This is a genomic window from Shewanella sp. LC6 (assembly GCF_006385735.2).
In the GTDB taxonomy this organism is placed as follows: Bacteria; Pseudomonadota; Gammaproteobacteria; order Enterobacterales; family Shewanellaceae; genus Shewanella; species Shewanella xiamenensis.
This window is the reverse complement of record NZ_CP043902.1, coordinates 3,126,864-3,184,534: the sequence shown is the minus strand read 5'-3', so window position 1 is coordinate 3,184,534 and position 57,671 is coordinate 3,126,864. Positions and strand designations below refer to the sequence as shown.

General features: G+C 45.7%; 47 protein-coding genes, 3 tRNA genes and 1 other RNA gene (2 of these 51 cut by a window edge). 29 read left to right on the top strand and 22 right to left on the bottom strand.

What is annotated here, in order from left to right:
* The 4 genes from FJD32_RS14375 to FJD32_RS14360 form a co-directional block, all read right to left on the bottom strand.
* Positions 1-81, bottom strand: partial view of an OmcA/MtrC family decaheme c-type cytochrome gene (locus FJD32_RS14375; protein ID WP_037427914.1) — the start only. 2,106 nt of this gene lie to the left of the window's left edge; only the first 81 of its 2,187 coding nucleotides appear in the window; its start codon is at positions 79-81; the stop codon falls past the left edge of the window.
* A gap of 245 nt (positions 82-326) precedes the next feature.
* Complete coding sequence (locus FJD32_RS14370) at positions 327-2,246, bottom strand: OmcA/MtrC family decaheme c-type cytochrome (protein ID WP_088585767.1); 1,920 nt, start codon at positions 2,244-2,246, stop codon at positions 327-329.
* Positions 2,247-2,281: 35 nt separating this feature from the next.
* Positions 2,282-4,420 carry an MtrB/PioB family decaheme-associated outer membrane protein gene (locus FJD32_RS14365; protein WP_088585766.1) on the bottom strand — a complete coding sequence of 713 codons (2,139 nt, stop codon included), beginning with the start codon at positions 4,418-4,420 and terminating at the stop codon, positions 2,282-2,284.
* 13 nt (positions 4,421-4,433) lie between these two features.
* Complete coding sequence (locus tag FJD32_RS14360) at positions 4,434-5,399, bottom strand: DmsE family decaheme c-type cytochrome (RefSeq protein WP_088585765.1); 966 nt, start codon at positions 5,397-5,399, stop codon at positions 4,434-4,436.
* A 425-nt stretch (positions 5,400-5,824) separates the two neighbouring features.
* Here FJD32_RS14360 and FJD32_RS14355 point away from each other — a divergent pair, with 425 nt between their 5' ends.
* From FJD32_RS14355 to glnS, 3 genes are all read left to right on the top strand, one after another.
* The gene (locus FJD32_RS14355; RefSeq protein WP_011623257.1) at positions 5,825-6,064 is read left to right on the top strand and encodes a FeoA family protein; all 240 of its coding nucleotides are present in this window, start codon (positions 5,825-5,827) and stop codon (positions 6,062-6,064) included.
* A complete protein-coding gene (feoB, locus tag FJD32_RS14350; protein WP_088585764.1) occupies positions 6,057-8,351 on the top strand; it encodes a Fe(2+) transporter permease subunit FeoB in 2,295 nt (764 codons plus the stop codon). Before FJD32_RS14355 ends, feoB begins: the two co-directional genes overlap by 8 nt.
* 184 nt (positions 8,352-8,535) lie before the next feature.
* Positions 8,536-10,206: a glutamine--tRNA ligase gene (gene glnS / locus FJD32_RS14345; protein ID WP_037417167.1), complete on the top strand. Its 1,671-nt coding sequence runs from the start codon at positions 8,536-8,538 to the stop codon at positions 10,204-10,206.
* Between the two features lie 193 nt (positions 10,207-10,399).
* Here glnS and FJD32_RS14340 read toward each other — a convergent pair whose 3' ends face one another.
* The gene (locus tag FJD32_RS14340) at positions 10,400-10,996 is read right to left on the bottom strand and encodes a Yip1 family protein (protein WP_037427921.1); all 597 of its coding nucleotides are present in this window, start codon (positions 10,994-10,996) and stop codon (positions 10,400-10,402) included.
* A 280-nt stretch (positions 10,997-11,276) separates the two neighbouring features.
* Here FJD32_RS14340 and FJD32_RS14335 point away from each other — a divergent pair, with 280 nt between their 5' ends.
* Entirely contained in the window at positions 11,277-12,059 is a 783-nt protein-coding gene (locus tag FJD32_RS14335; protein ID WP_037427922.1) for a tRNA isopentenyl-2-thiomethyl-A-37 hydroxylase MiaE, read from the top strand.
* A 73-nt stretch (positions 12,060-12,132) separates the two neighbouring features.
* On the opposite strand, the gene FJD32_RS14330 is transcribed toward FJD32_RS14335, so the two are convergent.
* Together FJD32_RS14330 and FJD32_RS14325 are read right to left on the bottom strand one after the other, a co-directional pair.
* Entirely contained in the window at positions 12,133-12,852 is a 720-nt protein-coding gene (locus FJD32_RS14330) for a UDP-2,3-diacylglucosamine diphosphatase (RefSeq protein WP_037427923.1), read from the bottom strand.
* 9 nt (positions 12,853-12,861) lie between these two features.
* Complete coding sequence (locus FJD32_RS14325; protein WP_011623251.1) at positions 12,862-13,353, bottom strand: peptidylprolyl isomerase; 492 nt, start codon at positions 13,351-13,353, stop codon at positions 12,862-12,864.
* Positions 13,354-13,493: 140 nt separating this feature from the next.
* Here FJD32_RS14325 and cysS point away from each other — a divergent pair, with 140 nt between their 5' ends.
* Both cysS and FJD32_RS14315 read left to right on the top strand, forming a co-directional pair.
* Positions 13,494-14,873 (top strand): cysteine--tRNA ligase, encoded by a 1,380-nt coding sequence (cysS, locus tag FJD32_RS14320; protein ID WP_037427925.1) that lies wholly within the window; start codon positions 13,494-13,496, stop codon positions 14,871-14,873.
* A gap of 145 nt (positions 14,874-15,018) precedes the next feature.
* On the top strand, positions 15,019-16,341 hold the full coding sequence (locus FJD32_RS14315) for an IS4-like element ISSba6 family transposase (protein WP_088585763.1): 1,323 nt from the start codon (positions 15,019-15,021) through the stop codon (positions 16,339-16,341).
* Positions 16,342-16,394: 53 nt separating this feature from the next.
* Here FJD32_RS14315 and folD read toward each other — a convergent pair whose 3' ends face one another.
* The gene (folD, locus tag FJD32_RS14310; protein ID WP_037428154.1) at positions 16,395-17,249 is read right to left on the bottom strand and encodes a bifunctional methylenetetrahydrofolate dehydrogenase/methenyltetrahydrofolate cyclohydrolase FolD; all 855 of its coding nucleotides are present in this window, start codon (positions 17,247-17,249) and stop codon (positions 16,395-16,397) included.
* A 351-nt stretch (positions 17,250-17,600) separates the two neighbouring features.
* Here folD and FJD32_RS14305 point away from each other — a divergent pair.
* From FJD32_RS14305 to ppiD, 9 genes are all read left to right on the top strand, one after another.
* Positions 17,601-17,677 (top strand) — tRNA-Pro (locus FJD32_RS14305).
* Between the two features lie 99 nt (positions 17,678-17,776).
* Positions 17,777-17,853: transfer RNA gene (locus FJD32_RS14300), tRNA-Arg, on the top strand.
* A 9-nt stretch (positions 17,854-17,862) separates the two neighbouring features.
* A tRNA-His gene (locus FJD32_RS14295) sits at positions 17,863-17,938 on the top strand.
* A gap of 261 nt (positions 17,939-18,199) precedes the next feature.
* Entirely contained in the window at positions 18,200-19,504 is a 1,305-nt protein-coding gene (gene tig, locus FJD32_RS14290; protein WP_047538512.1) for a trigger factor, read from the top strand.
* 89 nt (positions 19,505-19,593) lie between these two features.
* A complete protein-coding gene (gene clpP / locus FJD32_RS14285) occupies positions 19,594-20,202 on the top strand; it encodes an ATP-dependent Clp endopeptidase proteolytic subunit ClpP (protein WP_037417193.1) in 609 nt (202 codons plus the stop codon).
* A gap of 99 nt (positions 20,203-20,301) precedes the next feature.
* Positions 20,302-21,582, top strand: coding sequence for an ATP-dependent protease ATP-binding subunit ClpX (clpX, locus tag FJD32_RS14280; protein ID WP_037417195.1), 1,281 nt, complete (start codon positions 20,302-20,304; stop codon positions 21,580-21,582).
* A gap of 132 nt (positions 21,583-21,714) precedes the next feature.
* Positions 21,715-24,072, top strand: coding sequence for an endopeptidase La (lon, locus tag FJD32_RS14275; protein ID WP_037428151.1), 2,358 nt, complete (start codon positions 21,715-21,717; stop codon positions 24,070-24,072).
* 259 nt (positions 24,073-24,331) lie between these two features.
* Positions 24,332-24,604 carry a nucleoid-associated protein HU-beta gene (gene hupB, locus FJD32_RS14270; RefSeq protein ID WP_006081127.1) on the top strand — a complete coding sequence of 91 codons (273 nt, stop codon included), beginning with the start codon at positions 24,332-24,334 and terminating at the stop codon, positions 24,602-24,604.
* A gap of 226 nt (positions 24,605-24,830) precedes the next feature.
* Positions 24,831-26,696: a peptidylprolyl isomerase gene (gene ppiD / locus FJD32_RS14265; RefSeq protein WP_037428149.1), complete on the top strand. Its 1,866-nt coding sequence runs from the start codon at positions 24,831-24,833 to the stop codon at positions 26,694-26,696.
* Positions 26,697-26,839: 143 nt separating this feature from the next.
* Here ppiD and FJD32_RS14260 read toward each other — a convergent pair whose 3' ends face one another.
* The 8 genes from FJD32_RS14260 to pspF all read right to left on the bottom strand — a co-directional run bounded on the left by FJD32_RS14260 (position 26,840) and on the right by pspF (position 34,949).
* Positions 26,840-27,052, bottom strand: a complete 213-nt coding sequence (locus FJD32_RS14260) for a molybdopterin-binding protein (protein WP_037417205.1) — start codon at positions 27,050-27,052, stop codon at positions 26,840-26,842.
* A gap of 117 nt (positions 27,053-27,169) precedes the next feature.
* Positions 27,170-28,372: an enoyl-ACP reductase FabV gene (gene fabV, locus FJD32_RS14255; RefSeq protein WP_088586959.1), complete on the bottom strand. Its 1,203-nt coding sequence runs from the start codon at positions 28,370-28,372 to the stop codon at positions 27,170-27,172.
* 105 nt (positions 28,373-28,477) lie between these two features.
* Positions 28,478-29,263 carry an ATP-binding cassette domain-containing protein gene (locus FJD32_RS14250; protein ID WP_037417209.1) on the bottom strand — a complete coding sequence of 262 codons (786 nt, stop codon included), beginning with the start codon at positions 29,261-29,263 and terminating at the stop codon, positions 28,478-28,480.
* Positions 29,244-30,251 (bottom strand): oligopeptide/dipeptide ABC transporter ATP-binding protein, encoded by a 1,008-nt coding sequence (locus FJD32_RS14245; RefSeq protein WP_037417214.1) that lies wholly within the window; start codon positions 30,249-30,251, stop codon positions 29,244-29,246. Before FJD32_RS14245 ends, FJD32_RS14250 begins: the two co-directional genes overlap by 20 nt.
* Positions 30,252-30,254: 3 nt before the next feature.
* A complete protein-coding gene (locus FJD32_RS14240) occupies positions 30,255-31,145 on the bottom strand; it encodes an ABC transporter permease subunit (protein WP_037417217.1) in 891 nt (296 codons plus the stop codon).
* Positions 31,132-32,163 (bottom strand): ABC transporter permease subunit, encoded by a 1,032-nt coding sequence (locus tag FJD32_RS14235; protein ID WP_037417220.1) that lies wholly within the window; start codon positions 32,161-32,163, stop codon positions 31,132-31,134. The genes FJD32_RS14240 and FJD32_RS14235 overlap by 14 nt, the downstream gene beginning before the upstream one ends.
* Positions 32,163-33,788, bottom strand: coding sequence for an ABC transporter substrate-binding protein (locus tag FJD32_RS14230; protein WP_037417223.1), 1,626 nt, complete (start codon positions 33,786-33,788; stop codon positions 32,163-32,165). Before FJD32_RS14230 ends, FJD32_RS14235 begins: the two co-directional genes overlap by 1 nt.
* A gap of 69 nt (positions 33,789-33,857) precedes the next feature.
* Positions 33,858-34,949 (bottom strand): phage shock protein operon transcriptional activator, encoded by a 1,092-nt coding sequence (gene pspF / locus FJD32_RS14225; RefSeq protein ID WP_037428146.1) that lies wholly within the window; start codon positions 34,947-34,949, stop codon positions 33,858-33,860.
* Between the two features lie 177 nt (positions 34,950-35,126).
* Between pspF and pspA the strand changes: the two genes are divergently transcribed.
* The 8 genes from pspA (at position 35,127) to ffs (ending at position 41,626) form a co-directional block, all read left to right on the top strand.
* Positions 35,127-35,810, top strand: a complete 684-nt coding sequence (gene pspA / locus FJD32_RS14220) for a phage shock protein PspA (RefSeq protein ID WP_011071928.1) — start codon at positions 35,127-35,129, stop codon at positions 35,808-35,810.
* A gap of 17 nt (positions 35,811-35,827) precedes the next feature.
* Positions 35,828-36,067, top strand: coding sequence for an envelope stress response membrane protein PspB (gene pspB, locus FJD32_RS14215; protein ID WP_086024023.1), 240 nt, complete (start codon positions 35,828-35,830; stop codon positions 36,065-36,067).
* Positions 36,054-36,440, top strand: coding sequence for an envelope stress response membrane protein PspC (gene pspC / locus FJD32_RS14210; protein ID WP_037428145.1), 387 nt, complete (start codon positions 36,054-36,056; stop codon positions 36,438-36,440). The genes pspB and pspC overlap by 14 nt, the downstream gene beginning before the upstream one ends.
* A 115-nt stretch (positions 36,441-36,555) precedes the next feature.
* Positions 36,556-38,013 (top strand): YcjX family protein, encoded by a 1,458-nt coding sequence (locus tag FJD32_RS14205; RefSeq protein WP_088585762.1) that lies wholly within the window; start codon positions 36,556-36,558, stop codon positions 38,011-38,013.
* Positions 38,010-39,206 (top strand): TIGR01620 family protein, encoded by a 1,197-nt coding sequence (locus tag FJD32_RS14200; RefSeq protein ID WP_088585761.1) that lies wholly within the window; start codon positions 38,010-38,012, stop codon positions 39,204-39,206. Before FJD32_RS14205 ends, FJD32_RS14200 begins: the two co-directional genes overlap by 4 nt.
* Before the next feature lie 314 nt (positions 39,207-39,520).
* The gene (megL, locus tag FJD32_RS14195) at positions 39,521-40,714 is read left to right on the top strand and encodes a methionine gamma-lyase (RefSeq protein ID WP_037417238.1); all 1,194 of its coding nucleotides are present in this window, start codon (positions 39,521-39,523) and stop codon (positions 40,712-40,714) included.
* A gap of 214 nt (positions 40,715-40,928) precedes the next feature.
* Complete coding sequence (locus FJD32_RS14190; RefSeq protein ID WP_037428141.1) at positions 40,929-41,294, top strand: helix-hairpin-helix domain-containing protein; 366 nt, start codon at positions 40,929-40,931, stop codon at positions 41,292-41,294.
* A 234-nt stretch (positions 41,295-41,528) separates the two neighbouring features.
* An RNA gene (ffs, locus tag FJD32_RS14185) (signal recognition particle sRNA small type) lies at positions 41,529-41,626 on the top strand.
* A 157-nt stretch (positions 41,627-41,783) separates the two neighbouring features.
* Here the strand turns inward: ffs and FJD32_RS14180 are convergent.
* The 6 genes from FJD32_RS14180 to dinG are packed head-to-tail and all read right to left on the bottom strand — an operon-like array spanning position 41,784 to position 47,229.
* Positions 41,784-42,071, bottom strand: a complete 288-nt coding sequence (locus FJD32_RS14180; protein ID WP_037417243.1) for a late competence development ComFB family protein — start codon at positions 42,069-42,071, stop codon at positions 41,784-41,786.
* A gap of 33 nt (positions 42,072-42,104) precedes the next feature.
* On the bottom strand, positions 42,105-43,007 hold the full coding sequence (locus FJD32_RS14175) for a histone deacetylase (protein ID WP_140906462.1): 903 nt from the start codon (positions 43,005-43,007) through the stop codon (positions 42,105-42,107).
* Positions 43,008-43,012: 5 nt separating this feature from the next.
* Positions 43,013-43,705: a DUF2057 domain-containing protein gene (locus FJD32_RS14170; RefSeq protein WP_140906461.1), complete on the bottom strand. Its 693-nt coding sequence runs from the start codon at positions 43,703-43,705 to the stop codon at positions 43,013-43,015.
* Between the two features lie 9 nt (positions 43,706-43,714).
* Positions 43,715-44,383 carry a primosomal replication protein gene (locus tag FJD32_RS14165; protein ID WP_170919380.1) on the bottom strand — a complete coding sequence of 223 codons (669 nt, stop codon included), beginning with the start codon at positions 44,381-44,383 and terminating at the stop codon, positions 43,715-43,717.
* Positions 44,374-45,147, bottom strand: coding sequence for a TSUP family transporter (locus FJD32_RS14160; RefSeq protein WP_055646756.1), 774 nt, complete (start codon positions 45,145-45,147; stop codon positions 44,374-44,376). The genes FJD32_RS14165 and FJD32_RS14160 overlap by 10 nt, the downstream gene beginning before the upstream one ends.
* 9 nt (positions 45,148-45,156) lie before the next feature.
* The gene (gene dinG, locus FJD32_RS14155) at positions 45,157-47,229 is read right to left on the bottom strand and encodes an ATP-dependent DNA helicase DinG (RefSeq protein ID WP_140906460.1); all 2,073 of its coding nucleotides are present in this window, start codon (positions 47,227-47,229) and stop codon (positions 45,157-45,159) included.
* A gap of 140 nt (positions 47,230-47,369) precedes the next feature.
* Between dinG and FJD32_RS14150 the strand changes: the two genes are divergently transcribed.
* From FJD32_RS14150 to FJD32_RS14125, 6 genes are all read left to right on the top strand, one after another.
* Entirely contained in the window at positions 47,370-49,802 is a 2,433-nt protein-coding gene (locus FJD32_RS14150; protein WP_140906463.1) for a DNA polymerase II, read from the top strand.
* Between the two features lie 220 nt (positions 49,803-50,022).
* Complete coding sequence (locus FJD32_RS14145) at positions 50,023-51,231, top strand: porin (protein ID WP_140906459.1); 1,209 nt, start codon at positions 50,023-50,025, stop codon at positions 51,229-51,231.
* Between the two features lie 277 nt (positions 51,232-51,508).
* Positions 51,509-54,181, top strand: coding sequence for a TonB-dependent receptor (locus FJD32_RS14140; RefSeq protein WP_140906458.1), 2,673 nt, complete (start codon positions 51,509-51,511; stop codon positions 54,179-54,181).
* Positions 54,182-54,254: 73 nt separating this feature from the next.
* Positions 54,255-55,211 (top strand): class I SAM-dependent methyltransferase, encoded by a 957-nt coding sequence (locus FJD32_RS14135; protein WP_086902579.1) that lies wholly within the window; start codon positions 54,255-54,257, stop codon positions 55,209-55,211.
* Between the two features lie 389 nt (positions 55,212-55,600).
* Positions 55,601-56,383: a DUF3450 domain-containing protein gene (locus FJD32_RS14130; protein WP_037417266.1), complete on the top strand. Its 783-nt coding sequence runs from the start codon at positions 55,601-55,603 to the stop codon at positions 56,381-56,383.
* A protein-coding gene (locus FJD32_RS14125) for a MotA/TolQ/ExbB proton channel family protein (RefSeq protein ID WP_011717518.1) crosses the window boundary here: on the top strand, positions 56,383-57,671 show its 5' portion. 67 nt of this gene lie beyond the right edge of the window; the window shows 1,289 of its 1,356 coding nt (coding positions 1-1,289); it begins with the start codon at positions 56,383-56,385; its stop codon lies beyond the right edge, outside the window. Before FJD32_RS14130 ends, FJD32_RS14125 begins: the two co-directional genes overlap by 1 nt.

Sequence of the window (57,671 nt, the reverse complement as noted above, 5' to 3'; positions counted from 1 at the left end):
GCAGCCAGTGAGAAGAAGTGAAAGTAAACCGGCACCCAACATCGCTTTTGTTGCGGTATTGAAATTGAACCGTTTCATCATGATATTTCCCTGCAATAGTTTTAATCATCATTAAACACTTATCAAATAAGAATAAATCTCATTATTGGCATTTAATGTGTGGGATTAGATCCCACCTGTAAGGCTAACTAAGTCATTGGTATTTATCAGTCACTTTAAGCGGGTTATGTGATTGAGATCTGACTATTTCTTTAGAGGTAGAAGACTGCATAGTATGAGTTCCTTTTATATCTGCAGTTGCAGGCCTTTTGGCCTGCATCATAGGGTTAATTAATTGGGTGGACTTTGAGTACATCGGCGGCGGCCCCTTGTCCATGGCAGAATGCACAGGTTTCAGTGCCTGCGGTTGCATCAGCTTTGGAGCCTGCAAACACGGCCCCTTGTTGCTTCATATGATTGTGGGTCGCATCACTTGAGTGACAGTTAGTGCATACGGCGGCAATTGGGCTGGTAAAGGTGCCATTGTTAAGCGCAAGCGGTTGAACCGCTGTATTTAAGGGCAGGGCAACCGTTGAAACGCCTGCTGCATCTTTGATATGGCATTGAGCACAATTACCGATTTTTCCTGGGTAGTTGAGATCTGCAAAACCAGTAAATTGGCTGGTATGGATCCCATGAATTAACTGTTTAAAGTCAAAGGAGGTAATGGAGGGATTTGCCGCTGTAGCATCGGCCTGCATATTCGGGTTGTGGCAAAGTTGGCATTGGCCTGCTAAATCGTTGCGCGCACCATGAATATTCAGTTGTTGATCGCCGTGGCAGCTAGCACAGTTGGCATTGCTAATGATTTCGCGGCGGCCAGTGCTGGTTAATGCAGACATATTGAAGTAACTATGACTTGATTTGATCACCAGCACTTCTGCCTGTTCGGTGCTGCAATCCACTAAGACTTTGTCTTTGGCGCATACCCGGCCCTGAATCGCTAAGCCTCCATGGTCGGCCTCAGTACCAGCGGGAACGGTGAGACCTGAAATAGTGTAAACGTAGGTGCCATTGCTGCCAGAAACTGGCGTGGAGTCAGGGAGACGAATTGAGCGCGCAGAGCGGGTACTGTAATCGAAACTGGTTCCCCAGTTAGCATAAACCCTTAGGTCGCTGATAAATTTGAGTTTATCTGCGCTATCTAGGTAAACAGTGCCTGTGCTGGGGTTGATCAGGGTCACCGCAACAGTCACTGTGCCATTGGCATCCATGCTTGCACTACTGATGCTTGGACTAAATTGAGCTAACGCGGCTATTTGATCTTCATTGCCGTGTACGCTTGCGGTCCAATCGGCATTATGGCAAGCAACGCAATTGCTATTATCCGCTTGTGCTGGATGGCCTTGGCCCGCAGGGAAATTAATTTGGGTATGGCAGGCACCACAGGCTTCCATGGTGGGTACCCTATGCCAATTTTGACGCTCGGCTAAATCTGGATTATCAACGTGGCAAGTCTGGCAATTACTGATGGATTGAGGGAATCCCGTTAAATGTTTGCTGTGTATCATTTGCGGGAAAATATCCGCGGGATTGCTGACCTTCTTACTGTTATGGCAGGTTACGCAGGTTTCAACTTGGTTATAACGTCCACCATGGAACGCTAAATTGTTGTGGCAGCTATTACAGGTTTCAATGGTAATTAAGTTACGGGTATAAGCTAAGGTATTCCCCGAGGTTTGCCAATCATAGTGCTGATTAGTTATAGGGAGCGCTGTGCCATCGGCTAATGCATCACCGCCCAGTTTGATGACTACTCGTTGGGTGGCGTCGTTAACGAATGTCACCCCATTCATGCCGTTAAATGTGGCGCTAAAACGATAGCTGTAATGGCCGTTTTTATGGTCAACAATCGTGCCTGGGCAAGAAGCGGCGCACGTTTCAGAGGTGAAATGTTGCCACTCACTGCTATTACCAGCACCTGTGGCGCCCTGAGGTAGTAATTGCGCCGCAATAAAGGTGGCTGAAGGAATACCAACCACGGCTTCATCGTCTTGATTGCTCACCTGATAATCGACTTGGGCAATGCCGTCGGTCACGGTAACTTTATCGACCATGATGTTTAGGCTAGTGATCGTTATTGCGGGTGGTTTCCCCGGCTCACCGGGTGAGCCATCATTACCATCATTGCCCCCACAAGCGGAGACAAGTGTGGCGAGGAGCAGCATCAAACTATATTGTGTGGTTAATTTGGCAAACTTGTTCATATTTCTATCCTTGGAATACGCTGTCAGTGCCTAAGTTACATTTGGTAGCTTAAGGTCAAACCTAAGTAATGAGCATTGTAATCGTGGCTGATGTCGCCAAAACTGAGCACATTGGGGACCGTGTCCCAAGTGATGTTTTGGTTTTGCCAGTTTGCATCTTGATATTTCTCGAACAACCAATCGAAGCGTAATGACATACTGTCGGCCAGCTTATATTTGGCGTAGGCGTTAATATTGTGCTTGCGACTGTAGTAGTCACCGTAGGGGCTAGTGATGCCATAGGTGATTTCAGTATCGCTTTGACCATCGGAGTAGCTGTAGTCCAATCCCAGATCTAAACGATTATCCAGCAGGTTTTGATAGGCGATACCCGCGCCAATCAGGGTCGATTTCTCTTCAGCGGTGCTGTACCAATCAGGTGTTGAGAAACGATTGCTTCCGGCCTGATCTGAATCGCGCCAGTCTTGGTTGAGATAGGCGTTAAGACTTAGATTGTCGCTAATTAGATACTGCGCAGTTACATCGTAGCCAAGGTAAGACACTTGGGTGAGCCCGACTGATGTATGGTTATAGTCATCATCAATACTGTGTAAACTCGCACCCACAGAGAACCCTATATCGGTTTGGTAATCTGTGTGCAAGGTGACTTTTTGACGTTTGCGATCAGCAAGATAAGACTTACGTAGCCAAGGATTACTCGGACTTTGTGTGCTTGTTACAGCATCGTATTCACTGCCATTACGATCTAATACTTCGCCCTTTAACCAAGCTGACCAAGCTGGCGAATAGCGGTAGCTGAGTTTGGCAAAGAGACCCGATTCATCGATGGACTGCCTATCAAGCTCCGAATAAATGATTTCATCTCGGCTATATCCCGCTTCAGCATAGGCCGACGGCGATAGGCGGTATTTGCCTTTGAGATCAAATTGTTTACTGCGTTTATCGTAGAGACGATTTGTAGCTGTGCCTTGATAAAAGCTGTCGGTCACGACCTGTGGGAAATCTAACTGAGCCGTCTTGTTTTCCCTGTCTTGATAGTTATAACTGGCTTGAACACTCAAATCCTGTGTGATGCGGCCTGAATACTTAAGCACCATATCTAGGATGTCCACTTGGGCATCCAGATTATCGGTTGGCAGTACAGGGGAGGGGCCATTAATGGTTGCTGGTAGAAAAGCCTCATCCTGTGACATGTTACTGATGCCCACGTGCATAAGGATGTTATGACCATTTTGACCACCACTGGCCTCGGCGGCGATCCGATAGGCCTTGTTATCTGGGTCGACGGCATTTTGGCCAAAGTAGGCCGCACCAAATGTGGGCGTATAGGCCGATTGCCATAGCAGTGCCTGATGGTCATTCTTATATTGGCTTATCTGGCTGTTTATGCCCGCTTGCCAGCCTGTGCCGCCAAAATAAACTCTGGCATCGACTTCATCAGTGCTGTCATCAATTGGCTGCGCCAACATCACACTGTTAGTGAGAATATTTGCGCTGGTCTTTTTCGTGCCGCTGCGGTTTTCATGCTGGTAGTTCACCGAGGCTTTGTAGCGGCTGCTCGATGAGATATGGCCTGCGTAGTAACCGCCGAGGTTAAATCTATCCCGCGTAATGCTTAAGTCCTGCTCGATTAAACTCGATTGCAGTAACGGCATGGAGTGGGTCGTTGCTCCCGCTACCCAATTATCAGGCAAGAGCATCTTATCGTTATCGGTAAGATAAGGGCTCTTTAGCTGATTGTATTGATAGTTGGCGAGACCTTTATAACCCAATTGGATTTGATAGTGTCCGGGTTGGCCTGTGGTGAGCTTGGCAGAACCCGTATCAAATCCCAATTTATCGGCCTCTAGCCGGGTTTGGTAACCACTCTCAGCTTGGTATTGCATATCGGCGCCCACGGCACCGACCAAGCCATCTTTATCCGTGCCAGTGCGATTACCAAAACGGCTATCTTCGCCGTCATTGTAGGCGAGCGTGGCGCTGACGTTGACTTGGCGCCCTGTTTTGGGCTGGCATTGCTTGCAGCTCCATGCCTCACTTTTTACGCCACTGCGATTCGCTTTTTGGATTTCATATCCTTCAGCATGGGCTGTGTTGAGTACACCACTAATCGCCCAAGCCAGTAATGTGAGTGAGAAACAAGCTTTAGGAGTCGATATGTTCATTATTTGCATGATCATTCCCTTGTTATCTCTGGAGCAACTTGCCGGATGGATGGTTTGAACCATGCACTTGTCCATGGCAATTCATACAGGAATTACCCGAGGTGAAGGCATTGGTTTGATTACCAAAGTAAGCATTACTGCTGTGGCCATCGGAGGCGTGGCATTGTTGGCATAATTGTGGCGGTTTACTGATGAGCATTGACTCATTCACGCTGCCGTGGGGGTTATGGCAGTTCGCACAATTGTCGGTGACTGGCGCATGTTCCCACAATTTAGGACCGCGTTTTTCGGCGTGGCAGCTGTAACAGTTTTCGTTGACGCTCATTTGTTTCAGACTGGCATCATTTAAACTGCCATGGGGATTGTGGCAATCGCTACAGACCATTTGTTGCCACTGTAGTGGATGGGATGAGCGTTTGTGCATATCCGCTTTTTGTTGAGTATGGCATTGGGTACAAATCGCTACTTCGTTCGCTTTGTCGCTAATAGGATCTTTTGCCACGTGTACTTGGTGGCAGCTACTGCAAGGGATGTCGGCATTGTCATGGTGGTTACCTTTCCACGCGATGCGTTGATCGTCGTTATGGCAACTCATACAAACACTGTTTTGTTTTTGCGCGGGAACGGGGGAGTTTTGGCCAAAGGTGATCATCGGTTCTTTGCCACCTTTATTGTGATTACCAAGAGGGCCGTGGCAAGCCTCACACTGTAAGTCGGCCATGGGGGATTCTTTAATATTAGGATTACCGTGCACACCATCGAAAATGGCCATTACAACCGCACTTTTTTTATGGCACATCAGGCAAGTGTCAGCCCCTTTAGCCGAGTACTTACCTTCGGCAAACTTTTTGTCCAAAGTCGCGACGACCTGCTCGGGTGGCTTGTCATCCCAAGGTGTCGCTACCGTTGAAAGGCTGAGTATCGATAACATCAGAGCAAGCATAACCTGAGTTATGCTTTTGAACTTTAAACCAATATCCATGTTCATCTATTCCCGAGTGCGTTTTATTTGTTATTTTTCAAGCTTTCGACATCGCTAATTTAGCTGATTAATATTAGAACAAGCATGTGACAAGTGCTTAACATTTTTTAGCGGGTTGACTGTAAAGAGGAATGATTTTGTAGGGATAAACAATAAGTGTGACCAATGTCTCATTTTATAACGGGGATGACTTTTTTTAACGCTTATTGAACATGTTTTTCCATTGCAATAAATGGTGGCAGCTAGCTGGCATTTTTATTTTCGGTCAGGCGTTTATTCATTGAGATTTTTGTCACATAATACTCAACACAATTGAAAACTATTATCGTTACCAGTCAAAAAGCTTGATCTAGGTAAAGTTATTAGCTCCATAGCTCAGATACAATGAACACAGTTTTTCAAGCTGAAGCTGTTACAAGGTGAAATAGGTAATGAAGTTAAGCGAACTCAGTCCCGGTGACCGTGGCATTATTTCTGAAATCGGGCGATTAGATTTGCCGCAAACAGTGAAGCGTAAATTATTGTCCATGGGCATTACCCCAAATACACGATTTTCTTTGATTCGCCGAGCGCCAATGGGCTCTGGTTTAGAGCTGGATATTCGTGGTAGTAAGCTTTGTATGCGCAGAGACTTGGCAGACATTATTGAGGTGGAAAAGGCGAATGACTAAGCAGTTTCATTGCGTCACCGTTGGTAACCCAAACGCTGGGAAATCAACACTCTTTAACGCGCTTACAGGCGCGAATCAGCAAGTTGGCAACTGGTCCGGTGTGACGGTTGAGAAAAAAACCGGCCATTTCACTCTCAATGGTGCTGACGTTTACTTAACCGACTTACCCGGTATCTATGATTTACTCCCTGCGGGTAATAGCTGTGATTGTTCTCTCGATGAGCAGATTGCTCAACAGTATCTCGCCGAACAACGTGTCGATGGCATCATTAACTTAGTTGATGCGACCAATATCGAGCGCCACCTCTATTTGACGGCACAACTCCGTGAATTGTCGATCCCTATGGTGGTGGTGTTGAACAAAATCGATGCTGCTATCAAGCGTGGCATTCGTGTCGATTTAAAGAAAATGAGTCAAGAATTGGGCTGCCCAGTGATTGGGGTTTGTTCTCGCGATCCTGCTGATGTTGCTAAAGTACAAGCGCAAGTGCTTGACTTACTTCAAGGTCGTGTATCTGAAGCGCCTTTGTTACTTGATTACGACGAGCAAATTGAAGCAGGCGTGCAACTACTTTGTAGTAAAGATCCCAACTTAAGCCGTGGCCGCGCCTTAGCTATGTTGGGTAACGGTTCTGGTTGTGGTAGCTGTAAAAATGCTGAGCTTCAGGATGAGGTGAATACTTGTACTCAGCAAATTTCGCAGCAAGGACACGACATTGAAGTGATGGTCGCAACCACTCGCTTTAATTTTGTTGAGCGAGTATTCCAAGGTTCCGTTAAAGCCGATGGCTTCTTAACCTTGAGCGATAAACTCGATAAATTAGTCTTACATCCTGTACTTGGGATTCCGGTGTTCTTATTTGTCATGTATTTGATGTTTATGTTCAGCATCAACATCGGCAGTGCGTTTATCGATTTCTTCGATGTGTTTGCAGGGGCATTACTGGTCGATCATTTTGGTGCATTGCTCAATAACATAGGCGCGCCAGCTTGGTTGGTGACTATCCTTGCGGGTGGTGTGGGCCAAGGTATTCAAACGGTTTCTACGTTTATTCCTGTGATTGCGGCATTATTCCTTGGTTTATCTGTTCTTGAAAGTTCGGGCTATATGGCTCGTGCCGCGTTTGTGGTTGACGGATTAATGCGTCGCATAGGCTTACCGGGCAAAGCTTTCGTACCAATGATCGTGGGCTTTGGTTGCTCTGTGCCAGCCATTATGGCAACGCGTACCTTAGGCAGTGAGCGTGAGCGTATTGTCACGGGAATGATGGCTCCCTTTATGTCTTGTGGTGCCCGGTTGCCTGTGTATGCACTATTTGCGGCGGCATTTTTTCCAGACTCTGGCCAAAACCTGGTATTTTTACTGTATATCATCGGGATTTTTGCGGCCATCGGTACCGGATTGTTGCTGCGAAGCACTTTATTACCAGGCACTAGTAGTGCGGTAGTGATGGAGTTACCAAGCTATGAGTTGCCTAAATTTAAAGCTGTGATGGTGCGTACTGGTAAGCGGACTAAGAGTTTTATCCTTGGTGCGGGTAAAACCATTGTGCTGGTGGTGACACTGCTCAACTTTATCAATGCGATTGGTATTGATGGCACTTTTGGCCACGAGGATAGCCAAGCGTCACTCTTAAGTGTAGCGAGCCAGAAAGTGACTCCAATCTTTGCGCCGATGGGGATTGAACAAGATAACTGGCCTGCAACCGTAGGTATTATCACCGGGATTTTTGCTAAAGAAGCGGTGGTGGGAACACTCAATAGCTTATATACCAATGCGGCGCCTGAGGACGGTGAATTAACACCACTAGCAGACAGCTTTAACGAGGCACTTGCGACCATTCCTGCAAACTTGTTCGGTTTGGATTTGGAAGACCCGCTTAAGTTATCTGTGGGTGATGTATCCAGTACCGATGTTGCGGCAGAGGCGCAAGGTGTTGCAACGTCAACCTTTAGTGCCTTGCAATCTGGGTTTACTACCAAGGTAGCGGCGTTCTCTTACCTGTTGTTTATTTTACTCTATACTCCCTGTGTTGCGGCGATGGGCGCTTTAGTGAACGAGTTTGGTACTCGTTGGGCAACGTTTGCAGCGACATGGACATTCTCTCTGGCCTATGGCAGTGCAACTATCGCTTACCAAGTAGCAACCTTTGCCGAGCACCCATTGCAATCGGGTTTATGGATTGGTTTCTTCCTCAGTGCGTTAGTCATATTCTATCTATGGCTAAAACGTAAAGGGCGCAGAACTCAGCAAATTATCCCCGGCGTGCGGATTATTAGTGAGTAAATCCCTGAGTAATAAATGTCAGCTTAGTGGTTACAAAGATAAAAGCAGCTTTCACGGCTGCTTTTATTGTTTTACTATCCACGGCATAACCCTTAGTTTTTAATACTGGGCATTGTAACTGGCCGAGATCTGTAGGATCATGCTGGTTTTGTTAAAATTGCCATTGTTCGCAAAGAGGAATTCCATGAGTCATGTGGACACTGAAGTACGTCCGAGTAACTTTATTCGTAATATCATTGATGAGGATCTGAAAAGCGGTAAGCACACGAGTGTGCAGACGCGTTTTCCACCCGAGCCAAATGGTTATTTACATATAGGTCATGCTAAGTCCATCTGTTTGAACTTTGGCATCGCCCGCGATTACCAAGGTCTCTGTAACTTACGATTTGATGATACCAACCCTGAAAAAGAAGACATCGATTATGTCAATTCTATTCAGGCGGATGTGCGTTGGTTGGGATTCCAGTGGGATGGTGAGGTGCGTTATTCCTCTAACTATTTCGACCAATTACATCAATATGCCGTTGAGTTAATCAATAAAGGCTTAGCCTATGTGTGTTTTCTCAATGCTGATGAAACCCGTGAATACCGTGGCACGTTAAAAGAGCCTGGTAAAAATAGCCCTTATCGCGATACTCCTGTGGAAGAAAACCTGCGCTTATTTGAAAAAATGCGTCTAGGTGAATTCAAAGAGGGCGAATGTGCGCTGCGCGCTAAGATTGATATGGCATCGCCTTTCATGTGTATGCGCGATCCGGTGATTTACCGTATTCGTTTTGCTCACCATCACCAAACGGGTGATAAGTGGTGCATTTATCCAATGTACGATTTTACTCACTGTATTTCCGATGCGCTCGAGCACATTACTCACTCATTATGTACACTTGAGTTCCAAGACAACCGTCGTCTGTATGACTGGGTTCTCGATAATTTAGATGATTTCCAAGCGCCAAATCGTACTCGTCAATATGAGTTTTCACGCTTAAATCTTGAATATACGCTGATGTCTAAGCGTAAATTAAATGACTTAGTGACACGCAAGTTAGTAACTGGCTGGGATGATCCCCGTATGCCAACAATTGCAGGTCTACGCCGTCGTGGTTATACCCCAGCGTCTATCCGCGAGTTTTGCCAACGTATTGGTATCACTAAGCAAGAAAACATGATTGAAGCGGCGATGCTCGATGCCTGCATCCGTGAAGAGCTAAACGAACATGCCCCACGTGCGATGGCCGTACTGCGCCCATTAAAAGTGGTGATTGAGAACTACCCAGAAGGTCAAATCGAGACGATTCAAGCGGCTTCTCACCCAAGCGATGAAAGCATGGGGACGCGCGAACTCGCCTTTGGCCGCGAACTGTATATCGATGTGGCTGACTTCAGAGAAGAAGCCAATAAGCAGTACAAACGTCTAGTCATGGGCAAAGAAGTGCGCCTGCGTAACGCCTATGTGATTAAAGCCGAACGTTGTGACAAAGACAGTGAAGGTAATATCACTACCGTCTACTGTAGCTACGATGCCGATACTTTAGGTAAAAACCCTGCCGATGGTCGCAAGGTGAAAGGCGTAATCCATTGGGTTGAAGCGACTACGGCTAAACCTGCTGAGTTCCGTTTATACCAACGCTTGTTCACTGATCCAAATCCTGCTGCTGCCGAGACAGTGGATGAAGTGCTTAACCCTAACTCACTTGAAGTGGTTAATGGTTTAGTTGAAGCAAGCCTTGCGAATGCGCCAGCGGAAAAAGCTTATCAGTTTGAGCGTGAAGGTTATTTCTGTGCTGACAATAAAGACTCTTCAGCCGAGCATTTAGTGTTTAACCTAACAGTTGCACTGCGGGACTCGTTTGAATAGCAAGTTGTTGGCCGCGATAATCTCTGTCGCGACTAACTGTCAACAGCAGTAAAGAATAAAAAGGCCCTTAGTGTTTTCAAGCTAAGGGCCTTTTCTGTTTTACAACTTTTCGTTTTCAACACGTCTATTTGCCACTATCAATTTGTCACTATCAGTATTTCAAGTCGTTTGCACCTGAGTGCGGATTAATCCCTTATTGGTACATAGGACCAAAGCCAATGCTCCAGAGGATAACACTGGTGGCCATTAATCCAACCAAGAGCACTAAACCTGCTGTGACCATAGAACTGGCGTAAATAAAGCCTTTCTCTTCAGGGATATTCATAATAATGGGCACACCTGCATATAGCAGATAAACCGAGTAGGCTAAGCCAATCAGCCCAACAATCATAATAAACCAGAGTACTGGGTAGAGTGCCGCCAAACCAACCATAAACAGCGGTGTTGCGGTGTAGGACGCGAGTTCTAATGCTTGGGTGAAAGTTGGCTGAGCATCGAAGGTTTTTGCCATCCAAAAGGCTAAATAGGCGAGGGCAAAGACGCCTGCAATTAGGCCAAAATACATACCTACGGACATAAACATCGCACTTTGCGGCGTGAGATAAATAGGATCACCAGCTCCTGGATTCCAGCCAATGTAAGCTGTTGCAATAAAGCTACAGACAGCGGGAATGAGTGCGATGAGAAGAACGTGACTTAAGCTGCTTTTGAGTGCTTCATGGTTTTGTTCAATCGCATGCCACTCTTGCTTTGGATGAGTGTATAACCCCATTAAGTGATTCAGTATCATTATAATTATCCTTGTTCAGCATTGATGTTGGCTCGCCAAACGTCAGACGAGCTGATAACAGCTCTGCAATCAGGGTTAATGCTCCACAATCCCTTTAACTCCCGATTGCCTACTCTTTGAATTGAGATGTGCCGTGATCAGGATCTCAGTTCTTAAAGTGTAGATTATTTATTGAACAAAAAGTTCAGCTAGTCAAGTTTACTGGTGTCTAAAGCTATAGCTTGTTGATAATTACGCGTAAAATATGGCGATATTTTCTTTAAGATTTTTGAGTGATCCCATGCAGCAATTACTGGCACCTGTTCATGCGTTTCTTCGTTGTGAGACGCCGCAAACTTGGATTGATGTAGCAAGAGCCTCTGCCTCGTTAGATGAACTCTTAATTGACCATTGTAATTGTGAGCTAAAAGCGGCGCAGACTGCGATGTTCTTATTGAGGCGATATGCCTTGGATAAAGACAGCGGACAATCGCTATTGGCATGGGCGAAACCCTATGAGGAATTTGTTTATCATAAGGATCGCAATATCGAGCAGTTTTTGGCTCGTGATGTCAAAAAGAATGAGTTGGTAGCCAATCTACAGCCGAATCAACATTTTGCTTTTGCACAGGATCTGATCCCACCACTGATCCGTTTGATAAAAGAAGAATTCCATCATTTTGAGCAAGTGCTGGAGCTGATGCACGCACGGCAAATCCCATATCGTAATATTCGTGCTGGGCGTTACGCAAAAGGGATGATGAGCCACGTGACCACCCATGAGAAGGATATTCTGCGGGATAAGTTGATTGTGGGTGCATACATTGAGGCGCGCTCCTGTGAGCGCTTTGCCAAATTAGCGCCTTACTTGGATGCAGAGTTAAGTAAGTTTTATGTGTCACTGCTGCGCTCAGAGGCGCGTCATTTTGAGGATTATCTTAAGCTGGCACAGTTAGTATCGACTGAGGATATCAGCGAGCGAGTTGCTTATTTTGGCGAGAGAGAAGCCGAATTGATTATGGCGCCCGATGAGGAGTTTCATTTCCACAGTGGTCAACCCTTAGTTGCCCAGTGGGAAAGATAAATAGCGGCCTCAACCATATTCAGGTATGAGGCCTTAGCGGTAGATGTGTTAATGGTGAAGACGCTATAGGTGCTTAGCTGGCGTCGAAGGGCAGGCTTTTTAGCTCCACACCGTCGGCGCTGACCACTAACACGCTGCCTTGCTCGTACCAATCACCGACTACAATGCGTTTGCAGCCATTGTTTAATTCATGGATAGCAGGCCTATGGGTATGACCGTGGATCATCTGTTTGCTGTGGGTTTGAGCAAATAACGCATTCACCGCACTGGGTTCTACGTCCATAATCACATAGCTTTTTTGCTGATTACTGCTTTGGCTGTTACTGCGGATTTTATTGGCAATGGCTTGACGTTTTTTCTTCGGCAAACAGCTATAAAGCCAACGGGCAAAGGCAAAACTGCGTAATTTGCGAAAGCGTTGGTAGGCTTTATCTAAGGTACACAAGCTGTCGCCATGCAAAATAACCGTGTTAACACCATAGAGATCTAAGCATTTGACTTCGGGCAACATTTGCATACCCGCAGCATCGGCAAATTGTTTGCCTAACATAAAGTCACGATTACCGTGAATAAAGTAGATGGGCAAGGTTTGGGAGACTTGCTTGAGCTTGCGCGCTAATTCGATGGCAAAGGGCAAGGCTAAATCGTCGCCGACCCATACCTCAAAGAGATCCCCCAGAATATAGAGAGCATCTACATCATCAAGTTCGGTATCGAGAAAACGATTAAAGGCTTGGGTGATATCGAGGCGATCGGCACTTAAGTGCAGATCGCCAATAAATAAGGTTCGCATCCTAGGGAATTAGGCCGCACTTACTTTTTCAATCACAACCGCTTCTAATGGCACATCTTGGTGCATGCCACGGTTACCAGTGCTGACAGCTTTGATTTTTTCAACGATGTCCATGCCTTCAACCACTTCACCAAACACGCAGTAACCCCAACCTTGCATGCTTTCAGATTTGAAATCGAGAAAGGTGTTATCGTTGACGTTGATGAAAAACTGAGCCGTCGCTGAGTGTGGGTCCGAAGTACGCGCCATCGCGATAGTACCAGTACGGTTTGATAAACCGTTGTTGGCTTCGTTTTTCACTGGCTCATGGCAACGTTTTTGGCTCATTTCAGCGGTAAAACCACCGCCTTGGATCATAAAGCCGTCAATTACACGGTGGAAAATGGTGCCGTCGAAGAAACCTTCGTCAACATATTTCATAAAGTTTGCCACGGTCAGCGGGGCTTTTTCGGCGTTCAGTTGCAGTTTAATGTCGCCAAAATTAGTGTGTAATGTGATCATGTTTTCATACTCTCAGTAAATAGTGGCGCGATTCTAACTTATCTCGGATTGCGCGCAAAGTGCAGTATTCAAAACCCTCGTCAGCGTGGTAGACTGACCCCTTGATTTTACACTTGAATCTATCTTTGAAGAGAATACCGATGTTGAAGATTTACAACAGTATTACCCGCCAAAAACAGGAATTTAAGCCTATTAATCCCGGAAAAGTTGGGATGTATGTATGTGGCGTGACCGTTTACGATCTCTGTCATATTGGCCATGGGCGTACTTTTGTTTCCTTCGATATGATTGTTCGCTACCTGCGTTACGCGGGTTATGAAGTGAATTTCCAGCGCAACATCACCGATATTGATGACAAAATCATCAAGCGTGCTAACGAAAACCAAGAAGACTGCAATACATTAACCGATCGCTTGATTGGTGAAATGCACAAGGATTTCGATGCGCTGAATATGATCCGTCCCGATTTCGAACCACGTGCCACTCTGCACATTGCCGAAATCATCGATATGGTTGAGCGTTTACTCGCTCGCGGGCATGCCTATGTGGCAGCTGATGGCGATGTGCTGTTCAGTGTGGCTTCTTTCCCTGAGTATGGTCGCCTATCAGGTCAGAATCTGGAGCAATTACAGGCGGGCGCACGGGTTGAGGTTGACGATAACAAGCAAAATCCAATGGATTTCGTGCTATGGAAAATGTCCAAACCGGGCGAACCAACATGGGAATCACCATGGGGGCCGGGTCGTCCAGGCTGGCATATCGAATGTTCGGCAATGAACAGCAAGCACTTAGGTCTGCATTTTGATATTCACGGTGGCGGTTCAGATTTACAATTCCCACACCATGAGAACGAAATTGCTCAGTCTTGCTGCGCCCATGATACGCCATACGTGAATTACTGGATGCACACCGGCATGGTGATGGTTGACCGCGAAAAGATGTCCAAGTCCTTGGGTAACTTCTTCACCATTCGTGATGTATTAGGCCATTACGACGCTGAAACCGTGCGTTACTTCCTGCTATCGGGTCATTATCGTAGCCAAATCAACTACTCTGAAGAAAACCTCAAGCAGGCGCGTGCGGCGTTAGAGCGTTTATACACTGCGATTAAAGATGTTGACCTGACTGTAGCGCCGGCACCTGCCGAAGAGTTTGTGGCTAAGTTTAAAGCGGCAATGGACGATGACTTTAACACCCCAGAAGCCTATTCAGTGCTGTTTGATATGGTGCGTGAGATCAACCGTCTGAAACTCACTGATATGGCCGAGGCTTCTGCATTAGCCGTGTCAATGAAACAACTTGCTGATGTGCTGGGCTTATTGCATCAATCTCCCGAGGCCTTCTTTAAAGGTGAGGGCAGTGACGATGAGGTTGCAGAGATTGAAGCATTGATCGTTGAACGTAACCGCGCTCGCAGTGAAAAAGATTGGCCAGCGGCTGACGTGGCGCGTAATCGTTTAAATGAGCTTGGTGTGGTCTTAGAGGATGGCCCAAGTGGCACCACTTGGCGTAAGAAATAGGCTTAATTAGCTATTGTCTTTAATCAAAAAATCTTCAGCCAATAAAAAACCTGCATTATGCATAATGCCGATCAGTTAAGACAGATCGCTTGACGATCTCGCTGAAAAGATCAAAATCCGATGACCTCATGTCATCGGATTTTTTATGCAACTCTCAGAAGCACTCGCCCGTACCCATATTACCCGCCTAACCGAATTCACCTGCTTAGCTGATGTGTTAGAACCTGAGTTAATTCAATCTTGCCTAGACTCCCAGGGCGTTGCGACGTTAAGACGGCGTAAATTGCCGATGGACGCGATGATTTGGGCCGTTATCGGAATGGCTTTGTTCCGAGGGGAGTCTGTTCGGTCACTCATCAACAAACTCGACATTGTTTTGCCGCAAGAGATTGATTATGTTGCACGCAGCGCCGTGACTCAGGCGCGTAAACGATTGGGCAGTGAGGTTATTAGAGAAGTATTTAGCCGCAGCGCCAATACCTGGCACGCGAGAGCTGAACATCCTCATTGGTGCGGTCTTAACTTGTATGGTGTTGACGGTGTCGTGTGGCGGACACCCGATAGTGTTCAAAATCAAGCCGCCTTTGGACGAACCGCCAACGCTTTAGGCGAAGCGGCTTATCCGCAAATTCGCATGGTTTGCTTGATGGAGTTAAGCAGCCATTTATTGGTCAACAGCGCCTTTGATTCGGTTGCCGAAAATGAAATGAACTTAGCGTCCCAGCTCATTCCTAGCATTCCCAATCACAGCCTAACCCTATTTGACCGAGGATTTTACTCGCTCGGCCTGCTGCACGCTTGGCAGCAAGCGCAACCTGATAGCCACTGGTTGTTGCCACTGAAGAAAGGCACTCAATATGAAGTAGTGCGAACGCTGGGGAAACATGACCAGTGGGTGAAACTCACCACGACACCTCAAGCCAGAAAGAAATGGCCGCAGCTCCCAGATACCCTTGAAGCGCGTTTACTCACTAAGACAGTGAAAGGTAAGTCAGTCGCCATTTTGACCTCGTTGACAGACCCGATGCGTTACCCCAGCGAAGACATCGTCGACTTATATGCCCATCGATGGGAAATCGAACTGGGCTATAGAGAGATGAAACAACATCTACTGGAGAGCCGTTTTACGCTCCGCAGTCAACTACCGGAGCTGGTGACTCAAGAGTTATGGGGCGTGCTACTGGCCTACAATCTCATTAGATATAAGATGTTGCTGATGGCTAAAAGCTTGCCATCGGTCCATCCCAATCAACTGAGTTTTCGGGATGCGGCGAGTTATATCATCTTCAAGTTGACACAACTGTCATCACAAACACCGGGGAATGTCCCGAGAGACGTATTGGATATAGAACGAAATGCACGGCAATTTAAGCTGGATGGTAAACGGGAAAGGGCATATCCACGAGTCCTTAAAATGAGCAAAAACAAGTTTCCGGTTAGACCAAAGAAAAATGCCGTTCACTCTTAAGTGAACGGCATTATGCATTATGCAGGTTTTTTTATGCTTGCCGAACCTAGAACCTAGTCGTGATATTGCTCGGCGGCATACAAGGTGTTTTCTAAAAGACTGGCTATGGTCATTGGTCCCACACCGCCTGGTACAGGTGTGATAAAGCTAGCATTTTGCGCAGCAACATCATATTGTACGTCGCCCACTAAGGTGCCGTTTTCTAAGCGGTTAATACCCACATCGATAACGATAGCGCCGGGTTTGATCCATTCACCGGGGATAAAGCCAGGTTTACCCACGGCAACCACCACTAAATCGGCTTGGCGAATTTTTTGTTCGAGGTTTTTAGTAAAACGATGGCAAGTTGTGGTGGTGCAGCCTGCAAGCAGTAGCTCGAGTGTCATTGGTCGGCCGACAATGTTCGAGGCACCAACGACAACCGCATCTAAGCCATAGGTATCGACGCCAGTGGATTTAATGAGTGTCATAATGCCCATCGGCGTGCAAGAGCGTAATACGGGAATACGCTGTGCTAAACGGCCAACGTTATAGGGGTGGAAACCATCGACATCTTTATCGGGGCGAATGCGCTCGATCACTTTAGAGTCTTCGATATGGGCCGGTAATGGTAACTGCACTAATATCCCATCAATGTTAGGGTCATCGTTGAGTTGATCAATCAAGGCTAAGAGTTCAGCTTCGCTGCAGCTGGTATCGAGATCGTAGGAGCGAGAAATAAATCCCACTTCTTCACAGGCTTTACGTTTACTACCAACATAAACCTGAGAGGCGGGGTCTGCTCCCACGAGAATCACGGCTAAACCTGGTACGCGTTGTCCAGCCTCTTTACGGGCGGTAACTTTTTCGCGCAGTTGAGTGCGGATGGATTGAGCAATCGCCTTGCCGTCGATTATTTGGGCTGTCATGGGTGTAGGATATCCTTTATATTGGCGATGGTTAAAACGGTAGTTAACACAGAGATTGGCAATCGCGGCTATTTTAACAGGGCGTAGCGGGTGTGTCATGGCAAATGCCGTCGTGAAATGGATAAAAAAAAGCGTATTCGACTGATAATTCAGCATCTAGCATGAACGGTTAAAAAAATCGTTGACGGGTGCAAAGTGAGGGGCTAAGATGCGCTCCGTTCTCGAGCAGATGTGTTGATTTGCTTTGAAGACTTTTTTGGTGATTAGCACAGTACTGTAATAAATCCAGATTTTGGATGAGAGCAGAACAGAGGAAACCCTCTGAGTTAATGCCAAATATAGTAAGACCTTCGGTGATTAGCGCAGTCCGGTAGCGCATCTGGTTTGGGACCAGAGGGTCAGAGGTTCGAATCCTCTATCACCGACCACTTTAATTGTTATTTGCTCGCGTGTTTACATGAGCGAGTAGCATGGATAGCCAAATGCTATCCAACGCCGGTTAGGATGCAGAGTAATCTGTAGACCATGCGCCCGTAGCTCAGTTGGATAGAGCACCCGCCTTCTAAGCGGGTGGTCGCAGGTTCGAATCCTGCCGGGCGTACCAGTTTCAGTGGTGATTGTAGCTCAGTTGGTAGAGTCCCGGATTGTGATTCCGGTTGTCGTGGGTTCGAGCCCCATCAGTCACCCCATTTTTAGTACTTTGAGTACAAAATAAAAAAAGCGACCTCTGGTCGCTTTTTTTATACCCTAGATTCGGCCGTTGAGGCTCGACTCTGCACAAAACGGTGGCTATAATGTCGCGTCTTGATAGATATCAACTAACAGCGACCTGTGCCAAAAGCCAGTAGTGGTGGGCATTGTAGTCAAATTTAATGATCAAGAAACGAATACCTGAATAGTTGAAGATTCGACTATTACAAAGGACGTTAGACAAATTTCGAGGTAAAACAATGCAAGTTTCTGTTGAAGCAACCCAAGGCCTAGAGCGTCGCCTGACCATTTCTGTTCCTGCTGAACAAATTGAAAAACTGGTTAAAGACAGTTTACAACGTGAAGCTAAGCGTGCTCGTATCCCAGGTTTCCGTCCTGGCAAAGTGCCTGTTACTGTAATCAACAAACGTTATGGCGCAGCTATTCGTCAAGACATCACTGGTGAAGTGATGCAACGTAACTTTATCGAAGCGATCATCGCTGAGAAATTAAACCCAGCAGGTGCACCAACTTTCGTTCCAGGTGCAACTGACGGTGAAAAATTCGAATTCGTAGCAACTTTCGAAATCTACCCAGAAGTTGAGTTGAAAGGTTTAGATGCAATCGAAGTAGAGCAACCAAAAGCCTCTGTAACCGATGCTGATGTAGACAGCATGATCGAAACTTTACGTAAGCAACACGCGACTTTCGCCGCTGTTGAGCGTGAAGCAGCTGACGGCGACAAAGTGAAAATGAACTTTGTGGGTTCAGTTGATGGTGTTGAATTCGAAGGCGGCAAAGCTGAAGATTTCGAACTGCAATTAGGTAGTAACCGTATGATCCCAGGTTTTGAAGCGGGTATCTTAGGTCACAAAGCCGGTGAAGAGTTCGTTATCGACGTGACTTTCCCTGAAGAATATCACGCTGAAAACTTAAAAGGTAAAGCAGCTAAGTTTGCTATCACCTTAACTGAAGTATTAGCGGCTAACTTACCTGAAGTAAACGATGAGTTTGCAGCATTATTCGGTATCAGCGAAGGTGGTTTAGAAGCCCTTAAAGCTGAAATCCGTAAGAACATGAACCGTGAGCTTGAGCAAGCGTTAAAAGCTAATGTGAAAGAGCAAGTGATCGCAGGTTTATTAGCTAACAATGACATCGAACTGCCAAAAGCACTGATCGATGGTGAAGTTAACGTATTGCGTCAACAAGCGATGCAACGTTTCGGCGGTCAAACGGCGAACATGCCTGAACTGCCAGCTGAATTATTCACTGAGCAAGCAGCTCGTCGCGTGAAGATCGGTCTGTTATTAGGCGAAGTCATCAAGACTAACGAGCTGAAAGCGGAAGATGAGCGTGTACAAGGCTTAATCGCTTCTATGGCTTCTGCTTATGAAGATCCAAGTGAAGTGATTGCGTATTACAACAGCAATAAAGAGCTGATGCAAAACATGCGCAACGTTGCGCTTGAAGAGCAAGCTGTTGAAGCACTGCTTAAAACAGCCAAAGTGACCGAAAAAGAAGTCGCTTTTGAAGAATTTATGAACAAGGCTACAGGTCGCGCATAAGCTAAGCTTGACTTGATTGGCAGTTCGCCATTTATAATGGCTCGTATGAGGCTCCTCATGCGAGCCATTTTTATTTAGGGAAATGAATAATGCATAATGCGTCAGACATACAAAGTGCTTTAGTGCCTATGGTGATCGAACAGACTGCTAAGGGTGAACGCTCATTCGACATTTATTCTCGTCTGTTAAAAGAGCGGATTATCTTTTTAGTGGGTCAAGTTGAAGAGCATATGGCGAATCTGATTGTGGCGCAGTTGCTATTCCTCGAATCAGAAAGCCCAGATAAAGATATCTTTTTATATATCAACTCACCCGGTGGGTCAGTCACCGCGGGCATGGCGATTTACGATACCATGCAATTTATTAAGCCTAATGTGAGTACGGTGTGTATTGGTCAAGCGGCCAGTATGGGTGCGTTTTTATTAGCTGGCGGTGAAAAGGGCAAGCGTTTCTGCTTACCTAATTCTCGTGTGATGATCCACCAACCACTGGGTGGATTCCAAGGTCAGGCTTCTGATATCGCTATTCATGCCCAAGAAATCTTAGGCATCAAGCATAAACTGAACCTGATGCTGTCAGAGCATACGGGCCAGCCACTCGAAGTAATTGAGCGTGATACTGATCGTGATAACTTCATGAGCGCTACTCAAGCTGTGGAATATGGTTTAGTTGACGCAGTGATGACTAAACGCAGCTGATTTTTACTTTTGACTGGGCTATGCTCTGTAAAGCAACGCTGAGTTTAAAGTGAACAAGTTTAAGATAAGCAGTAGAGCAGACTGCAAATGAGGTAATTAATGGGCGACAACAAAAATAATGGTGACAGCGGTAAATTGCTGTACTGCTCTTTTTGCGGTAAGAGCCAGCATGAAGTCAGAAAACTGATTGCAGGCCCATCAGTATATGTATGCGACGAATGTGTCGAGTTATGTAATGACATTATTCGTGAAGAGATTAAAGAAATCTCCCCCAAGCGTGATAATGATAAATTACCCACGCCACATGAGTTGCGTGCACATTTAGATGATTATGTCATTGGGCAGGACAGAGCTAAAAAAGTCCTTTCTGTTGCGGTATACAATCACTATAAACGTCTGAGAAATTCATCCCCTAAAGATGGGGTGGAATTGGGCAAGAGTAACATTCTGCTGATTGGTCCAACGGGCAGCGGTAAAACACTGCTGGCCGAAACGCTCGCGCGCTCATTGAATGTCCCATTTACTATGGCAGACGCTACCACCTTAACTGAAGCCGGTTATGTGGGTGAAGACGTTGAAAACATCATTCAAAAGCTGCTGCAAAAGTGCGATTACGACGTTGAGAAAGCGCAGCGTGGTATCGTGTATATCGACGAAATCGACAAAATCAGCCGTAAATCGGATAACCCCTCGATTACCCGTGACGTATCGGGTGAAGGCGTGCAGCAAGCACTGCTGAAACTTATCGAAGGTACGGTTGCCGCGGTTCCGCCTCAAGGTGGACGTAAGCATCCACAGCAAGAGTTTTTACAGGTAGATACCTCTAAGATCCTCTTTATTTGTGGTGGTGCATTTGCGGGTCTTGAAAAGGTGATTGAACAACGTGCTCATGTTGGTTCGGGTATCGGTTTTGGTGCGCAAGTTAAAGGCGAAAAAGATAAAGCAACGATATCTGAAACCCTGTCTCAAGTTGAGCCAGGCGATTTAGTTAAATACGGCTTGATCCCCGAGTTTATCGGCCGTCTACCTGTCGTTGCTACACTAACTGAATTGGATGAAGATGCATTAGTGCAAATTCTGTCTGAGCCTAAAAATGCCTTAACTAAGCAGTACAACGCACTGTTTGAGATGGAAGGTGTCGAATTAGAGTTTCGCGAAGATGCACTTAAAGCGATTGCCCATAAAGCCATGTCACGTAAAACAGGTGCCCGTGGTTTACGCTCCATCGTAGAAGGTATCTTACTTGATACTATGTATGATATCCCATCGATAGAAGGTGTAGTGAAAGCGGTTGTCGATGAGTCAGTGGTTAATGGTGAGTCTGCACCGATTCTGATTTATGAGCGCAATGAAGCACAGGCGGCTTCTGGCGAACAATAATTGTACAGATAGCTAATAAACTGAAAATCAAGGAGTCCAATGGGCTCCTTTTTTCGTATTGACCATTGAAAGGGCCTAAACCGCCCCAATATACTCCTTAACAAATCCCTTTTATTTAAACGGAATCGAACTATGACCTTAGAGCGTGAAGCGCATATCGAACTCCCCGTGCTGCCACTGAGAGATGTGGTGGTCTATCCCCATATGGTAATTCCGTTGTTCGTTGGCCGAGAAAAATCGATTCGTTGTCTCGAAACGGCAATGGCCCAGGATAAGCAAATTATTTTAGTTGCTCAGCGTGATGCTGAGTTAGATGAGCCGACCAAGGACGATATCTTTGACGTTGGTACCGTGGCATCTATTCTGCAACTGCTGAAACTACCAGACGGTACAGTCAAGGTGCTGGTCGAAGGTGGTCGCCGCGCCCGTATTACGCGTTATACCCAAGAAGCAGATTTCTTTGTGGCTAAGGCTGAATATCTCGAATCTGAGCCTTTAGAAGACAAAGAAGAGGAAGTCTTGGTTCGTAGCGCGATTGGCCAATTTGAAGGCTATATCAAGCTCAACAAGAAGATCCCGCCAGAGGTTTTAACCTCGCTTTCAGGTATCGATGAAGCGGCACGCCTTGCAGACACGATGGCGGCTCACATGCCGCTTAAGCTTGAGGACAAACAATCTGTCCTTGAGATGACCAATATTGGCGAACGTCTTGAATATTTAATGGCGATGATGGAGTCGGAAATTGACCTGTTACAGGTTGAAAAACGCATCCGCACCCGCGTTAAAAAGCAGATGGAAAAGAGCCAACGTGAGTACTATCTGAACGAGCAAATGAAAGCCATCCAAAAAGAATTGGGTGACTTAGACGAAGGCCATGACGAATTTGAAGTCTTAAATCGTAAGATTGAAGAAGCCAATATGCCAAGCGATGCCAAAGAAAAGGCGGTCGCTGAACTGAACAAATTACGTATGATGTCGCCGATGTCTGCCGAAGCGACCGTGGTTCGTAGCTATGTGGATTGGATGACGTCTGTGCCTTGGAGTCAACGCTCTAAAATCAAACGTGATTTAGCGAAAGCCCAAGAGGTATTGGATACTGACCACTATGGTTTGGAAAAGGTCAAAGACCGTATTCTGGAATACTTGGCGGTGCAGAGCCGTGTGCGTCAACTGAAAGGGCCAATCCTGTGTTTAGTTGGACCACCAGGTGTGGGTAAAACCTCACTCGGTCAATCGATTGCCAAGGCGACGGGTCGTAAGTATGTGCGTGTTGCCTTAGGCGGCGTGCGTGATGAAGCGGAAATTCGCGGACATCGCCGCACCTACATTGGCTCTATGCCAGGTAAAATCATCCAAAAAATGGCCAAAGTGGGCGTGAAAAACCCCTTATTCCTGCTGGATGAAATCGACAAAATGAGTTCGGACATGCGTGGCGACCCAGCATCAGCACTATTAGAGGTGCTCGATCCTGAACAAAACGCGACTTTTAACGACCATTACCTCGAAGTCGACTACGACTTATCCGATGTAATGTTCGTGGCGACCTCGAATTCGATGAATATTCCGGGGCCACTTTTAGATCGTATGGAAGTGATCCGTCTGTCGGGTTATACCGAAGATGAAAAACTCAATATCGCTAAGCAGCATTTATTGACGAAACAAATCGAGCGTAACGGCCTTAAAGCGAATGAAATTCATATCGAAGACAGTGCGATAGTCGGCATCATCCGCTACTACACCCGTGAAGCGGGTGTGCGGGCGCTAGAACGTGAGTTGTCTAAGATTTGCCGTAAGGTCGTGAAAATGATCCTGCTGGATAAATCCATCAAGTCAGTTACAGTCACCGCGGATAATCTCAAGTCTTTCCTCGGTGTGCAGCGTTTTGACTATGGCAAGGCGGAATCGAACAACCAAATCGGTCAAGTCACAGGGTTGGCTTGGACTGAAGTGGGTGGTGATTTGCTCACCATTGAAGCGACTTCAGTGCCCGGCAAAGGCAAGTTGACTTACACAGGCTCACTTGGCGATGTGATGCAAGAGTCGATTCAAGCGGCGATGACAGTTGTTCGCGCCCGTGCGGAACAATTGGGTATCAATGGCGACTTTTATGAGAAGCGTGATATCCATGTGCACGTACCAGAAGGAGCAACGCCGAAGGATGGTCCATCCGCAGGTGCTGCAATGTGTACTGCGCTTGTTTCCAGCCTCACTGGAAACCCTGTGCGCGCCGATGTGGCCATGACGGGTGAAATTACCTTACGCGGTGAAGTGTTACCTATCGGTGGTTTAAAAGAAAAACTGCTGGCAGCACATCGCGGTGGCATTAAATTGGTGCTTATTCCAAAAGAAAATGAGCGCGATCTGGAAGAAATTCCTGCCAATGTCATTGCCGATTTAGAAATTCGCCCTGTGCGTTGGGTCGACGAAGTGTTAAAACTGGCGCTAGAAAGACCCGTTGAAGGCTTCGAAGTGGTTAAAAACTTGGCATAACGCAAGAAAATGCGCTATGACGTTAAAAAAAATGAAAAAAGGGGCTTAACAAAGCGCAGACCTGTGGTAGCCTAGGTCAGTGGAGAGCCAGCTGCTCCAAGCCCTTGGGGCAACTGGCTTTGAGCTGTATCTAGTTTTATTTCTTTGGTTTTCGAACTCAGCTTGAACTTTGAATTCAAGCTTGTTATAAAAGCCTCCGCAGACCGCTCTAGAGACGGATTTGGTTGCGGCGCAAAAAAATTACATTCAAGGGGATGACATGAACAAATCTGAACTAATCGAGAAAATCGCTTCTGGTGCTGACATTTCTAAAGCCGCTGCCGGCCGTGCACTGGATTCTTTTATCGCAGCTGTGACTGAAGGTTTGAAAGAAGGCGATAAAATTTCTCTTGTTGGTTTTGGTACTTTTGAAGTGCGTGAGCGCGCTGAACGCACTGGCCGCAACCCACAAACGGGTGAAGAAATCAAAATCGCAGCAGCAAAGATCCCAGCTTTTAAAGCGGGTAAAGCTCTGAAAGACGCTGTCAATTAATTTTTGATATCGCAGCCTTTGTAAGGCGTTCGTAATGATAAGCACTGTTTAAACAGTGCTTTTTACGAATTGAAAGTAATGGATTTTGAAGGTCAATTTCTACCATTACTCGGGGTTTTAGCACTTACCAGTGGTAGCGTCTGAATAATCCCTATTAATTACAGAAAGGCGCATCTCAAGCTGATGCGCCTTTTTATTTTGTTAATCGCAACGAGCGAGATATCTGATGTTAGAAAAGATCCGCGATGGTTCGCAAGGCGTGATTGCTAAAGGCATTCTCGTACTTGTGATTTTATCTTTTGCATTTGCAGGGGTGAGTAGCTATTTGGGCTCAACTTCCGATGTACCTGCCGCAGAAGTCAACGGTGACAAGATCACTAAAGCCGAGTTAGAACAAGCCTACCAGAGCGAACGCGCTCGTATGGAACAACAACTGGGCGAAATGTTTGCTGCCCTATCTGCGGACGAAAGATACCTAGAAAGCATTAAGCAGAGCGTTCTCGAGCGTCTAGTGGCAGACAAACTGATCGATCAAGCTGCCGCTGCGATGGGATTACGTGTTTCTGACGAACAAATTATTGCAGCGATTAAATCTGAACCCGCTTTCCAAACTGACGGTAAATTTGATAACGACCGTTATCAGGCTATTTTGCGTCAGTTAGGTTATCAGCCACAAACCTTTAGAAGCATGATGCGTGTCGATATGACTCGTCGTCAGTTAACAGCGGCGTTAGTGGGCACTGAATTTGTATTACCCGGTGAAGCTAAACAATTAGCTGAGCTGCAAGGCCAAACTCGCGACATTCGTTATTTAGTGGTGGACTCTGCGCCATACCTTGCCAATGCCTCTGTGACAGACGAGCAAGTAAAAAACTACTATGACGCCAACCAGGGCCAGTTTATGAGCCCAGAGAAGGTGAGTTTAGAATATGTTGAGTTAAACGCGGCTGATTTTGCCAAAGACAGCAAAGTGACCGAAGAAGAAGCTCAGGCTTACTACGATGAGCATAAGACGCAATATGTGTCTAACGAGAAACGTTTAGCCGCGCACATTCTGATTGCTCCAGGTAGCGATGAAGCCGCAGCGAAAGCCAAGGCTGAAGATTTAGCCAAGCAGTTAGATAACGGTGCTGATTTTGCTGAGTTAGCCAAAGCCAATTCTGAAGACACGTTAAGTGCAGAGCAGGGCGGTAAATTAGACTGGTTTGAGCCCGGTGTGATGGACCCCTCATTCGATGCTGCGCTTTTTGCTCTGCAAAAAGGTCAACACTCAGCAGTCGTCAAAACAGATTTTGGTTTCCACATCATCAAACTGTTAGACGTTCAGCCTGGTACCACAGTGCCCTTTGCCGACGTTAAAACTAAGATTATCGCTCAGTTACAAGAGAAAAAAGCGGTAGATCAATTCTATAGCTTGCAGAGCAAACTGGCTGATACCAGTTATGAAGTACCTGATACCTTAGCCGAAACCGCAAAAGTGGTGGGTGTTGAGATTAAGACAACGCCGCTATTTTCACGTGATGATGTGCCAGCGGCATTGAATAAGCCTGATGTAGTAAAAGCAGCATTTTCAGACTCAGTGATGCGCCAAGGGCTAAATAGTGAAGTGATTGAGCTTGAACCGAATCACGTAGTGGTTATTCGCATGAAAGAACATCACGATGCGGGCACTATGCCATTAGCCGAAGTGAAGGCCGACATCGCAGAGCGTTTAAAGCAAGATCAAGCGAACGCAGCAGCACGTGCTAAAGCAGAAGAGTTAATGGCGCAAGTGAAAGCGGGCGCTGCTGATGTGAGCTTAATCGCTAAGGCTAAATTGGGGCGTGGTGCACAGGATTTAGACGCGGCCATTGTGACTAAAACCTTCCAAATGCCAACGCCGAGTGCTGCACCTGTGGTTGATACTGTCGCTTTAGCAAATGGCTATGCTGTGATTGCACTGGACAAAGTGAACGCGGCTGAGTCTGTTAGTGATGAGTTAGTCAATGCACTAAAACAACGCCTAAATGCACAATACAGCGAAGCGGATTACCGCGGTCTGATCGAGTCACTGAAAGCGAATGCAAAAATTCATTACCCTGTAGAAGGTTGATGGTGATAAGGGATAACTCAGTCTATCCCTTATGTTCGCAAAGCAAATATAAAGTGTTTTGCTAATCAAATAGAAAAGGCCAAGTGTTTACTTGGCCTTTTTGTTTGTGCGTTATCAAACGATATGGGCGCTATTTCAGCAGCTTAATCATCCACGCCAATCATCACGCTGCTGGCTTTAATGAGTGCGTAAGCCGAATCACCCACCTTCAAGTTTAAACGCTCACAGGAGGCTTTAGTTACGACGGAGGTTAACACTACGCCCGGTGCCAGTTCGATAGTGACTTCGTTGTTTACAGAGCCAATTTCGATTGCGGTAATAGTGCCACTTAGGGTATTACGTGCACTGATCTTCATTCTTTATCCTTATTTAGTGTTGAATGGTCATGCTATTCTAGCCTATTGTCATGGGTTTGCAGCAAATAAAAACGCCACCCGAGGGTGGCGTTTAAAAGCAAGCTGTAATCGTGACGATTACAGCTCGATCACATCGAACTCAACGTACGGATTCACATCAGCGTCGTAGTCGATGCCTTCAATACCAAAGCCGAAAAGTTTAATAAACTCGGCTTTATATTCTTGATAATCGGTCAGCTCTGATAGATTTTCAGTGGTCACTTGTGGCCACAGATCACGGCAATGCTGCTGGATATCTTCACGCAATTCCCAATCGTCTAAACGCAGACGGTTATCGCTATCGGTCTCAGGTTTTGCACCATCGGCACGGAACAGACGCTCGCTGAACATGCGATAGATTTGCTCCATACAGCCTTCATGCAGACCTTCTTGGCGCATCTTCTTAAATACCATCGCAATATACAGTGGCATCACCGGGATGGCTGAGCTGGCTTGAGTGACAACGCTTTTGAGCACGGCAACGTTGGCGCTACCGCCTGTCACTGAGAGCTTATCGTTTAAGGCTTTTGCAGCACGGTCTAAGTCCATTTTGGCTTTACCTAATGCGCCATGCCAGTAGATTGGCCAAGTTAACTCTGTACCGATATAGCTATAGGCAACGGTCTTGCAGTTGTCGCTCAATACGCCAGCCTCGGCGAGCGCGTTAATCCACAATTCCCAATCTTGGCCGCCCATCACTGTTACTGTATCGGCAATTTCTTGCTTTGTTGCGGGCTCAACTGTCGCTTCAATAATGCAGTCTTTATTAGTGTCTACCGCTGTTGCAGTGTAAGTTTCACCAATTGGTTTGAGCGCAGAGCGTACTAGTTCGCCAGAATCTGGCAGTTTGCGCACAGGTGATGCTAATGAATACACCACCATATCCACTTGACCTAAATCTTGCTTGATTAGCTCAATGACTTTTTGTTTAGCTTCATGGCTAAAGGCATCGCAGTTGATGCTCTTAGAGTACAAACCTTCAGCTTTGGCAAACTTGTCGAAAGCGGCAGAGTTGTACCAGCCAGCAGTACCTGGCTTAGCTTCTGTACCTGGTTTTTCGAAGAACACACCAATAGTTGCTGCATCGCTACCAAAGGCGGCGGCAATGCGTGAAGACAGGCCATAACCACTTGATGAACCAACAACGAGGACTTTTTTAGGCCCGTTGGCGATTTTGCCCTTTGCTTTGGTTAAGGCAATTTGTTCTTGAACGTTAGCTTCGCAACCAACGGGATGAGTAGTGGTACAAATGAATCCACGAATTTTGGGTTTGATAATCATGTTTAAGCTTCTTCTATCAAAATGACCAATAGGATAAATACTTCGGCGATTAAATGGCATCTATTTTTAGCCAATTTGCCTGAATATTTAAGTGGTTGGAGCAGTTTAACGCTTATGAACAAACAGGCTCTGCTCCTGAATAAGCCTTTGGGTATATTCGTGCTGCGGTGAATTAAATATCTGTTCTGTGGGAGCTTTCTCAACCATAACGCCTTTATGAAGAACCATAATTTTATCGCTAACATGGCGAATAATATTGAGGTTATGGGACACAAAAATATATGACAATCCTAAGTCTTTTTGCAATTTCAGTAGCAAATTGAGGATTTGCGAGCGTACGGACAGATCTAAAGCGGTTAACGCTTCATCGGCGATAATGATTTTGGGGTTGAGCATTAGCGCCCGCGCCACGGCAACCCGCTGTTTTTGGCCTTCAGAAATCATATGCGGATAAAAGTCAGAATGTTCAGGTAATAAACCGACTTTCCTTAATGTCTCAATTACTTGAGAATTACGCTCTTTGGCAGATAGCTGAGTGTTAAAGCGCAATGGTTCATCGAGTAATTGACCAATGGTGAGCCTTGGGTTGAGCGAGGTATTAGGATCTTGAAAAATCATCCGAATAAGGCGGCAGCGTTGTTTGATATTACGGCTGTCTAAGGCTTCGCCTTCGAAGTAAATTTCACCGCCGCTGCGCGGTTCTGCGCCCACTAAAATACGCGCTAACGTACTCTTACCTGAACCTGCCTCACCCACAATAGCTAAGGTTTCGCCGCGGTTTAATTCAAAGGAAACCGGGGCTAAGGCATCGTTATATTGGCGGGTAAAGCCTTTATAACCAGTATCATACCTTTTAAAGAGGTCGTTAACTTTAAGCAGTGGAGTCGTCATTTGTCGTTTCACCGTGGTAAGGGAAATGGCAGGCAAAGTAGCGGTCTCTTGAATGACTCAAACTTGGCTGATTAACACATTTCTTTTGCGCCTCAGGACATCTTGGCCCTAAGCGACAACCAATGGGGAGATGTTGGAGTGCTGGCGCCGAGCCTGGCAGTGTTGGCATAATTGCCTTGTGCGCCTCTATCCCCGAATAATCCGGCATATTATCCAAGAGTGCCTTAGTGTAAGGATGATAGGGCTGATTAATTAATTCATCCGTCGGCCCTGACTCCATCACTTGGCCGCAATAGAGTACCGATAAGTGATCGCACCATTGGGCGAGGGTCTCAAGCTCATGACTGATGATTAAAATCGACACATTTTGCAGTTGGTTAAGCTGTGATAGTAGGCGAAATATCTGTGCCTGAGTACTCAGCTCCATCGAGTTTGTCGGCTCATCTGCAATTAATAATCTAGGCTGGTTGGCAATTGCCATGGCGATCATCACTTTTTGGCATTCGCCTTCGGATAATTCCCATGCATAGCTGGACATGACTTTTTGGGGATTTTTAATGCCAACTTTGTGTAGCCATTTCTGCGCCGTGAGTTTGGCATGTTTATGCTTTTGCCAAAAATAAGCTTTAGGATTCTTAGGCATGGCCTGCATCAGCTGGCTACCCACGGTTTGCGAAGGATCAAGGCTACCTGATGGGTCTTGGAAGATCATCGCCATATCTGAGCCCATCAGATTACGGCGCTCCTTCGAGGTCATGGCCATCAGATTATTACCATCCCACATCATGCGGTCGGCAGTAATGGTCCAGTTGGGGCCAGGGATCCCTAGAATGGCTCTGGCGAGTAGACTTCGGCCCGAGCCGGATTCACCCACTAGGCCGTGGATTTCACCCGCATTCAAGGTCAAGCTTACTTTCTCAAGAGCCCGCACTTTGCCGTGGGGCGTGTCGAGTTCAATAGTCAGGTTTCTAACGTCGAGTAATGGCATAGGTTAGTTTCTGATGGGCGCAAGCGCCGATCTCAAGCCATCGCCTACCAAGTTTATGGCAAGCACACTAAAGAGAATCGCCAGTCCTGGAATAGTTACAGTCCAAGGTGCGGTCAATAAATTATCCATGCCTTGCGCCACCATAGCGCCCCATTCTGGGCTAGGGGCTTGAGCACCAAGACTTAAAAAGCCGAGGGCAGCAATATCTAAAATCGCGGCAGAAATGGCTAAGGTCGTTTGAATAATCACCACTTCCCAGACGTTTGGCATGATTACATACCAAAAAATCTGCATTGAATTGGCTCCATCCAAACGGGCAGCGGTAACATATTCTTTTTGTAATTCTTCATGGACCGATTGATGAATAGAGCGGACAAACTGCGGCGTTAAGGCAATGCCCACGGCCCAGAAGACGTTTTCAAGCCCTGGCCCCATGACGGCAACCACTAAAATCGCCATCAGAAGCGAAGGGATTGACAGCAATGCATCGAGCAAATGGCCCAAAATACTAGACTTTAATCCACGCATCATGCCGGAAAGTGAGCCGATGATAAATCCAGTAAACAGAGCTGTACCGACAATCATTAATGCCATGCCAAAGGTTAAATGCGCGCCATGTAGCAAGCGGCTAAAAATATCCCGGCCAAGATCGTCGGTGCCTAAAAAATGCGCCACAGTGCCGGAAGGATCCCAAGAGGGAGGTAACAATAGGGCGCGTGGATCTTGAGCCTCTGGTGCGAAAGGCGCAATCATTGGACCAAAGAGGGTGAGCAGCAGCAGAAAAATAATGGTCCACAATCCCGCTAAGGCAAAAGGGTTTGCCGAAAAATTTTGCCAGACCCGCATCATTGGGGAAGCAATTTGATCTTCCTGATAAATTTTAACTGGAGGCATAAAGATCTTTTCTGCTTAATGGATTGAAGACGGTATGTAGCACTTCAATCAAAATACTTAAAAAGATGATCAGCAAGGCGACAGCCAATATTCCACCCTGAATAACCGTGTAATCCCGCTGATAAATCCCTGATACTAACCAAGAGCCTACACCTGGCCATGAAAATATCACTTCAACAACAATAGCATAGCTAGCAAAGGCACCTAGCATTAAACCTAAGTGCTTTAATACAGGGATAAGCGCGTTGGGTAAGGCATGGCGTAAAATAATGGTATTGGTGTGCATACCTCTGGCTTCGGCTGCGCGGATAAAGGTTTGGTTCATCACATTCATCATTGCAGAACGTGTGCTACGTACTACCACAGTAAAAGGCAGCACTGCGAGCGTTGTCGCTGGCAGAATAATGTGTAGCAGTGCATCCTTAAACGCCGATATGCGATACTCCGAATCAGAAAGTAGGATATCGACCAGCATAAAACCAGTGACGGGTTTTATCTCATATAAAAGATTGAGTTGCCCCGATATTGGCAACCAACCGAGATCGACACCAAACCAAAGCGATAAATACAGTCCCAACCAAAAGACTGGAACAGAGTAACCCGTAAGAGTAATAGCCATAATGGTATTTTGGGTGAGTTTATGCTGACTTTGTGAAGCCAAAACGCCCAAAGGCACGCCTAAACCAATGGCGATTACCGCGGCCATGACGGCGAGCTCGAAGGAGGCTGGGAGTACGGTACTTAACTCCTCTGCAACGCTTTGATGGGAAGTCACTGAAACCCCTAAGTTACCACTCAGCCTTTGCTGTAAATAAGCAATAAACTGCAACGCCTTGTTGCTATCTAACTTATAGTCTTGTTCGATTTGGCTAAGCTGAGCTGCAGATGGTGAATGTATTCCTGTGAGGGCAAAGGTGCGTTCAATCGGGAACAAACCTGTTGCATAAAATAGGACACCAATCATGACGAGTGAAGTCGCTAGGAATAAATTGAGGCGCCGTAACAGGTATCTTAACATCAGTTAGTCTCCTGTGTGGTTTGGCTGGTTTTTGTAAAGGAAATGCCGCCAAAAGGCGTGAGTTGCATATTATGTACATTATTACGCGTTAAAGCGACCCGTTTGGCATGAGCCAAACTCAGCATTGGTACTTGCTCGGCGATGAATGCTTCGGCTTCTTGATAAATTTGCTTGCGCTCTGCTTGTGTTGAGACTTCTCTTGCTCTGTCTAGAATGGCATCAAACTGTTTATTGCACCAGCGAGAGCGGTTGTTGTTTGATTGCATTGACGCGCAGCTAAGCAGTGGCGTGAAAAAGTTATCGGGATCACTGTTATCGGCGTTCCAGCCGATGAGCACTGAATCGTATTCATCTCGACTTAATCTTTGGGTAAAAACACTCCAGTCGTAACTGATTATGTTGACTTTAACACCGATATTGGCCAAATCAGATTGAATTAACTCAGCTGTTTTCAGTGCATTAGGATTATAAGCTCTCGCAACAGGCATTGCCCAAATATCGATGCTGAGATTGTTAATACCTGCCTCTTTTAGCAGGTCTCTGGCTTTTTGGGGATTATAATCGAGTAGCTTCTTATTGCTGTCGTAGGCCCAAGAGGCTGGTGGAAGTACGCCTATCGCCTCTATTGCGGTGTTTTGATACACAGCACGTAAGATATTTTGTTTATCCACCGCATGGGCGAGCGCGCGGCGAACTCGAACATCATTTAATGGCGCTTTTTGAGTGTTAAATGCCCAAAATGCTACGTTAAGGCCGGGTTGTGATTCGATATTGAGCTGTTCATGTTGCTTAATAACGGGAAGTTCCCCTGCTTTGGGCAGGGCTGAAACACTGCAGTCACCCGCGATTAACTTTGCTAATCTCACGGTGCTTTTTGGGGTGATATCATAGACCAACATCTCGACATTGGCGGGTTCTCCCCAAAAATCCGGATTACGGCGATAGCGAATATATTCGTTTTTGGCGTAATGCACTAAAGTAAAAGGCCCTGTACCAATGGCAAAATGGTCAACATTTTCCGGGTGACCTAGTGCAAGTTGTTGTTCGGCGTACTCACTGGAGAGAATAACGGCAAAGTCAGTCGCTAAATTCGATAAAAATGAAGCATCCTTACGGGCTAAGCGAAAGATGACTTCATAGTCATTGATTTTTTCAACACTTTTAACTTGTTCAGAAAAACCAATACTTTGAAAAAAGGGATAACCAGTGCGTGACACACCATGGTAAGGGTGATGCTTATCGATAATTCGATTGAAGGAAAACAGTACGTCGTCGGCGTTAAATGAGCGACTTGGCGTAAAACGGGAAGAATGCTGAAACTTAACATCCTCCCTGAGCGTAAAACGATAACTAAGACCATCATCACTTTCAGCCCAACTGGTTGCCAAGGCCGGAACCAACTGACCAGAGAGCGCGTCATAGTCTACTAATCGGCTATAAATCAGGTGTGAAGTGGCGTCGATCGTAGTGCCTGAGGTCACCAACTGCGGATTAAAAGACTCGGGATTCCCTTCGGAACAATAGACCAAACCAGAAGGAAGCCGTTGGGGGCCACATGCAACCAACAACCCACTCATGCAGAATACCGCAGTTGCTAGGCACAGGCGTCTAATTAGCACACTCATTTATAAATCATTATTTTATCGACTATGAACGACTATTTTAGCAGTGCATCTCGCCCATGGGCAATCAGCTTATGCTTTATCGAGCAAATTGTATTTTTTCAGAATGCCGCGTAGCTGATGATAACTTAACCCCAAGATTTCAGCGGTCTTCTTTTGATTATATTGGCTCGCCGATAAGGCTTGCTGAATAAGCTCCATCTCATAACGCTCGGTTTGTTCTTTAAAGTCTAATGGAAAACTAAAGTCATTTAACGGCGCTTCACTAGGTGCAATGACATCAATATCGGTTTTTGCCGTAACGGTGGGAGGGCTTATGATGGTTGAGTGCGGTGTGGGCACCACCTGACGCTCAAGAGTGCGCACCCGAGTTGTCGGCCGGTACGGGGAGGCGAAAGGGTCGAGAATAATGTGCTCGATGGGACGATTTTCACCGCAATTACGGTAAACACTTCGCTCAACGACGTTTTTAAGTTCACGAATATTACCGGGCCAGTCATGACTCATGAGCTGCTCGATGGCATTTGCACTAAAGCCACTAAAGAGTTCGAGCTTGAGTTGCCGAGCCATTCCCACAGCAAAGTATTCGGCTAATGTCATGATATCTTCTGGACGACAACGTAGTGGCGGCAGGGTGATCACATCGAAGGCTAAACGATCGAGTAAGTCGGCCCGAAATTCACCGGCCTCGGCCAGTGAGGGTAAATCTTCGTTGGCGGCGCAGATAAGGCGCACATCTGCTTGAATGGTTTTACTGCCACCGACACGTTCAAATTCACCGTACTCGATAACACGCAGTAGTTTTTCTTGAATCAATCCAGAGGTATTGGCTAACTCGTCAAGAAACAGTGTTCCACCATCAGCCCGTTCAAAACGGCCTTCGTGTTTACCTTTGGCACCAGTAAAGGCCCCAGATTCGTGGCCAAACAATTCACTTTCAAGCAAGTTTTCGCTCAAAGATGAACAATTTAGCTTAATAAAATTTTGATCCCAGCGCTTAGACAGATAATGTAGGCGTTCGGCAATCAGCTCTTTACCTGTGCCTCGTTCACCAATGATCAGTACAGGTTTTGATAACGGAGCGATTTGTGAGACGTGCTCTAATACTTCAAGTAGGGCGTTTGATTGACCGATTAGATTGTCTTGCTGAAATTTATTATCCACGATATTTTTTAGTCTTTAACGCTAAATTTTGGTGAAAATCATAATAAGTGGCTTGCGCTGTAAAATAAAGGAAAAGTTAAAATTTTGTTTATCTAATTGAATTTAAATAATAAATAAAAGTTGGCACAGTTAGTGTATTACCTTAAGCGAGACCAACATCAATTTGAGGATAGCATTATGGGTATTTTCTCTCGTTTCGCCGATATCATTAACTCTAATATCAGCGCATTACTCGACAAAGCCGAAGACCCTGAAAAAATGGTTCGCCTGATCATCCAAGAAATGGAAGATACACTGGTAGAAGTGCGTTCAACCTCAGCTAAGGTATTGGCTGAAAAGAAAGAATTGCATCGCCGTATCAGCCGAGTCGAGGAGCAAGTTCAGGATTGGCAGGATAAAGCGGAACTGGCACTTTCAAAGGACCGCGAAGATTTAGCCAAAGCGGCTTTAGTTGAAAAACAAAAAGCGGCGGGTTTAGTGGATACTTTAAACCAAGAGTTGGCAGTGCTGGATGAGCATATCGCTCGTTTAAAAGACGAAGTTAGCCTGCTGCAGGAAAAACTGTTAGATGCAAAAGCGCGCCAAAAGACCATTATTTTGCGCACTCAAACTGCGTCATCACGTTTAGAAGTGAAAAAGCAGTTAGACTCAAGCAAAATTGATAATGCCATGCTTAAGTTTGAGCAATATGAGCGCCGTGTTGAAGGATTAGAAGCGCAGGTTGAATCCTACGATCTTGGCAGCAAAAAAACCTTAGCTGATGAGTTTGCGGCATTAGAAGCTGAAGATTCAGTCAATGCTGAGTTGGAAGCGCTCAAGGCAAAAGTGAAAGGCAAAGCTCCCACAAAGTCAAAAGAATAACATTTTAGAGGTGAGTTATGGATATGGACATACTAATGGCTCCGATTATCATCTTTATGATAGTGGTGGCGCCTATATGGTTAGTTCTTCATTATCGCAGTAAGCGACAAGTGAGCCAGGGACTCACTGAGGAAGAGTTTTCACAGCTGAATGACTTGATTGCGAAAGCCGATAAAATGGCTGCGCGTATCGAAACCTTAGAGGCGATTCTCGATTCTGAATCGCCTGAATGGAGGGGGAAACATGAGAGGATCTAATGGTCGAACTTTGTACCGTATTCCCCAGTCAGGTAAAATCGCCGGAGTGTGTGCAGGGATTGCTGAGTACTTTGCGATTGAAACTTGGTTAGTACGCGTACTTGCTGTTTCTATCTTTCTATTAGGTGGTTCGGGTGTTGTCTTTATCATCTATGTGGCGTTATGGGTGATACTCGATATCAAACCTCAAAATAGCTCTGTTAGGGATGACATTGAAGTGAAGAAGAAACCTTGGCAGTCGGGAGAGCCAGCTAAACAGGCGCTAAGCGATGTGAGTCGTCAGTTTAGGAGCCTAGAGGTGAGATTGCAAAACCTTGAGCGCCATGTGACGTCTGACAATTTTGATTTAAAAAGACAAATCAATAGTTTGTAATCCCTCGAAAGGGCGGCCATGTCCGCCCTTGTTGTGTAATCTTTGGTTTATTCCAGTGTCATCTCCCGTCGATTCCAGTATATAGTTATCTCATTCAACATTTAGGGAAATCCTTATGGGAATGCTTGATGTATCGCTCCACAAAATCACGCAAAAGAGCCAATCCCTCCTCCATCGAACGGCCGATAGGCATTTGCGCCTTGCGGTAACAGGGTTATCGGGAGCGGGCAAAACGGCTTTTATTACAGGGTTAGTCAATCAATTACTTAATAGCGGCGCTGCATCATCTGCATCGCATTCTCGCCAACATGGTTTGCCTCTTTGGCAGGTGAGCCGTGAACAACGTTTGCTTGGGGTTAAGCGAGCGATGCAGCCGGATCTTGAAATCGCGAGTTTTGATTATCAGGGCGCTATGTTAGCGCTGACTTCGAATCCTCCTACTTGGCCTGAATCGACTCGCACCATTTCAGAGTTGCGTTTAGCCATTAAATATCGGCCGCAAAAGGGATTACTCGCCAAGTTTGCCGATACCGCAACGCTATATTTAGATATTGTGGATTATCCAGGGGAGTGGCTTTTAGATTTACCTATGCTGCGCCAAAACTATATTGAGTGGTGTACTGCCCAGCAGCAACGGCTTGCGGTTTTAAAGAGTTCACCGTTATACGCTGGATTTGAAACGTCGTTAAATGCACTCAATTTAGCGGCGATGGCCGATGAATCGGAACTGAAACGGCTTGCCGATCAATATCAGCAGTTATTACAGGATTTAGTGCATGTGCAGGGGTATTACCAAGCGCAACCGGGGCGTATGTTATTACCAGGAGAGTGGCAAGGTGCACCGCTGCTGGCGTTTTTCCCTCTGTTATCTGTGACTGATGCTCAGTGGAGCAACCTTAAACAAAGTGAGAAGCACAGCGCTTTTCATGTGCTGGAAAAGCGCTATCAAGAGTATGTCGCTAAGGTTGTTAAACCTTTTTATAAACAACATTTCGCAGGGTTTGATCGTCAGGTGGTGCTCGTTGATTGCTTCAGTGCGTTAAATCGTGGCAAATCACAATTTGAAGATATGGGCGCGGCGCTAAATGCCATTATGGAGAGTTTTCAATACGGACAATCCAGTTATTTACGTCGGCTTTTTGCGCCGCGGATTGACCGTTTGCTCTTTGCCGCCAGTAAGGTTGACCATGTCACGCGGGATCAACAAAGTCATGTGTTGTCGCTGTTAACGGATATGCTCAAGCACAGTAAGCACTTTGCTAGTTTTGATGGTTGTAAAGTCGAAACCATGGCCATTAGTGCGATTAAGGCCACGCGCCACGGCATGGTGACCACTCAAGATGGGGATGTGGAAGTCGTGCAGGGCACAGGATTGAATGGCCAAGCCCTGACACTGTTTCCCGGCGAAGTGCCCACTCGCTTACCTGAGTCCACTTTTTGGCGTGAGCAAGGCTTTAACTTTTTCGGTTTTGCACCGCCGGATAACCGTAATCTTGATCCATCTTCGGTGCATTTTGACCATATCCGTCTTGATCACCTTCTGCAGTATCTTGTAGGGGATAAACTGGAATGAGAAAAGACCCGTTACCACATTCAACTGAGTCGCAAATAAATGAGTCGGAGCAGTCTGTCGCTCCGATTACAACTCAAGCGCTTAAAAAGCAGCAAGTATTTGATGCTGAAAAGGTCAAACTACAGTCTGTAACAGATGAGTTAAAAAGTGCGCAAATGTTTGCGCCACAAACCCCGATAAAGGCGATTGATGACGTTGTTGAAGAGACGCTAGCGGCCCAACCGCAGGTTTTAGATGTGACATCGATACGCCCTAAATTACATCAATCTCGCCGCTGGTCTTGGTTGGCACGCTTATCACTAATGGCATTAATACTACTCACGCTAGTGCAAACAGGCCTTGGTTTGCGGGATGCTTGGGTTGCCAGTCCTTGGCTATTTAGTTTTTATGGTGTGGTGCTTGGTTTAGTCGGGAGCTGGGCTATAGTCGGTGCCGTTAGCGAGTATCAAAAATTAAAACGCTTAAAACAGGTTGCCGATACCCAGGATACAGGTGCAAGGCTTGCCCTGAGTATGCAAATGGGGGAGGCCGATAGCTTTATCGATAATATTGTACGGCATTATCCCGATAGCCAAGGATTACAACGGCTGCGTCACTCGTTAAAAGATGAACATAACGATGCCGAAAAAGTGCTGTTATTTGAGGACTTAGTCCTAACGGAGCGAGATGAACTCGCCAAAAAAGTCGTGCGTCGATATGCGGCTGAATCAGCAGTGTTATTGGCTGCTAGCCCGCTTGCTGCATTGGATATGGCGATCATTCTTTGGCGTAATCAGCGAATGCTGCGTGATGTCGCTGCCTGTTATGGGATAGAGTTAGGCTATTGGAGCCGGATTAAACTCATTCGCAGCATAGTGATTAACATTATTTATGCGGGTACCAGTGAGTTAGTCACGGACTTAGGAACTCAATTGCTGTCGGTCGAGATGACCGGTAAATTATCCGCGCGGCTTGCCCAAGGATTAGGGGGCGGTTTGTTAACGGCGCGCCTAGGATATCAGGCCATGGCACTGTGTCGGCCTATCGGTTTTAGGGAAGAGCAGCGCCCCAAATTATCGAAAGTTCATCAAGAGTTGTTGATTGAGCTTAAGCAGTTTGCTGGTAAGTTATTGACCAAAGATGGGCGTGATGCGCTTAAGAGCCAATTAGAGGCTGCTGAGCTAAAAAACAGCTCAACGGCAAAAGACAAATAACATAGCCGAATGCACAAAACCGCGAGTGCACTTTAGGCTAAATGCTAATGCGCTAATGACTCTGTCATTAGCGCATTTTTTATCGCCGATGTTCTGCCCCAAACGCCTGAATGTAACAACTTAGTTACAGTGCATCTGTTGCTATTTTCACCGTTGCACTGGTTTCAACTGTTCAGCAGGGTATGTTAGTGCTTATTCGATAGGGCTAATGTTTTATTAACTTATCTATATGGACTAAAAACACAAGCAAATCATCATTCCTCGAACAATCAATCAAGAATCGAATGATGTAATGGCATAACAAGGAGTAAGCAATGCAAGATGAATCGAGCAAGATGTGGAAAGCGGCGACCCAAGCCATTCATGCAGGACATGAGCGAGAGGCCTTCGGTTCGTTAGTCACACCACTTTATCAAACTGCAACTTTTGTATTTGAATCGGCGCAGCAAGGTGGCGAGCGTTTTGCGGGTAACGAGCCCGGTTATATTTATACCCGTCTTGGTAATCCAACTGTGGCCGAACTTGAGCGTAAAATGGCGATTTTAGAAGGGGCTGAAGCGGCGGCGGCAACGGCGTCAGGTATGGGGGCGGTGTCGGCGGCGCTGCTCGCTAATTTGCAGATGGGCGATCATTTAGTGGCTTCTAATGCGGTATATGGTTGCACTTTTGCACTTATGACCAGCCAATTTGCCCGTTTTGGCATCGAAGTCACCTTAGTCGACTTTACCGATTTAGCGGCAATTGAGCGGGCAATCAAACCGAACACTAGGGTGATTTTTTGTGAAACACCGGTCAATCCTCATCTGCAGGTGTTTGATCTTAGAGCTATCGCCGATATTGCGAAGCGGCATCAATTAGTTAGCATTGTCGATAATACTTTTATGACGCCGCTACTGCAGCAACCGATTGCACTAGGCATTGATTTAGTGGTTCACAGCGCGACTAAATACTTAAATGGTCACGGTGATGTGATTGCGGGCATCGTCTGTGGCAGCGAAGAGCAACTTCACAGAGTGAAGTATGAAATCCTAAAGGATATTGGTGCAGTGATCTCACCCCATGATGCTTGGCTTATCCTACGAGGCCTTAAAACCCTCGATGTGCGCTTACAGCGCCATTGCGAGAGTGCCCAGCGGGTTGCTGAGTTTTTAGAGCAACACCCTGCGGTGACGCGAGTGTACTATCCAGGGCTTAAATCCCATTCGGGTCATCAATTTATTGGTCAGCAGATGCAGCGGGCAGGAGGGGTGATCGCCTTTGAATTAGCTGCGGATTTTACTCAGGCTATGGCGTTTGTTGGCAAACTTAAATTATTTTCAATTGCGGTTAGTTTGGGTGATGCGGAATCCCTTATTCAGCATCCGGCTTCAATGACCCACTCTCCTTATTCCCCAGAAGCGCGGGCAGCTGCGGGCATTGGGGATAATCTGCTGAGAATTTCTGTCGGTTTGGAGGATTGCGACGATATTATTGCTGATTTAAGCCAGGCATTAGCAACGATTGTTTAGCTGGTTATGGATAATTTTTATAACAAGGATGCATTAACCGCATCCTTTTTCTTCATTGTTATCTGTAAATTCATTGCTCTAAAGTTACATATTTAAGCCAGAGGTAATATTTGTACTTTGGCGTTTGGAAATTCATAAAAGCTTCGTCTATGTTTGATTGGAGGCCACGGAAGTTGGACGAAAGGCCGAATATCAAGGAGAGAGAGGAAGCATTATGAAACTAAAACCTAGTTTACCTGCGATGGTATCTGCTATTGCATTTTCTGCCCTGTTAACCTTGCCAGTAATGGCAGCTGATCCGGTAAAAGAAGCGAGTAAGGTGCAAAACCAAGCGAAAACTGAGGCCAAAAATATGGCAAACGATGCTAAACAAGCATTGCCAGACGCGGCTCAAGTCAACATCAATACCGCTTCAACTGAACAATTACAACTGCTAAAGGGGATTGGTGCCGCTAAAGCGCAGGCCATCGTTGATTATCGCACTCAAAATGGGCAATTTAAGACTATTGATGAGTTAGCAAATGTCTCAGGGATCGGTGCTAAGCTGATTGAGCAAAATCGTCATATGATTAAGCTGTAACGCCTTGGCATTGTCTTGAGTCATTTGCGTTAGCTTGACGTCTTTTAGCGAATAAAAAGCCTGCTTTGCAGGCTTTTATCATTTTCAATACTTAGGTTTGCCTATAGATTGTCCAGTTAAACCGGATATTTATCAAACGGGCGGATTAGCACTTGATCCCATAGAGGCCATAGGGGATAATCCGCGTCGTTCGGTGATGATCCTTTTGGTGATCCACTTGAAGTTATGGTGACCCTAGGGTCCCCCCGCAATGATAACTTGTGAACTCGGCCAGGCCCGGAAGGGAGCAACCGCAGCAAGCGACTCGTGTGCCGGGGTGTAGGCTCTAGGGGAACCTCCAAATTTCCCCATCATTTTCCAATCTTCTTTATCTTTATCTTTAACTCACTGATTAGCAATAACTGCTCAGCTTAGCATTTAGCAACACTGCAGAATTTACTCGTAAAACCTTGTTGCAAATCGATGTAGCGATGCCCTATACCGTATGACTTAGCTGTTGGCTTCTTCCTGCTGCATTCTTTTTTGTAAATTCTGTTTTAAAAAGGCTCGCGATTTTTCGAGTGCAGCCTGTATTTCGCGTTTAAGTTCCTGCAATTCATCATAATCTTCAAAGAAATAAGTGTCGACTAAATGGCGGATATAACGCACGGGCAGTTGATTGAGTGTCACACAGCAGAGATCGGCTAAATAATCCTCCGGCAATTCATCCATCAGGCCTTCATCGGATAACATTTCCATTAAGAGAACTTCGTAATAGTTGCGGATTTCGAGTTGCATCGCTGTGCTCCATGATGATTTTTATTGAGTTTGCTACCACAAATGGTTGGCTGCAATAAAAAGTTGGCTATGTCTTTGGCTTAATTGTAGTTCGTCTCGGCTGTAGCCGCCGCCAATTACCGCAGCAACAGGAATATTTGCCGCTTTTGCCATGGAGAGCACAGTAACATCACGTTGATAGAGCCCTTCTTGGCTGATCTGTAAATGGCCTAAATCATCGTCCTGATGAATATCAACACCAGCGTCATACAGGATTAAATCTGGTTGATGGAGCCGAATAAGCAGCTCGAGAGTCTGTTCGACGGTTTCCTGATAGGCGCTATCATCAGCACCTTTGGTTAGTTCAATATCATAGTGTGACTGCTGTTTACGGCTGGGGAAATTCTCTGTGCAGTGGATGGAACAACTGATAATGCCTTGATGCCTATGGCTGAGGGTAGCAGTGCCGTCTCCTTGGTGCACGTCACAATCAAAAATCAATACCTTATGCAGTTGCTGCTCGGCGATAAGTTTGCGGGCGGCGATAATCAAGTCATTGAAAATACAGTAACCACTGCCAAAGTCATAGTGTGCATGGTGATAACCGCCCGTTAAGTGAAGGGCGATACCCGTTTGTAGCGCCAAGCTTGCGGTCAAACTCGTCCCCGATACCGAGTGCAAGGTTCGCTCGACCAAGGCTTGACTCCATGGAAAGCCGATGCGTCTTAAGGCCGTGTTGACTAAGGTACCTTGAATAAATTGTTCGACATAATCTTGCTGATGCACCTGCATTACATCTTCAGCCGTCATCGGCGAGGGAGTATGAAATTGATCCGCAACAGCCAGTTGATTATCGAGCAGATACTGATAAAGACGTGCGTATTTGGTTGTGGGAAAGCGGTGGTGGGCGGGTAACGCCAGCTTGGAGTAGCTGGCGTGATAAACCAATGGGATCATCTGGATTAGAGTTGTGAAATAGCCCAGCTCATAAACTCTTTACGTGTTTTCTCATCGGCTTGTAACCACCAGTATTGCAACATCTGCTGTGGATTTGCGCCAGCCGCTTTAGAAGTATCAACCGGAGCGGTTAATGAGGTTGCCTTAACTGCTGCTTGCGCCGAAGTGGGTGCTGGCGCGGCAACCACCGCTGCTGTGCCTGCTGCGCCCGTTACTGCGGCTGCAGTGCCTGACACATCTACCGCTTGATTACCGCTAAAGAGACGCGAAACAAAGCCTTCTTCTTCAATATCGGTGTTTGTCACTTGGTAATTAACCTGACCTTTGTCGGAGCGGGTTAACACGACTTGGGGATTTTGGGCAAACACTTTAGGCTTTTTAACGACTTTGCCTTCAGCGGCTTGTAAATAGTATTGATGATCGCCATCAACCTCTAAGGTCACAATAAAAGGAGATGACTTAACAAAGGTTTGGCTGTCACTAAAATCGTCTTCCACCATTTCGTGGTAGCGAATGGCGATTTTGTGGGTGCCGGGCGCCAATTCTAAACTGCTTTTATGGTTGAATACGCTGGACTCGACTTTTTTGCCATCGAGGGCAAGGTATTCGAAGGACATAGGGATATTCAGATCTGCGGCAAAGGCTGAGGCAGAGCCGAGTAGCATTAGCAGGCTGCTGATTGGCAAAAGTGATTTCATTGTTGCTCCTTAACGATTATGGCTCTGATGCGGACGTTCGAATGCTTGAATGCGATCTTCGATATAACTGATGGCTTGCCTGCATTTTCCCAAACGACGATGCATCAAAAGGATGTCATTTTGCAAACGGATTTTGTCAGCACTATGACAGTTTTCAAGTTTTGACTCCATTTCTGCAATTTTTTGTTCAAATTTTTTCGCCCAATTCAGATGCTTATTCAGTTCGGCATAGATTTCGTGGCTATTTTGTAACACATTGCTGGCGATCCAAGCAAACCCGCTGGCTTGATGCGATTGGTTTTGTTGCTGGGCGAAACGTGCGCGCTTACTGGCACGTTGTTGATTTTTAGACTTTATATCGATTGAGGTCGTCAGTAGCGCCCGTTTAACCGCGGTAAAGCGGTCTTGAATACGTTCACAGCTTAAGGCGATGGTTTGCGGTGCCAATTTTAGGGCGATTTGCTTCTCTAACTGACCGATACTACTTCGAATTTGTTCAATACAGGGCATCAACTGGGCGCCATTTTGAATAAACAGCGATTGGTTAAAGCGTTCAATATCTAGTAGGAGTTTGCGTTGGCTCGGTGCAAGATGACTGTCGTGTTGCAGTACTTCTTGCTCTAATGTTTTTAGCTGATTTTTCAACGTGCTGATTAGCTGCGAAGTGTTCAAAACCATGCGCTCCACGCCAGATTAGCGGCAATTGATAGGACAATTAATATAAATAAAGGTCGAATAAAAGGCATACCAAATTTTATCGCACAGCGAGCGCCGATAAAGGAGCCGAGCATCATACACAGTCCCATCCACAGGCCAATTTGCCAATGGACTTGCCCAAGAAAGCCAAAGATCGCCAGCGCCGTCAAATTGCTGGTAAAAGTCATGGCTCTAGCGAGCGCGCAACTATGCAAAAGAGGTAATTTATATAATGAACCTGAACTCACTGTCCAAAAGGCGCCAATGCCGGGACCAGCAAAACCATCGTAGATGCCTAGTAATAAACCTTGCAGGCTTTGCTTGAGCTTGGATTGGGCTTTTGTCGGCGTCTGACAATCGGTATCCGAGATGGCATTAGGGCTCAGCAAGCTGTAAATTGCAATGCCAATAATGAGCAGTGGTAAGGCTTTTTCAAGCCACTGCGCGTTTAACAAATAAACTAATACACTGCCAAAAACCGCACCAATAAAGGTGGCGATAAACGCCATATACCAAAAACTGGGTTTCAGCAGATGCTGGCGATAATAGGTCCAAGCCGCCATCGAGGATCCAAAACTAGCAGCAAATTTATTGGTACCTAAGGCAGTATGGGGCGGGATCCCTAGGGTGAGCAGGGCCGGAATGGAGAGCAGGCCGCCACCACCGACCACGGCATCGATAAAACCTGCAATTAAGCCAATGACAGCCAACAGGGCCCAGTTACTGGGCTCAAGTAACAACTCCAAATCTTAATCCTACTCAATGACTCGTCTAAAAGGTGGGAGTGCGTCTAGCAAGGATTTGCCGTAACGCTTCGTCACTAACCGCCTATCTAGGATAGTGACTCGACCATAATCTTGCTCTTTACGCAGTAATCTACCACAACTTTGGATAAGCTTTCGCGATGCATCAGGAATGGTGAGCTGCAGAAACGGATTTCCACCCTTTATTTTCACATATTCAGCATGGGCTTGCTCAACGGGCGAGGTTGGCACAGCAAAGGGTAGCTTAGTGACGATGAGGTTGGTGAGGTAATCTCCGGGTAAGTCCAAGCCTTCAGAAAAACTGCCGGTGCCAAACAAGATGCTCGGTTCACCTTTATCACATTTGGCCTTATGGGTCTCCAGCAATTGCTGGCGTGGTGCATTACCTTGGATCAGAATTTCCTGCGTGAGTTTGCCCTCGAGCAATTCGGCCACTTTTTCCATTTGCCAGTAAGAGGCAAACAGCACTAAGGTAGCCATTTCGCCGTCAATTAGCTCGATAATTTGTTCGGCAAGTTCAGCAGTATAGGCATCATCCGTCGGCTCGGTTTTCATCTTAGGTAAGTAGAGCGTGGCATTATTCGGATAATCGAAAGGGGATTGCAGAGCGAGATAACGACTGCCGTCCTTTAATGATAACCCTACCTGATGGGCAAAATGGTCAAAGTTATTCAGCGCCCGCAGCGTAGCGCTACATAGCACGACGCCAGCAGCCTTTTGCCACAGCATAGATTCGAGCATAAACCCAACTTCAATCGGCGAGGCGCTAAACAGGTAATCGACCTGTTTGCCCGTGAGTAATTCAATCCAGCGGGCGAGGGGCGCGCCTTTAGTGGAATCTTCCTTTGCCATCATTTTCCAGAGCTTTTGCAGGTTTTCGAGTCGCTGCAACATAAAGCCCATCTCGGCCTGCAGCGCTTCTGCTTGATGCTTAGGAATATCGCCATCTTTTATCGCCTCGGCCAGCAATAATTGCATCTTGTTAAATTGCTTGAGGGCAAGATTAGAGGTGGCCGCGAGATTCTCGGCGGGGATTTTCAGTGCATCGGGCAATTTACCGTGTTCGAACCGATAGCGGCTCTCGGGATTGGCAAACTGTTTGGTTTGAGTGTCACAAAAGTGGGCGACTTGATTGAGCTGAGCGATTAAGTCGCCAATATGGTCCTGCATCGCCTGCGCTGGGGCGATGATGTTGTTGCTTTTTATCTGATTTTGTAACTTGGCGCTTGTCTTACCGACTTTTTCAAGCCAGTCGGCGGCGCCTCTAAGCGTTGCCTGTGCGCTAGAAAAGTCCCGGGCAACAATAGGTAAGTGGTGTGCTTCGTCAATGACGTAAAATACCTCTTCGGGATCGGGTAAAATCACCCCGCCGCCTAGCTCTAAGTCGGCAAACAGCAAACTGTGGTTGGCAATGAGCACATCCCACGTATCCACGTCCTCGCGGGCCTTGTGAAACGGGCAATTACGATGACTGGCTAGTTGCCGATGACAACTGTGTTTATCGCAGGCGATTTGTTGCCAGAGATGGTCCGGTATCGGTGTTGACAGCGTATCGATTTCACCGTTCCAGCGGCCTTCATTAAAGTCGTTGAGCAGCTCCTGCAGCATGGCAATTTGGCTGTTATCTGGCTTTGTTTGCCACATGGCCATTTGGGTACTGTTATCATCGCCGATCAGCATGGCAAGTTTGGACAAACAGACATAACGCTGGCGCCCTTTAACCAGACCAAAGCGAAAGTTTAGCCCTGATTGTTCGAGAAAAAACGGTAAGTCTTTGTGCAGCAACTGCTCCTGCAGCGCCACGGTTGCCGTAGCGATACAGACCTTTTTCTTACTCGCAAGTGCAAGCGGAATCGTGCCCAAAATATAAGACAATGATTTACCAATCCCCGTACCCGCTTCGACCACTATGATGCGTCTATCTTTGTCATAGTCGCCAGCAAGAGTCTTAGAGATTTCTGCCACCATAAAATTTTGCTCGCGGCGTGGCCTAAAATTAGGCAAAGCGGCGGCAATATCTTTATAGATAGCGCGGATCTGGTTTTTTACGTTGTCAGGTAACATGCGGCACTACTTTATCGAATTAATGCTGTACATAATAACAGTGATTGCATAGCCTAAGAAACTTTTCTGCCATTTTATGGCAATTTTATTCTGTGTCCCGAGAATCAATAAGCAGCGAGAGCCTTAGAGTGAAACCGCAGTTGAATCCCCCCGAGAGTCTGACGCCTGAAACGGCTGCGCCAGTGAGTGTACAGGGACGCGTCCTCACGCGCCATGCTATTACGCGCGGTGCAACGCTTGTGCTGCAGTATTATCTCGCCACCGTTTCAGGCCCTGTGCTGGTGGAGTTACCTGGCTCTGAGTACATTTGTTTTTGTCATCAAAGCGATATGGCGGCATTGCAATTACAAACGCCGGGGCAGGCACTGCGCTTTGTACCGCTTGCACTTAAAAGCTTTAAAAGACAATCCGTTGCGGCGATTTATGCCCAGTCGAGCAGTGTGTTTCGTCACTTACAGCGGATAGCGACGGATGCTGGCATTCCCTTATTTGAGGCGGATATCCGTCCCGAGCAGCGTTTTTTAATCGAACGTTTTGTGGCGCTCGATGTGGCATTTTTAGGGCATTTTGTCAGCAACGCTGGCATAGATGAACAATTGCTCATTTTTAGCGCTGTACGAGCAAAAGCCGTTGCACCGCAGCCGGAAATAAAATTGCGTTCAATCTCCCTCGATTTTGAATGCAGTTTTGAAGGATTACTCTATTCCGTGGCCCTTTATGGACGCGATGTGCAATCTCAGCCCTATGAAAAAGTCATTATGGTGGGTGAGCCGCAGCCTGATGCTGCAATCTACATCGAATGGGTGAACGATGAAGCGGCGCTTATCCATCGTCTCATCGCTTGGTTTACTGAGTTTGATCCCGATGTGATCATTGGTTGGTCGGTGGTGACCTTTGATTTGGCCTTGTTATATCGGCGTGCGTTGCTGCACCGGATCCCGCTGCGTATCGGCCGCGGTGGCGCGTTTCTCGAGTGGAAGGTCGAGAATAAATTTCGGCCTGAAACCTTAAGTTTACCGGGGCGAGTGGTGCTCGATGGTATCGATTGGTTAAAGGCGGCCTTTTACCAATTCGAGCGCTTCTCCTTGGAGTTTGTCGCCCAAACGCTACTCGGTGAAGGCAAAGCGATCCATGATGTAGAAAATCGAGCGCAAGAGATTGATGCGCTATTTACCGAAAATAAACAAGGGCTTGCACATTATAATCTGACCGATAGTCGCTTAGTGTGGGATATCTTTGAACATACTCAATTGTGGGATTTTGCCCTCGCTCGCGCCGAATTAACGGGGTTAGAACTGGGGCGCGTAGGTGCCTCGGTAGCCGCATTTAACCATTTGTATCTACCGCATTTACATAGGGCTGGCTTCGTCGCGCCCGCAGAGCCTGCTAGCCAAGGGATAGAAAGCCCTGGTGGTTATGTAATGGATTCTGTCCCGGGTTTTTATCAACATATTTTAGTGTTTGACTTTAAAAGCCTTTACCCATCGATTATCCGGACTTTTTTAATTGATCCTAAGGGCTTGATTGAAGGTTTGGATGACGAGGAGGGATCGGCATTAGCTGAGCCTGAAACCGTTGCCGGTTTTTTGGGCGCGCGGTTTAACCGACATCAACCGATCCTGCCAAAACTTATCCAAAATCTCTCCGAACAACGCGAAAAAGCCAAGCGGGAGGCGAATGCGCCTTTATCGCAAGCGATTAAAATCATTATGAATTCGCTTTATGGGGTTTTGGGTTCCCAAGGCTGCGTGTTCCATGATGCGAAACTGGCAAGCTCCATCACCATGCGCGGTCATCAAATCATGAAGCAAACTCGCGCGTGGATTGAGGACATGGGCTACCAAGTCATTTATGGAGATACTGACTCCACCTTCGTTTATTTAGGCCCTGAGCCAGATCTCAGTGATATTAATGCCTTAGGTAAGCAGATTGCCGCGCGAATGAATCAGCAATGGCAAAGTAAAATTGCGCAGGAGTTTCAGCTAGAAAGTTTTCTCGAACTACAGTTTGAACGCCACTACGAGCAGTTTTTTATGCCGACCCTGCGGGGCTCGGAGGAGGGGAGTAAGAAGCGTTATGTCGGTGCTTGGCGCAATCGAAATGGAGTGCTGGAAATCACTTTTAAGGGGATGGAGCAGGTTCGCAGTGATTGGAGCCCTTTGGCGCGTAAGGTACAAGCTGAACTCTATGAGCGCATGTTTAACCAAAGGGATATTAGTGGTTATTTAACGGATGTGATTGCTGAGCTGCTGGCTGGTAAACGCGATGATGAGCTGGTATTTAGCAAACGCATGCGCCGTAATTTAGATGAATACACGGCCAAGTCTTCTCCCCATGTGAAAGTCGCGCGCCAACTTTGTGAATTAACAGGAAAGACATCCTTTGGCAAGCGAGGGGCACAGATTGATTATGTGATTACTGTAAACGGTCCTGAACCGGTTTCGCATAGATCGTCTACAATTGATTATCAATACTACATAGATAAGCAAATTGGCCCTATTGCAGAGCCTGTCTTTTCAATAATGAAATTAAATTACACGAACATTGCCTCTAAACAGTTGCTGTTAATTTAGTGTTGCCGTTGTGTGTTTTGTGTTTTACTTGCGGGTCTTTGTAGTGTTTTAACCTGTTTTATAGAGGTTAAACACGCTGTTTTTGTGATGTTTCTCTACATAATCTTTAGGTTTCGCTTGGAGAGTGGAATGAAAATTTGCTACTCTCACCGGGAAATTGTAAGGAAATATAACAACGGAATGACGTTGATAAAACATAAACGAAAAGGTTAAGCACCAAATGAACAAAACGTTAGTAGCAACTGCGCTAACAGCACTCTTTCTCGCCCCAACTGTATCTGCAATCGAAATCTACAAAGATGATAAAAATGCGGTAGAAATCGGTGGCTTTATCGATGCGCGCGTAATCAACACTCAAGGTGAAACTGAGGTTGTTAATGGTGCTTCTCGAATTAATTTTGGTTTCAGCCGTGAGTTAACCCACGGTTGGAACGCCTTTGCTAAATTGGAATGGGGTGTGAACCCTGTTGGCAGCAGCGATATTGTCTATAACAACCGCTTCGAATCTGTACAAGATGAGTTTTTCTACAACCGCTTAGGTTACGCGGGCATTAGCCACGATGAGTACGGCACTATCACTATTGGTAAGCAATGGGGTGCTTGGTATGACGTGGTTTACAACACCAACTACGGTTTTGTATGGGATGGTAACGCGGCAGGTGTTTACACTTTTAACAAAGACGACGGTGCAGTAAACGGCGTTGGTCGCGGTGACAAAGTTGTTCAATACCGTAACAGCATTGGTGATGTAAGTTTTGCGGTTCAGGCGCAATTGAAAAACAGCAGCTTCTACACCTGTGATATCGAAAACATCACAGAAGAAGCCTGTGAAGTGGAATGGAACGCAGGTAAGAAAGAAGCGCAACAAGTCACTTATGATTACACCTATGGCGGCTCTGTAACTTACAAAGCGACAGATAAGCTAAGCTTGATGGCGGGTATTAACCGCGGTGAATTTGATATTGCCTATGGCAATGGCGACCAAAAAACCGCTGTTGATCTGATCTACGGCGTGGGCGCGACCTGGGGCGACTTCGACAAGAATGGCTTATATGCTGCCGCCAACGTTCACAAAGAAGAGAACCATGATACCGACAACATTGGTCGCTTGATCAAAGATGCCTATGGTGTTGAAACTTTAGTTTCTTACAAGTTTGATAACGGTTTACGTCCATTTGTGTCTTACAACATTCTGGATGCAGGTAAAGACTATGTTATTCAACCTAACTTTAACGCCGATCCTAACGATGTGTTCAAGCGTCAGTTTGTAGTTGTAGGTTTACACTTTGTTTGGGATCCAAACACGGTTCTGTATGTTGAAGCACGTAAAGACTACAGCGACTTTACCAGCTCAGATCAAGCGCAAGAAGCCAGAATGTCATTGTCAGAAGACGACGGCATCGCCATCGGTATCCGCTATACGCTTTAAGCCTCAGTTGTTTATCTAGAAACTAGATAACTAAAAGTTAACAAAAAACGCCAGTCAGCAATGACTGGCGTTTTTGTTTATGCCGCCGTTATTCAGGCCTCCCGCTGTGGCATGTCTTCATTTTTTTTTATTTGTTTATTTTATGTTGATTAAAGGTTTTATATGTGATTTTATTGTCCCCGATGAGTTCTTCGTATATTCCGAAGAACTCCTGTTTAAAACTGCTTATTTAATAAGCGGATTATAATAAGACATAATATGTCCAGGGAGATAGACAATGCATAAGAATAACTTACTAGCTAAATCTGTGCGCCTAGCATTGATTGGCGGTGTTACCGCTGCAACTTTTATGAGCGTTTCAGCTGTTGCTGCTGACGACACCGCTGCTAAAAAAGAAGAAGTTGAGCGTATTGAAGTAACTGGTTCACGCATTAAGCGTACAGATATGGAAGGTTCTGTACCCGTTACAGTTATCGATCGTGACGCTATTGATATGTCAGGTCAAACTTCAGTTACTGACTTATTACGTAACACCACATTCAACTCAACAGGTTCATTCCGCCCACAGTCTGGTAGCAGCGCACAGGGTACGGCATCTCTTGACTTACGTGGTCTGGGCTCTAGCCGTACTCTAGTGTTAGTTGATGGTCGTCGTCTGACTATGTCTCCATCAACAGGTTCAAGCCAAGACTTAAACGCTATCCCATTAGGTGCAGTTGAGCGTGTTGAAGTTCTGACTGATGGCGCTTCTGCAATTTATGGTTCAGATGCGATTGGTGGCGTAGTAAACATCATCACTCGTAAAGATTTCAACGGTGTGCAAATGAGCTACACCGAAGGTTCACCAAGCATTCCAAAGGATGGCGGTGACAGAAGTGCGGGTAGTGTACTGTTTGGTTCATCAAGCGATAAAACTTCTTTATTAGGCGGTGTTTCATGGAACAAGCGTGATATTGTTTATGCGCGTGATTATCCGTGGACAACTCCAGGCGGTTCTTCTTATGGTAACAACTACCGTTTATCTAGTGGTAGTGGTTATCTTGCAATTCCTGGAGGTTGTACAGAAGAAAACTTCCGCATGAACGGTGCTGCTTGCGTATATAACTTCAACGCAACTAACGCAAACGAAGCCTCGACTGATAACCAATCCATCTTCTTGAAAGGTGAACACCAAATCAATGATGATTGGAAGGTTTTCTCTAATGCAAGTGCTGCCAAAACAGAATCATTTGGGCGTTATGCCCCAGCACCAGATACAAATCGTTATCAAGGTTACCATATTGCTGAAGACAGTTATAATAACCCAACTAATCCCAATGCATGGTTCTATGACTCTGTAAATAACCCTAATGCAGTCGCTTATGATTCGGCAATTGGTGCTCAGCAAGAAGTTGATATCTACCACCGTTTTGCTGCTTTAGGTAATCGTGATACTACAGTTTCTAACCTTAATACCGATTTCCTAATTGGCGTGAATGGTATGATCGCTGATAAGGTTGAAACCGAAGTTGGCTTCCGCCGTGTGCGCAATAAATCTGATGAGATTGGTAACGGTTATCTTGCGGCTGGTACTGCGTGGGGTTACGTGAATGATTTTAACCCAGGTTACTGTGATGATGGTTCATTCGATGCCACTAACTGTCGTTATGGTTATGACGTTCAAAACCCAAGTTCTAACCCTGATGATGTTTTAAAAGGTTCTGCTGCAACAACCGCTCGTATTAGTGAATTCAATATCGATGAATTTTATATGAATGGTTCATTCGATGTTGCTGAATTACCTGCAGGTATGATTCAGGCATTTGTTGGTGCAGAGTATCGTAAAGAAACCTACTCTGATGCCTATGATTCTCAGTCTGAAGCTGGTTTAGTCGGCGGTTCTGCTGGTAGCTCAGCTGGTGGCGATCGCGATGTTAAAGCTGCATATTTTGAAACTTTAGTGCCAATTTTAGATAATTTGGAAATGACTGTAGCTGGTCGTTACGACAAATATTCTGATTATGGTTCGGACTTTTCACCAAAAGTTTCACTACGCTATGAACCTATGGAAGCGATGGTTCTACGTGCATCTTATGGAAAAGGTTTCCGTGCACCAACATTAGATATTTTAACGCAGAAAACTGCTTTTTCTGCTGATTCAGTTGACGACCCTGCAACATGTCTAGCTCTAGGGTACACCAATGGATGTCCTGCCTCTGGCGTACAGGTTGATGCATATCGTTTAGCGAATTCTGCATTGGGGTCTGAAAGTTCAACTCAGATGTCGGCGGGTTTTGCTTATCAACCCTTTGATTGGCTAAACTTTGCAATTGATTATTACAATATCGAAATTGAAGATCGTATAGCTTTCTTTAGTGCTCAAGACTTAATTGACCGTGAGGAGGCTGGTGATCCAATTCCAGCAGGTCTTGGTGTTATTCGTCGTCCAACTGGTGATATTGATTACATTAATACTGGATATGGTAATGAAGGAACACTTGAAACTTCAGGTTTAGACTTAAATTTAAGAACTAACTTCGATTTCGGTGAAGCAGGTTCATTAGCTCAAAATTTACAAATCAGCCACATGCTAGATTATACAATTGACGATGGTCGTGATCTAGTGAAAGACCCTGGCATGCCACAACAACGTATTACGTTATCAAACGTTTATACATTCAGTGACTTCGACTTTGCTTGGAACATCAACTTAATTGGTGACCAATACTCTGACGTTTATACAGATGATGTCACTGGTAATCTAGTTCGTGATGGGCATATTGGTTCTTGGGTAACTCATGATATTCAAGTTACTTACACTAGCCCGTGGAATACTAAACTGAGTGTTGGTGCAGAAAACGCCTTCGAGAAAGAGCCTCAGTTAATTGGTTATGATGGCCGTGAGTACAACTACAACCTATACAATGGTTGGGGTCGTGTAATGTACTTCCGCATTAGCCAATCATTCTAAATGACTTAGTGTAAATCTGTATCAAAGGGCAGGGGAAACCCTGCCTTTCTATTTTTATTTTATGCGATAATTTATGAAGCAATGGACTAACTACTGGCAAAACTCCCGATCATTAAATAGTTTTTCTGAAGGACAAAGTGCTCTCGGATATCACGGTGAAATGCTGTATTTTTGGCAAAATCAATTATCTGCGTTATCTAATGGGGCTAAGGTTTTGGATATAGGTACTGGTAATGGTGCTTTAGCCATACTCTGTTATCAATACGCGCAAACATTAGGATTTGTATGGGAACTTCTAGGTATCGATGCCGCAGATATTAATCCAAAGGTAAACATTTATTCTGATGAGAGCATCAATAAGGCATTGCAAAATATTTCATTTAGGGGAAATACCTTTATTGAGCGAAGTGAATTAGAGTCTGGGGACTTCGATTTTATATGTAGCCAATACGCAATTGAATATTCGGATCTGACTCAATCTTTACCTGAGATATGTAGGTTGTTGGCACCCAATGGGAGATTTTGTGCGTTGATGCACGCAACTGAGTCTGAAATCGTGGCCGATTCTAGACTCGGATTGTCCTTTCTAAATATCTTATTAGATAAGAGTCCATTTCTAAAAGAGGTTGGGGCGGTATTGGTTTATGCAGAAAAATTCATCAAAGAAGGTAAGAGCTTAGCTGATGATGTTGAGTTCAAGCGATTAAATGAGGTTTTACTGTTTCAAGTGAAGTGGTTGAAGTCAAAGGCCCTGGATATGGGATGTGACAGTTGGTTTAATTCAATTTTATCTAAAATTGCCCCACTTTTATATCAGCTAAAGACTGAGAATGTTGCAATCTTCGATGAATATTGCAAACAGTTATTTTTCTATCGAATGCGTATTCGTGATCAATTGGATTCAGTCATCGATGAAAAAAGAAAGCAATTACTCTTAGAAAGCTTGGAAAGGCTACACGTTCAATACTGCTTTTCGGAACTATTCGTTGAAGGGAAACACGTTGGCATAACTTTAGTAATCCACAAATGATGGTTAACGCTGCTCGGTATTTCAGTGAAATTCACTTAGATGTTGCTTTTGAATTTTATACTAGGGTTTCTGACGGTTCTAGTATTCTAAATCCCTTATTAAGGGAGCGCCAGATAGTGTTTTGTTTAAAAAAACACCTTTCGTAAAAAAATTCATAACTAAGACTTCTTTACACTAGTTTTTACGTGTCCCGAATGTTGACACAGGTCAACATTTTGTGAAATGATGCCAGCGGGTCTATGCCTGTAAAGGCATAGGAAAGGGAAGAAAAAACTAAGAATCACAAGAGAAAGATGAGCTTACGGTAAGCATTTCCTAAAGTAAGTCTTGCTTAAAGTGATGTTGCTGGTAAGTTAACTTTTTTATTCACTTCAAATTGGTTGGGAACTATGTCCAAGGTAAGCAATAGAACAAAAATCGCTACTGCACTTGTTGGCGTGCTGGCATTAGCGAGCAGCAACTTAGTAGTTGCAGATCCTCTTACCGACGTGCAGAAAGCGGATAGTATGATCCATGCTGATGCTGCTGCGTCGCAAAAGAACGTTGATAAGTATTTCGATCAAGCACAAGACATGCTTTTTGAGTATGGTTCAGTTGCTGATGAGCGTGAGTCACTGAAGTCCTATAACGATTACGTTGCCAGCTTAGTTGCTGATCAACAAAAAACAATGGACGCAGTTCAAAATGACATTAATGGCGTAGATAAACTACGTCAGGGCGTTGTGCCTTTAATGTTTAAAATGGTTGAGTCTTTAGAACAATTCGTTCAATTAGACTTGCCATTCAACTCTGAAGTCCGTGCTAACCGTGTTAAAGAGTTAAAAACACTGTTAAACACAGCAGAAGTGACTTTAGCTGAAAAATACCGTTTGATCCTGGATGCGTACAGCATCGAGCGTGAGTATGGTAGTGCTGTTGCAGTTAACCAAGGTAAATTGACCTTAGATGGTAAAGAAGTATTAGTAGACTTCTTTAACTTGGGTCGTGTTGCTCTGTATGCACAAAGCTTAGATCAAAAGACTGGCTGGATGTACAACCCAGAAACTAAGGGTTGGGATAAGTTAGATGACAGCTATCTGCGTGAACTGACTAAAGGTATCCGCATTGCCCGTAAACAAGGCGCTCTAGATCTATTCGCATTACCAATTCCTGCTGCGGAGACTGCACAATAATGAAGAAGTTAATTACTACAGCTGTATTAGCTGCAAGTTTTTCTTTAACTGCTGGTATGGCTAGCGCTGCTGATGCACCTAAGACCATCGACCAATTATTGCAGCAAGTTAAAGTTGATCGCGCTGCTGAAGGCAAAGTTAACAGCAAGCGTGAGCAAGAGTTCCAAGCTGAGCGTGGCGATAAAGCGGCTTTATTGAAGCGTGAAAAAGACGCTTTGGCGGCTGAAAAGCAACGCGGTAAAGATTTAAACCAAGCCTTCTTAGATAATGAGCGCAAAATCGCCCAGTTAGAAGAAGATCTGAAAACTGCTCAAGGTGACTTGGGTGAGATGTTCGGTGTGGTTAAAGGTGAAGCAGGCGATTTCGCTGGTAAATTAGCGAGTTCAAACGTAAGTGCTCAATACCCAAATCGCGATAAGTTCATCGCTGATTTAGGTGCGCGTAAGCAATTACCAAAAATCGAAGAGTTAGAGCAATTCTGGCAAGAACAATTATTCGAAATGGCACAATCTGGTAAGGTTGTTAAATTCGAAGGTTCTGTAACTGGTATCGACGGTAGCGTTAAAAACACCACGATTCACCGTATCGGTACTTACAACTTAACTGCTGATGGCAAGTATGTTGTTTACAACCCAGAATTAGGTTTAATTCAAGAGTTATCACAACAGCCAGAAGGCTACCAAGTTAGTGCAGTAGGTAAGTGGGAACAAACCACTTCAGGTACTGCGCCATTCTACATCGACCCAGCTCGTGGCGTGCTGTTAAACATCTTCACTAACAAAGCAAGCTTTGAAGATCGTTTAGAAGCGGGTGGTACTATCGGTTACATCATTATCGCTCTGTTAGCATTAGGTCTGTTGATCTCTATCGAACGTTTAGTGACTATGACTATCATTGGCGCTCGTGTTAACAGCCAACGTAAGAACATTGATAAGCCAGGCAACAACGCATTAGGTCGTATCCTGAAAGTGTATCAAGAGAACAAAGACGTTGACGTTGAAACATTAGAGCTGAAACTTGACGAAGCAATTCTGAAAGAAACGCCAGCGTTAGAGTCTCGTATTTCAATCATCAAAGTTCTGGCCGCTATCGCACCTATGATGGGTCTGTTAGGTACAGTAACGGGTATGATTGCAACCTTCCAAAGTATCCAATTGTTCGGTACTGGCGATCCAAAACTGATGGCTGGCGGTATTTCTATGGCGCTTATCACTACAGTTCAAGGTCTGGTTGCGGCTCTGCCTCTGATGTTAATGCACGCAGTTGTTGTTGCTCGTAGCAAGTCAAT

What these genes read in the sequence shown, in the direction of transcription:
- FJD32_RS14370 (WP_088585767.1), bottom strand. Translation starts at nt 2,246, where the DNA reads ATGAACAAGTTTGCCAAATTAACCACACAATATAGTTTGATGCTGCTC.
- FJD32_RS14365 (WP_088585766.1), bottom strand. Translation starts at nt 4,420, where the DNA reads ATGCAAATAATGAACATATCGACTCCTAAAGCTTGTTTCTCACTCACA.
- FJD32_RS14360 (WP_088585765.1), bottom strand. Translation starts at nt 5,399, where the DNA reads ATGAACATGGATATTGGTTTAAAGTTCAAAAGCATAACTCAGGTTATG.
- FJD32_RS14355 (WP_011623257.1), top strand. Translation starts at nt 5,825, where the DNA reads ATGAAGTTAAGCGAACTCAGTCCCGGTGACCGTGGCATTATTTCTGAA.
- feoB (WP_088585764.1), top strand. Translation starts at nt 6,057, where the DNA reads ATGACTAAGCAGTTTCATTGCGTCACCGTTGGTAACCCAAACGCTGGG.
- glnS (WP_037417167.1), top strand. Translation starts at nt 8,536, where the DNA reads ATGAGTCATGTGGACACTGAAGTACGTCCGAGTAACTTTATTCGTAAT.
- FJD32_RS14340 (WP_037427921.1), bottom strand. Translation starts at nt 10,996, where the DNA reads ATGATACTGAATCACTTAATGGGGTTATACACTCATCCAAAGCAAGAG.
- FJD32_RS14335 (WP_037427922.1), top strand. Translation starts at nt 11,277, where the DNA reads ATGCAGCAATTACTGGCACCTGTTCATGCGTTTCTTCGTTGTGAGACG.
- FJD32_RS14330 (WP_037427923.1), bottom strand. Translation starts at nt 12,852, where the DNA reads ATGCGAACCTTATTTATTGGCGATCTGCACTTAAGTGCCGATCGCCTC.
- FJD32_RS14325 (WP_011623251.1), bottom strand. Translation starts at nt 13,353, where the DNA reads ATGATCACATTACACACTAATTTTGGCGACATTAAACTGCAACTGAAC.
- cysS (WP_037427925.1), top strand. Translation starts at nt 13,494, where the DNA reads ATGTTGAAGATTTACAACAGTATTACCCGCCAAAAACAGGAATTTAAG.
- FJD32_RS14315 (WP_088585763.1), top strand. Translation starts at nt 15,019, where the DNA reads ATGCAACTCTCAGAAGCACTCGCCCGTACCCATATTACCCGCCTAACC.
- folD (WP_037428154.1), bottom strand. Translation starts at nt 17,249, where the DNA reads ATGACAGCCCAAATAATCGACGGCAAGGCGATTGCTCAATCCATCCGC.
- tig (WP_047538512.1), top strand. Translation starts at nt 18,200, where the DNA reads ATGCAAGTTTCTGTTGAAGCAACCCAAGGCCTAGAGCGTCGCCTGACC.
- clpP (WP_037417193.1), top strand. Translation starts at nt 19,594, where the DNA reads ATGCATAATGCGTCAGACATACAAAGTGCTTTAGTGCCTATGGTGATC.
- clpX (WP_037417195.1), top strand. Translation starts at nt 20,302, where the DNA reads ATGGGCGACAACAAAAATAATGGTGACAGCGGTAAATTGCTGTACTGC.
- lon (WP_037428151.1), top strand. Translation starts at nt 21,715, where the DNA reads ATGACCTTAGAGCGTGAAGCGCATATCGAACTCCCCGTGCTGCCACTG.
- hupB (WP_006081127.1), top strand. Translation starts at nt 24,332, where the DNA reads ATGAACAAATCTGAACTAATCGAGAAAATCGCTTCTGGTGCTGACATT.
- ppiD (WP_037428149.1), top strand. Translation starts at nt 24,831, where the DNA reads ATGTTAGAAAAGATCCGCGATGGTTCGCAAGGCGTGATTGCTAAAGGC.
- FJD32_RS14260 (WP_037417205.1), bottom strand. Translation starts at nt 27,052, where the DNA reads ATGAAGATCAGTGCACGTAATACCCTAAGTGGCACTATTACCGCAATC.
- fabV (WP_088586959.1), bottom strand. Translation starts at nt 28,372, where the DNA reads ATGATTATCAAACCCAAAATTCGTGGATTCATTTGTACCACTACTCAT.
- FJD32_RS14250 (WP_037417209.1), bottom strand. Translation starts at nt 29,263, where the DNA reads ATGACGACTCCACTGCTTAAAGTTAACGACCTCTTTAAAAGGTATGAT.
- FJD32_RS14245 (WP_037417214.1), bottom strand. Translation starts at nt 30,251, where the DNA reads ATGCCATTACTCGACGTTAGAAACCTGACTATTGAACTCGACACGCCC.
- FJD32_RS14240 (WP_037417217.1), bottom strand. Translation starts at nt 31,145, where the DNA reads ATGCCTCCAGTTAAAATTTATCAGGAAGATCAAATTGCTTCCCCAATG.
- FJD32_RS14235 (WP_037417220.1), bottom strand. Translation starts at nt 32,163, where the DNA reads ATGTTAAGATACCTGTTACGGCGCCTCAATTTATTCCTAGCGACTTCA.
- FJD32_RS14230 (WP_037417223.1), bottom strand. Translation starts at nt 33,788, where the DNA reads ATGAGTGTGCTAATTAGACGCCTGTGCCTAGCAACTGCGGTATTCTGC.
- pspA (WP_011071928.1), top strand. Translation starts at nt 35,127, where the DNA reads ATGGGTATTTTCTCTCGTTTCGCCGATATCATTAACTCTAATATCAGC.
- pspB (WP_086024023.1), top strand. Translation starts at nt 35,828, where the DNA reads ATGGATATGGACATACTAATGGCTCCGATTATCATCTTTATGATAGTG.
- pspC (WP_037428145.1), top strand. Translation starts at nt 36,054, where the DNA reads ATGAGAGGATCTAATGGTCGAACTTTGTACCGTATTCCCCAGTCAGGT.
- FJD32_RS14205 (WP_088585762.1), top strand. Translation starts at nt 36,556, where the DNA reads ATGGGAATGCTTGATGTATCGCTCCACAAAATCACGCAAAAGAGCCAA.
- FJD32_RS14200 (WP_088585761.1), top strand. Translation starts at nt 38,010, where the DNA reads ATGAGAAAAGACCCGTTACCACATTCAACTGAGTCGCAAATAAATGAG.
- megL (WP_037417238.1), top strand. Translation starts at nt 39,521, where the DNA reads ATGCAAGATGAATCGAGCAAGATGTGGAAAGCGGCGACCCAAGCCATT.
- FJD32_RS14190 (WP_037428141.1), top strand. Translation starts at nt 40,929, where the DNA reads ATGAAACTAAAACCTAGTTTACCTGCGATGGTATCTGCTATTGCATTT.
- FJD32_RS14180 (WP_037417243.1), bottom strand. Translation starts at nt 42,071, where the DNA reads ATGCAACTCGAAATCCGCAACTATTACGAAGTTCTCTTAATGGAAATG.
- FJD32_RS14175 (WP_140906462.1), bottom strand. Translation starts at nt 43,007, where the DNA reads ATGATCCCATTGGTTTATCACGCCAGCTACTCCAAGCTGGCGTTACCC.
- FJD32_RS14170 (WP_140906461.1), bottom strand. Translation starts at nt 43,705, where the DNA reads ATGAAATCACTTTTGCCAATCAGCAGCCTGCTAATGCTACTCGGCTCT.
- FJD32_RS14165 (WP_170919380.1), bottom strand. Translation starts at nt 44,383, where the DNA reads ATGGTTTTGAACACTTCGCAGCTAATCAGCACGTTGAAAAATCAGCTA.
- dinG (WP_140906460.1), bottom strand. Translation starts at nt 47,229, where the DNA reads ATGTTACCTGACAACGTAAAAAACCAGATCCGCGCTATCTATAAAGAT.
- FJD32_RS14145 (WP_140906459.1), top strand. Translation starts at nt 50,023, where the DNA reads ATGAACAAAACGTTAGTAGCAACTGCGCTAACAGCACTCTTTCTCGCC.
- FJD32_RS14140 (WP_140906458.1), top strand. Translation starts at nt 51,509, where the DNA reads ATGCATAAGAATAACTTACTAGCTAAATCTGTGCGCCTAGCATTGATT.
- FJD32_RS14135 (WP_086902579.1), top strand. Translation starts at nt 54,255, where the DNA reads ATGAAGCAATGGACTAACTACTGGCAAAACTCCCGATCATTAAATAGT.
- FJD32_RS14130 (WP_037417266.1), top strand. Translation starts at nt 55,601, where the DNA reads ATGTCCAAGGTAAGCAATAGAACAAAAATCGCTACTGCACTTGTTGGC.